Origin of the sequence: Actinacidiphila sp. bgisy160, from assembly GCF_965342435.1 — a bacterium.
Taxonomy (GTDB): domain Bacteria; phylum Actinomycetota; class Actinomycetes; order Streptomycetales; family Streptomycetaceae; genus Actinacidiphila.
Window position 1 is genome coordinate 1 of sequence record NZ_CBDRCM010000037.1, and the last position, 56,964, is coordinate 56,964.

48 protein-coding genes and 1 riboswitch (1 of these 49 only partly in view) are annotated in these 56,964 nt (G+C 72.4%); of the genes, 15 read left to right on the forward strand and 33 right to left on the reverse strand.

The annotated features are described in order from the left end of the window. From ACRWNP_RS25365 to ACRWNP_RS25400, 8 genes are all read right to left on the reverse strand, one after another. Positions 1-189: flavodoxin-dependent (E)-4-hydroxy-3-methylbut-2-enyl-diphosphate synthase (locus tag ACRWNP_RS25365; protein ID WP_431965138.1), on the reverse strand; the 189-nt coding region annotated here is incomplete at its 3' end. Between the two features lie 101 nt (positions 190-290). After that, positions 291-1,616, reverse strand: coding sequence for a M50 family metallopeptidase (locus ACRWNP_RS25370; RefSeq protein ID WP_431965140.1), 1,326 nt, complete (start codon positions 1,614-1,616; stop codon positions 291-293). Continuing rightward, complete coding sequence (gene dxr, locus ACRWNP_RS25375) at positions 1,613-2,881, reverse strand: 1-deoxy-D-xylulose-5-phosphate reductoisomerase (protein ID WP_431965142.1); 1,269 nt, start codon at positions 2,879-2,881, stop codon at positions 1,613-1,615. Before dxr ends, ACRWNP_RS25370 begins: the two co-directional genes overlap by 4 nt. An 89-nt stretch (positions 2,882-2,970) precedes the next feature. Continuing rightward, positions 2,971-4,908, reverse strand: coding sequence for an acyl-CoA dehydrogenase family protein (locus ACRWNP_RS25380; protein WP_431965144.1), 1,938 nt, complete (start codon positions 4,906-4,908; stop codon positions 2,971-2,973). Positions 4,909-5,030: 122 nt separating this feature from the next. Continuing rightward, the gene (locus tag ACRWNP_RS25385) at positions 5,031-7,223 is read right to left on the reverse strand and encodes a M48 family metalloprotease (RefSeq protein ID WP_431965146.1); all 2,193 of its coding nucleotides are present in this window, start codon (positions 7,221-7,223) and stop codon (positions 5,031-5,033) included. Positions 7,224-7,371: 148 nt separating this feature from the next. Then, the gene (locus tag ACRWNP_RS25390) at positions 7,372-8,817 is read right to left on the reverse strand and encodes an aldehyde dehydrogenase family protein (RefSeq protein WP_431965148.1); all 1,446 of its coding nucleotides are present in this window, start codon (positions 8,815-8,817) and stop codon (positions 7,372-7,374) included. Positions 8,818-8,907: 90 nt separating this feature from the next. Further along, positions 8,908-10,443 (reverse strand): PucR family transcriptional regulator, encoded by a 1,536-nt coding sequence (locus tag ACRWNP_RS25395; protein ID WP_431965150.1) that lies wholly within the window; start codon positions 10,441-10,443, stop codon positions 8,908-8,910. Between the two features lie 293 nt (positions 10,444-10,736). Further along, positions 10,737-12,956, reverse strand: a complete 2,220-nt coding sequence (locus ACRWNP_RS25400; RefSeq protein WP_431965152.1) for an ATP-binding protein — start codon at positions 12,954-12,956, stop codon at positions 10,737-10,739. 287 nt (positions 12,957-13,243) lie between these two features. On the opposite strand from ACRWNP_RS25400, the gene gabT reads away from it, so the two are divergent. Further along, complete coding sequence (gene gabT / locus ACRWNP_RS25405) at positions 13,244-14,575, forward strand: 4-aminobutyrate--2-oxoglutarate transaminase (protein ID WP_431965154.1); 1,332 nt, start codon at positions 13,244-13,246, stop codon at positions 14,573-14,575. Positions 14,576-14,921: 346 nt separating this feature from the next. After that, positions 14,922-15,560 (forward strand): phosphatase PAP2 family protein, encoded by a 639-nt coding sequence (locus ACRWNP_RS25410; RefSeq protein WP_431965156.1) that lies wholly within the window; start codon positions 14,922-14,924, stop codon positions 15,558-15,560. A 141-nt stretch (positions 15,561-15,701) separates the two neighbouring features. Here the strand turns inward: ACRWNP_RS25410 and ACRWNP_RS25415 are convergent, their stop codons facing one another. The 9 genes from ACRWNP_RS25415 to ACRWNP_RS25455 all read right to left on the reverse strand — a co-directional run bounded on the left by ACRWNP_RS25415 (position 15,702) and on the right by ACRWNP_RS25455 (position 25,968). Beyond that, positions 15,702-17,207: a CoA-acylating methylmalonate-semialdehyde dehydrogenase gene (locus tag ACRWNP_RS25415; RefSeq protein WP_431965158.1), complete on the reverse strand. Its 1,506-nt coding sequence runs from the start codon at positions 17,205-17,207 to the stop codon at positions 15,702-15,704. Positions 17,208-17,297: 90 nt separating this feature from the next. After that, positions 17,298-17,990: a nucleotidyl transferase AbiEii/AbiGii toxin family protein gene (locus ACRWNP_RS25420; RefSeq protein ID WP_431965160.1), complete on the reverse strand. Its 693-nt coding sequence runs from the start codon at positions 17,988-17,990 to the stop codon at positions 17,298-17,300. A gap of 153 nt (positions 17,991-18,143) precedes the next feature. Next, complete coding sequence (locus ACRWNP_RS25425) at positions 18,144-18,614, reverse strand: hypothetical protein (RefSeq protein ID WP_431965162.1); 471 nt, start codon at positions 18,612-18,614, stop codon at positions 18,144-18,146. Between the two features lie 138 nt (positions 18,615-18,752). After that, positions 18,753-20,147, reverse strand: coding sequence for an NAD(P)/FAD-dependent oxidoreductase (locus ACRWNP_RS25430; protein WP_431965164.1), 1,395 nt, complete (start codon positions 20,145-20,147; stop codon positions 18,753-18,755). 34 nt (positions 20,148-20,181) lie between these two features. Next, positions 20,182-20,982: an ABC transporter permease gene (locus ACRWNP_RS25435; RefSeq protein ID WP_431965166.1), complete on the reverse strand. Its 801-nt coding sequence runs from the start codon at positions 20,980-20,982 to the stop codon at positions 20,182-20,184. Further along, positions 20,982-21,917, reverse strand: coding sequence for an ABC transporter permease (locus tag ACRWNP_RS25440; protein ID WP_431965168.1), 936 nt, complete (start codon positions 21,915-21,917; stop codon positions 20,982-20,984). Before ACRWNP_RS25440 ends, ACRWNP_RS25435 begins: the two co-directional genes overlap by 1 nt. Next, positions 21,917-23,101 carry an ABC transporter ATP-binding protein gene (locus ACRWNP_RS25445; RefSeq protein WP_431965170.1) on the reverse strand — a complete coding sequence of 395 codons (1,185 nt, stop codon included), beginning with the start codon at positions 23,099-23,101 and terminating at the stop codon, positions 21,917-21,919. Before ACRWNP_RS25445 ends, ACRWNP_RS25440 begins: the two co-directional genes overlap by 1 nt. A 29-nt stretch (positions 23,102-23,130) precedes the next feature. Continuing rightward, on the reverse strand, positions 23,131-24,360 hold the full coding sequence (locus ACRWNP_RS25450) for a polyamine ABC transporter substrate-binding protein (protein WP_431965172.1): 1,230 nt from the start codon (positions 24,358-24,360) through the stop codon (positions 23,131-23,133). A 90-nt stretch (positions 24,361-24,450) separates the two neighbouring features. Further along, complete coding sequence (locus ACRWNP_RS25455; protein ID WP_431965174.1) at positions 24,451-25,968, reverse strand: gamma-aminobutyraldehyde dehydrogenase; 1,518 nt, start codon at positions 25,966-25,968, stop codon at positions 24,451-24,453. A gap of 282 nt (positions 25,969-26,250) precedes the next feature. On the opposite strand from ACRWNP_RS25455, the gene ACRWNP_RS25460 reads away from it, so the two are divergent. Further along, positions 26,251-27,900 (forward strand): PucR family transcriptional regulator, encoded by a 1,650-nt coding sequence (locus ACRWNP_RS25460; RefSeq protein WP_431965176.1) that lies wholly within the window; start codon positions 26,251-26,253, stop codon positions 27,898-27,900. 18 nt (positions 27,901-27,918) lie between these two features. On the opposite strand, the gene ACRWNP_RS25465 is transcribed toward ACRWNP_RS25460, so the two are convergent. Further along, positions 27,919-29,424, reverse strand: a complete 1,506-nt coding sequence (locus tag ACRWNP_RS25465) for a hypothetical protein (protein ID WP_431965178.1) — start codon at positions 29,422-29,424, stop codon at positions 27,919-27,921. A gap of 114 nt (positions 29,425-29,538) precedes the next feature. Between ACRWNP_RS25465 and ACRWNP_RS25470 the strand changes: the two genes are divergently transcribed. Continuing rightward, positions 29,539-30,573: an adenosine deaminase gene (locus ACRWNP_RS25470; protein ID WP_431965180.1), complete on the forward strand. Its 1,035-nt coding sequence runs from the start codon at positions 29,539-29,541 to the stop codon at positions 30,571-30,573. Then, on the forward strand, positions 30,561-31,223 hold the full coding sequence (locus tag ACRWNP_RS25475) for a glycerophosphodiester phosphodiesterase (RefSeq protein WP_431965182.1): 663 nt from the start codon (positions 30,561-30,563) through the stop codon (positions 31,221-31,223). The genes ACRWNP_RS25470 and ACRWNP_RS25475 overlap by 13 nt, the downstream gene beginning before the upstream one ends. Before the next feature lie 195 nt (positions 31,224-31,418). Here ACRWNP_RS25475 and ACRWNP_RS25480 read toward each other — a convergent pair whose 3' ends face one another. Then, the gene (locus ACRWNP_RS25480; protein WP_431965184.1) at positions 31,419-31,919 is read right to left on the reverse strand and encodes a hypothetical protein; all 501 of its coding nucleotides are present in this window, start codon (positions 31,917-31,919) and stop codon (positions 31,419-31,421) included. Positions 31,920-32,001: 82 nt separating this feature from the next. Continuing rightward, positions 32,002-33,438 (reverse strand): gamma-aminobutyraldehyde dehydrogenase, encoded by a 1,437-nt coding sequence (locus ACRWNP_RS25485; RefSeq protein WP_431965186.1) that lies wholly within the window; start codon positions 33,436-33,438, stop codon positions 32,002-32,004. A gap of 164 nt (positions 33,439-33,602) precedes the next feature. Between ACRWNP_RS25485 and ACRWNP_RS25490 the strand changes: the two genes are divergently transcribed. The 5 genes from ACRWNP_RS25490 to ACRWNP_RS25510 all read left to right on the forward strand — a co-directional run bounded on the left by ACRWNP_RS25490 (position 33,603) and on the right by ACRWNP_RS25510 (position 38,991). Then, positions 33,603-34,106 carry an Lrp/AsnC family transcriptional regulator gene (locus ACRWNP_RS25490; RefSeq protein WP_431965188.1) on the forward strand — a complete coding sequence of 168 codons (504 nt, stop codon included), beginning with the start codon at positions 33,603-33,605 and terminating at the stop codon, positions 34,104-34,106. 2 nt (positions 34,107-34,108) lie between these two features. Next, on the forward strand, positions 34,109-35,470 hold the full coding sequence (locus tag ACRWNP_RS25495) for an aspartate aminotransferase family protein (RefSeq protein ID WP_431965190.1): 1,362 nt from the start codon (positions 34,109-34,111) through the stop codon (positions 35,468-35,470). A 494-nt stretch (positions 35,471-35,964) separates the two neighbouring features. Beyond that, positions 35,965-36,690: an ABC transporter ATP-binding protein gene (locus ACRWNP_RS25500; RefSeq protein WP_431965192.1), complete on the forward strand. Its 726-nt coding sequence runs from the start codon at positions 35,965-35,967 to the stop codon at positions 36,688-36,690. Then, positions 36,672-37,826 (forward strand): hypothetical protein, encoded by a 1,155-nt coding sequence (locus ACRWNP_RS25505; protein ID WP_431965194.1) that lies wholly within the window; start codon positions 36,672-36,674, stop codon positions 37,824-37,826. The genes ACRWNP_RS25500 and ACRWNP_RS25505 overlap by 19 nt, the downstream gene beginning before the upstream one ends. Before the next feature lie 55 nt (positions 37,827-37,881). Further along, complete coding sequence (locus ACRWNP_RS25510; RefSeq protein ID WP_431965258.1) at positions 37,882-38,991, forward strand: LOG family protein; 1,110 nt, start codon at positions 37,882-37,884, stop codon at positions 38,989-38,991. A 105-nt stretch (positions 38,992-39,096) separates the two neighbouring features. On the opposite strand, the gene ACRWNP_RS25515 is transcribed toward ACRWNP_RS25510, so the two are convergent. The 5 genes from ACRWNP_RS25515 to ACRWNP_RS25535 form a co-directional block, all read right to left on the reverse strand. Beyond that, positions 39,097-40,122, reverse strand: a complete 1,026-nt coding sequence (locus ACRWNP_RS25515) for an ABC transporter ATP-binding protein (protein ID WP_431965196.1) — start codon at positions 40,120-40,122, stop codon at positions 39,097-39,099. After that, the gene (locus ACRWNP_RS25520; protein ID WP_431965260.1) at positions 40,122-41,735 is read right to left on the reverse strand and encodes an ABC transporter permease; all 1,614 of its coding nucleotides are present in this window, start codon (positions 41,733-41,735) and stop codon (positions 40,122-40,124) included. Before ACRWNP_RS25520 ends, ACRWNP_RS25515 begins: the two co-directional genes overlap by 1 nt. A gap of 68 nt (positions 41,736-41,803) precedes the next feature. Further along, positions 41,804-42,889 carry a thiamine ABC transporter substrate-binding protein gene (locus tag ACRWNP_RS25525; protein ID WP_431965198.1) on the reverse strand — a complete coding sequence of 362 codons (1,086 nt, stop codon included), beginning with the start codon at positions 42,887-42,889 and terminating at the stop codon, positions 41,804-41,806. Next, a riboswitch (TPP riboswitch) is annotated at positions 42,881-42,985 on the reverse strand. It overlaps the preceding gene by 9 nt. Positions 42,986-43,052: 67 nt before the next feature. Continuing rightward, positions 43,053-44,159 (reverse strand): 23S rRNA (adenine(2503)-C(2))-methyltransferase RlmN, encoded by a 1,107-nt coding sequence (gene rlmN, locus ACRWNP_RS25530; RefSeq protein WP_431965200.1) that lies wholly within the window; start codon positions 44,157-44,159, stop codon positions 43,053-43,055. Between the two features lie 337 nt (positions 44,160-44,496). Then, a complete protein-coding gene (locus tag ACRWNP_RS25535) occupies positions 44,497-45,159 on the reverse strand; it encodes a Type 1 glutamine amidotransferase-like domain-containing protein (RefSeq protein WP_431965202.1) in 663 nt (220 codons plus the stop codon). Between the two features lie 410 nt (positions 45,160-45,569). Here ACRWNP_RS25535 and ACRWNP_RS25540 point away from each other — a divergent pair, with 410 nt between their 5' ends. The 3 genes from ACRWNP_RS25540 (at position 45,570) to ACRWNP_RS25550 (ending at position 49,125) form a co-directional block, all read left to right on the forward strand. Then, entirely contained in the window at positions 45,570-46,292 is a 723-nt protein-coding gene (locus ACRWNP_RS25540) for an SMI1/KNR4 family protein (protein WP_431965204.1), read from the forward strand. A gap of 439 nt (positions 46,293-46,731) precedes the next feature. After that, positions 46,732-47,469, forward strand: coding sequence for a hypothetical protein (locus ACRWNP_RS25545; RefSeq protein WP_431965206.1), 738 nt, complete (start codon positions 46,732-46,734; stop codon positions 47,467-47,469). A gap of 252 nt (positions 47,470-47,721) precedes the next feature. After that, positions 47,722-49,125 carry a vanadium-dependent haloperoxidase gene (locus tag ACRWNP_RS25550; protein ID WP_431965208.1) on the forward strand — a complete coding sequence of 468 codons (1,404 nt, stop codon included), beginning with the start codon at positions 47,722-47,724 and terminating at the stop codon, positions 49,123-49,125. Between the two features lie 175 nt (positions 49,126-49,300). Here ACRWNP_RS25550 and ACRWNP_RS25555 read toward each other — a convergent pair whose 3' ends face one another. Beyond that, positions 49,301-49,690: a DUF6233 domain-containing protein gene (locus tag ACRWNP_RS25555; RefSeq protein WP_431965210.1), complete on the reverse strand. Its 390-nt coding sequence runs from the start codon at positions 49,688-49,690 to the stop codon at positions 49,301-49,303. Between the two features lie 186 nt (positions 49,691-49,876). On the opposite strand from ACRWNP_RS25555, the gene ACRWNP_RS25560 reads away from it, so the two are divergent. Beyond that, on the forward strand, positions 49,877-50,716 hold the full coding sequence (locus ACRWNP_RS25560; RefSeq protein WP_431965212.1) for a sulfurtransferase: 840 nt from the start codon (positions 49,877-49,879) through the stop codon (positions 50,714-50,716). A 37-nt stretch (positions 50,717-50,753) separates the two neighbouring features. Here ACRWNP_RS25560 and ACRWNP_RS25565 read toward each other — a convergent pair whose 3' ends face one another. The 5 genes from ACRWNP_RS25565 to rpsB form a co-directional block, all read right to left on the reverse strand. Then, positions 50,754-51,755 carry a phosphatidate cytidylyltransferase gene (locus ACRWNP_RS25565; RefSeq protein WP_431965214.1) on the reverse strand — a complete coding sequence of 334 codons (1,002 nt, stop codon included), beginning with the start codon at positions 51,753-51,755 and terminating at the stop codon, positions 50,754-50,756. 115 nt (positions 51,756-51,870) lie between these two features. Continuing rightward, the gene (gene frr / locus ACRWNP_RS25570; RefSeq protein WP_319159891.1) at positions 51,871-52,428 is read right to left on the reverse strand and encodes a ribosome recycling factor; all 558 of its coding nucleotides are present in this window, start codon (positions 52,426-52,428) and stop codon (positions 51,871-51,873) included. 134 nt (positions 52,429-52,562) lie between these two features. Beyond that, a complete protein-coding gene (gene pyrH / locus ACRWNP_RS25575; protein WP_431965216.1) occupies positions 52,563-53,327 on the reverse strand; it encodes a UMP kinase in 765 nt (254 codons plus the stop codon). A 160-nt stretch (positions 53,328-53,487) separates the two neighbouring features. Then, a complete protein-coding gene (tsf, locus tag ACRWNP_RS25580; protein ID WP_431965218.1) occupies positions 53,488-54,324 on the reverse strand; it encodes a translation elongation factor Ts in 837 nt (278 codons plus the stop codon). Between the two features lie 115 nt (positions 54,325-54,439). After that, positions 54,440-55,330: a 30S ribosomal protein S2 gene (gene rpsB / locus ACRWNP_RS25585; RefSeq protein WP_431965220.1), complete on the reverse strand. Its 891-nt coding sequence runs from the start codon at positions 55,328-55,330 to the stop codon at positions 54,440-54,442. 285 nt (positions 55,331-55,615) lie between these two features. Between rpsB and ACRWNP_RS25590 the strand changes: the two genes are divergently transcribed. Further along, positions 55,616-56,260 carry a murein hydrolase activator EnvC family protein gene (locus ACRWNP_RS25590; protein ID WP_431965222.1) on the forward strand — a complete coding sequence of 215 codons (645 nt, stop codon included), beginning with the start codon at positions 55,616-55,618 and terminating at the stop codon, positions 56,258-56,260. Here ACRWNP_RS25590 and ACRWNP_RS25595 read toward each other — a convergent pair. Together ACRWNP_RS25595 and whiG are read right to left on the reverse strand one after the other, a co-directional pair. Beyond that, positions 56,229-56,786, reverse strand: a complete 558-nt coding sequence (locus ACRWNP_RS25595) for a TetR/AcrR family transcriptional regulator (protein ID WP_431965263.1) — start codon at positions 56,784-56,786, stop codon at positions 56,229-56,231. The genes ACRWNP_RS25590 and ACRWNP_RS25595 overlap by 32 nt on opposite strands. 80 nt (positions 56,787-56,866) lie before the next feature. Beyond that, positions 56,867-56,964, reverse strand: the end of a protein-coding gene (gene whiG / locus ACRWNP_RS25600) for an RNA polymerase sigma factor WhiG (RefSeq protein ID WP_431965224.1). The gene runs 739 nt beyond the window's last position; the window shows 98 of its 837 coding nt (coding positions 740-837); its start codon lies off the right edge, out of view; its stop codon occupies positions 56,867-56,869.

Sequence of the window (56,964 nt, forward strand, 5' to 3'; positions counted from 1 at the left end):
GGACGCGGTGAGCTCCGCGATCTGCTGCAGTGTGGCGCCGATGTCGGCCGTGACGGTGGTGGTCATGGACTGGACGGAGACCGGGGCGTCGCCGCCGACCGCGACCGATCCGACCTGGATCTGGCGGCTCTTGCGTCGGTCGGCGAGCTTGATCGGAACGGACGGCATCCCGAGCGAAATCGCGGTCATGTGCGTGGCATCCCCAAAGTACGCGGATCGAGGTCCCGGCGGCGTGGGCGGGCTCCGGTGAACGAGACTACGTCACCCCGCCCACGCCTCCGACATCGCGCCTAGGTCAAGCGCACCGGATTGATCAGATCGGCGGCCATGACCAGCGCCGTGAAGCAGATGAAGATCCCCGCGACGACGTAGGCGGCGGGCATCAGCTTCGCCACGTCGAAGGGACCGGGGTCGGCCCGGCGGAGGACCTTGGCGATCCGCCGGCGGACGGACTCCCACAGGGCGCCCGCGATGTGGCCGCCGTCGAGCGGGAGCAGCGGGAGCATGTTGAACAGGAAGAGGGCCAGATTGACCCCCGCGAGCACGTTCACCATCGTGGCGACCTTCTGCGTGGCCGGCAGCGGCAGGGCGAAGATGTCGCCGCCGAGACGCGCCGCGCCGATCATGCCGACCGGGGAGTCGGGCTGCCGCTCGGCGCCGCTGAAGACCGCGTTCCACAGTCCGGGGATCTTGCCGGGGAGCGCCACGAGGGAGCGGGCACCCTCCTCGGCCGTGGTGGCCATATGGTCGATGGACTGCCCGAAGTCGAACTTGACCACGCCCTCCGCGGGCGTGAAGCCGAGGAACCCGGCCTGGACGTACTGGTCCTTGACGATGCCCCCGTGCCCGTCGGTCTTGACGACCGTGTTCGCGATCAGGGTCGCGTGCAGGTCGACGGTTTTGCCGTCGCGCACGACGGTGATCGTGGCGGGGCCGATGGTCTTGCGGATCTCCTGCTGCAGCACCGTCCACTGACTGTCGTCGACCTTCACCCCGTTGAAGGCCACGATCCGGTCGCGCTGCCGCAGCCCGGCCGCCTTGGCGGGAGCGTCCGGGTAGTCCCCGAGGGCACAGGGGTTCTTGGCCTTGAGGGCCTTGGTGTCGGAGGCGGGGACGACGCAGTCCGAGACCGAGCCGACCGTCGTGGTCTGGGTCGGGATGCCGAAGCCCATGAAGAGCGCCAGGAAGAGCCCGAAGGCCAGGATCAGGTTCATGAACGGGCCGGCGAACATGACGATCACGCGCTTCCAGGGTTTGCGCGTGTAGAACATCCGGGTTTCGTCGCCGGGCTTGAGTTCCTCGTACGCCGCCGAGCGGGCGTCCTCGATCATCCCCCGGAAGGGCGAGGTGGAGCGGGCCGCGATCCGGCCGTCGTCGCCGGGCGGGAACATGCCGATCATGCGGATGTAGCCGCCGAGGGGGATCGCCTTGACGCCGTACTCGGTCTCACCCTTGTGGCGGGACCAGATGGTCGGCCCGAAGCCGACCATGTACTGCGGCACCCGGATCTTGAACAGCTTGGCCGTCGAGAGGTGGCCGAGCTCGTGCCAGGCGATGGAGAAGAGGAGACCGACCAAGAAGACGGCGATTCCCAGTCCCCACATGAGTCCCGTCATACGTGTGCAGCCTCCGTCGTCGCCTGTTCCGCAGCCAGTTCCCGGGCGCGGGACCGCGCCCAGTTCTCCGCCTCGAGGACGTCCTCCACGGTGAGGGAGGTTCCCTCGGCGGGAGTGCCGTGCTCCTCGACCACCCGTGCGACGGTGTCCACGATGCCCGTGAAGGGCAGCGTGCCCGCGAGGAACGCGGCCACGCACTCCTCGTTGGCCGCGTTGAACACCGCGGGGGCGGTACCCCCGAGGCTACCGACGCGGCGGGCGAGCGCCACCGCCGGGAACGCCTCGTCGTCGAGCGGGAAGAAGGTCCACGTGGCCGCCTTGGTCCAGTCGCAGCCGGGCGCGGCGTCGGGCACCCGCTCGGGCCAGCCGAGGCCCAGCGAGATCGGCATCCGCATGTCGGGCGGGCTGACCTGGGCCAGCGTGGAGCCGTCCGTGAATTCCACCATCGAGTGGATATACGACTGCGGGTGGACGACGACCTCAATGCGGTCGAAGGGAATGTCGAAGAGCAGGTGGGCCTCGATGACCTCCAGGCCCTTGTTCACCAGGGTGGCCGAGTTGATGGTCACCACCGGGCCCATGTCCCAGGTGGGGTGGGCCAGCGCCTGCTCGGGGGTGACCCCGGCCAGCTCCTCCTTGTCCCGGCCGCGGAAGGGGCCGCCGGAGGCGGTCACGACGAGCTTGCGGACCTCGGCGCGGGAGCCGCCCATGAGGGCCTGGAAGAGCGCGGAGTGCTCGGAGTCGACCGGCACGATCTGGCCCGGCCTGGCCGCGGCCTTCACCAGGGGGCCGCCGACGATCAGCGACTCCTTGTTGGCGAGGATCAGCGTCCGGCCCGCCTCCAGGGCGGCCAGTGTGGGGCGCAGCCCGATCGAGCCGGTGATGCCGTTGAGGACGGAGTGGCACGGACGGCCGGCCAGCTCGGTCGCTGCGTCCGGGCCGACCAGGATCTCCGGCAGGGGCTCGGTGCCGTAGCGCTCTGTGAGCGCCTGCCGCAGCGGGCCTTCCGCGTTCTCGTCCGCGACGGCGACCGCGAAGACGCCGAGCTGCAGCGCCTGGTCGGCGAGGAGCTCCACCCGGCCGCCGGCGGCGGACAGGGCCACCACCCGGAAGCGGTCGGGGTTGCGCAGGACGACGTCGATGGCCTGGGTGCCGATCGATCCGGTCGAACCCAGGATCACGATGTCGCGGGGGCCTTCGTGGGCGGCGGTGGCCGCGTCCGGTCCGGGCAGCCGCAGGTGCGGGTCGGCGAGAGAGTCCGTCATCCCCCCATTGTGTCCGGTCGCCACGACGGCGACGGCACCGCCTCCGGGGAGGCGGTGCCGTGTGCACGGGGGACGCGGCCCCGGTCCGCTCAGCGGATCGGCCGGTGGACGTTCTCCTTGGCGGAGGCGCCCGGGGTGGTGTCGGCGATCCACGGGCCGTCGCTGGAGGGGTCGACGATGCCGGACTCGAGCCAGGTGTAGGCGCCGCCCAGGACCCCGTCGACGACCTTGCGGTCGATGGCGTCGGTGTTGGTCCACAGGCGCCCGAAGAGCTCCTCGACGCGGATCCGCGAATGGCGGCAGAAGGCGTCGGCGAGCTGGTAGGCCTCGCGTCCGTTCTCGCCCCGGTTGCGGAGCATCTCGGCGCGGACGCAGGCGGCGCTCATGGCGAACAGTTCGGCGCCGATGTCGACGACGCGGCCCAGGAAGCCCTGCTTGGTCTCCATCCGGCCCTGCCAGCGCGACATGGCGTAGAAGGTGGAGCGGGCGAGCTTGCGGGCGCCTCGCTCGACGTAGCGCAGGTGCGCGGCGAGGTCGGGGTGGCCCGCCGGGTGGAAGGCGGCGTACGTGCCGGGGATCTGGCCGGGGCCGGCCACCAGCTTCGGCAGCCATCGGGCGTAGAAGCCGCCGGCCTTCATGCCGGCCCTGGCCTTGTCGCCGAGCGCCTTGTCGGGGTCGATGAGGTCCCCGGCGACCGACAGGTGGGCGTCGACGGCCTCGCGGGCGATCAGCAGGTGCATGATCTCCGTGGAGCCCTCGAAGATCCGGTTGATCCGCAGGTCGCGCAGCAACTGCTCAGCCGGCACGCCCCGTTCGCCGCGGGCGGCGAGGGACTGCGCGGTCTCGAAGCCGCGGCCGCCGCGGATCTGGATCAGTTCGTCGGCCATGGTCCAGCTCATCTCGGACGCGAAGAGCTTGGCCAGCGCGCCCTCGATGCGGATGTCGTTGCGGTCCTCGTCGGCCATCTGGCTGGAGAGCTCCATGACCGCCTCGAGGGCGAAGGTGGTCGCCGCGATGAAGGAGATCTTCGCGCCGACGGACTCGTGCCGGGCGACCGGCCTGCCCCACTGCTCGCGGGCGGCCGACCACTCGCGGGCGATCTTCAGGCACCACTTGCCGGCCGCGACGCAGGAGGCGGGCAGCGACAGGCGCCCGGTGTTGAGGGTGGTGAGGGCGATCTTCAGCCCGGCGCCCTCGGGGCCGACGCGGTTCTCGGCGGGGACGCGCACCTGGTGGAAGCGGGTGACGCCGTTCTCGATGCCGCGCAGCCCCATGAAGGAGTTGCGGTTCTCCACGGTGATGCCCTCGGAGCCGGCCTCGACCACGAAGGCGGTGATGCCGCCCTTGTGGCCCTCGCTCTTCGGTACCCGCGCCATGACGACCAGCAGGTCGGCGACGACGCCGTTGGTGGTCCACAGCTTCACGCCGTCGAGGACGTAGGAGTCCCCGTCGGGGACCGCCGTGGTCGCCAGGCGCGCGGGGTCGGACCCCACGTCGGGCTCGGTGAGCAGGAAGGCCGAGATGTCGGTGCGGGCGCAGCGCGGCAGGAACCGCTCCTTCTGCTCCGGCGTGCCGAACAGCTTCAGCGGCTGGGGCACGCCGATCGACTGGTGCGCGGAGAGCAGCACGCCGATCGCGGGGCTGGCGGAGCCGACGAGGGCCAGCGCCTTGTTGTAGTACACCTGGGTGAGGCCGAGGCCGCCGTACTTGGGGTCGATCTTCATGCCGAGGGCGCCGAGCTCCTTCAGCCCGGTGATGACCTCGTCGGGGATCCTCGCCTCACGCTCGATCAGGGCCCCGTCCACCTTCGTCTCGACGAAGTCGCGCAGCTTGGCCAGGAACTCCTCGCCGCGCTGGACCTGCTCGGTCGATGGTGTGGGGTGGGGATGGATCAGGTCGAGCCGGAAGCGGCCCAGGAACAGTTCCTTGGCGAAGCTCGGCTTTCGCCATTCCTGTTCGCGGGCGGCCTCTGCGACCTGGCGCGCTTCGCGTTCGGAAACGGTGGGGCGGGCGGATGCTGCGGACATGGGGGCGTCACCTCGCGTCGGTTACCGACCGGTGCTACTTGTTCGTTAGTACCCCGGTTCCGGCTTGGTCACCAGCCCTCGCGCACGGGGCGCGGAGGGCCGGTGACCTTTCCGACGGCGGTTCAGGCCGACGCGAGCAGCTTGCGCAGCGGCGCGGTGTCCGGGGCGGGACCGCCCTCGGTGACGGGGTCGGCGAGGGCGTCGACGGCGGCGCCGAACTCCGCCTCGTCGGTGCCGTCGGCCAGCACCAGCCGGACACCCTGATCCCAGGTCAGTTCCCAGTGCGCCGCGCCGGATTCGGCGAGGGCGAGGCCGGCCAGGGCGGCGACGCCGGTATGCAGCGCGCCCTCGGGCAGCCCCTGCGCCAGGGCCGGGAGGCGGCCCTGGTCTGCGGCGTCGAGCAGGGCCGTCACGGTCGGCTCGGTGCCCGCGGCCGACAGCGCGACGCGCAGCGGCGCGGCGTTCTCGGCGAGCAGCAGACGCACCGCCGGATCCGCGAGGGCGCTCCACTCCACTCGGGTGAATGCCTGGCTCTCCGGGCTGAGGGTGGCCGCCTCCAGGGCGATCAGCACCTGGTCCCGGTCGTGCAGCAGCTCCAGGGCCGGGCGGTCCTGCCCGGCGGGCGCCGCGCCCGGCCCGTCGGCGGGCGCCGCCTCGACGAGGCGGACGCGCTCGGCGATCGGGGGATGCGAGTCATACGGGGAGCGCTGCTCGCGCGGCAGCCGGGCGCGCAGCCGGTCCAGCTCCGCGTGGCGGGCGGGGTCGGTCAGGAAGCGACGCAGGCCGCCGTAGACCTCTCCGGCGGGCGGCAGCAGCCGGGCCGGGGCGCCGAAGGCGGCGTACTGCCGCATGTAGTGGTCGAAGGCGGCGTCAAGGACCGGGATCTCGCGCAGCGCGGAGGCGGTGGCGTCGCGCCCGGCGAGCCGTACGGCGGCCTGGTCGGCGGCGAGTTCCTGGGCGCGGCCGACGCTGTGCGAGGCGCGCAGGTAGAACTTGGCGTAGGCCGTGTAGATCGCCGCCATGGCGCGGTAGGTGACGCCGGCGCTTGAGGCGTCGACGTCCTTGGCCTTGCGGCCCTTGGCCAGTGCCTTGGCGGCCCGCTCCTCCTGCTTGACCTGTTCCTTGCCCTGGGCGCGGGCGGCGCGCTCCTCGAAGTGGGCGATGGTGCGCAGCATGCGCTCCTGGCCGCGCAGGGTGATCGCGGACAGCCGTGTGTCGCTGTTGCCGTAGTGGCCGAGCTCATGGGTGAGGACGGCGTGCAGCTGGCGCTCGGTCAGCCCGGCGAGCAGGGGCACGCCGATGTACATGCGGCGGCGCCCGCCGATCAGGCCGAGGAGGCGGGACTTCTCGGACACGGCGGCGTTGACCTCGCCGACGAGGACGATCTCGTCCGGCGCCCGGGTGCCGTAGCGGGCGGCGAGGTCGCGGACGGCCGCCCACAGCTCGGGCTGCTGCTGCTCGGTGACGGGGACCCCCGAGGAACCGCCGTCCTCGGGACGCCGCAGCATGAACATGCCGCGGACGATGGGGACGGCCAGGACGGCGCTGACGACGACGACCTTGCCGGTGAGTGCGCCCGAGCCCCACGAGGCGACCAGGACGTCGATTCCCGCCAGCACCGCGAGCAGCACCACGCCCAGCAGGTAGAAGCCGGCGAGCAGCATCAGGGCACGCACGGCGCGCGCCGTCGAGCTGCTGGCCGCGGCCGGCCCGGCGCCTTCCGGCGGCGCGGCCTCGACGCGTACCGAGCCGTCCGGGACGCCCGCGTCCGCGACGCCGTCCGGGGAGGCGAGCGAGGAGGCGCCGACCGTCTCGGCCGGGACCCCGAGTGCCGCGCACACCCGGCGCAGCAGCTCCTCCGTGTCCGGCTTGGCCTCGCCGGGGCGCGGGTCGTTGCGGACCTCCGCGAGGGCAGCGGCCGCCTCGGGGCGCCCGAACCACTGCGCGCAGCGGGCGGCCTGGGCGTCCCACTGAGCGCGGTGCTCCGCGTATTCCTGGGGGTCGGTGGGCGGCTCCCAGTCCGCGGCCCACACCATGCTCTGGCTGCCCTCGCCGTCCGGGCGCACGAACACCGCGTACGCGACCTGCGGCGTCGCCACCAGCACCAGGGCCGGTACGTCCAGCCGCCGTGCCAGCTCGCGCCCCGCCGGCACCACGTCAGCGATACCGATGCCCTCGCCCTCGGTCACCGGCGCGTCGAACAGCACTCCGGTGCCGCCGCCGCCCCCGGCCACCCAGCCGCCGACCGGTCCCCCAGCCACGGCCTCCGCGGTCGCCCCGGCCTCCGCCGCGCAGATCACCGCATACGTTGCCACCTTGTGTTTCCCCTCCCTGGCGCCTCTCTGGCGCCGTCCATGACAGCGTCACTTTACGTGCTCATGCCGACAGCGCGCACAGCGCGGCCGGGGCGCACCGCACATGCGCCCCGGCCGCTGGAAGGGGTGGCTTCTCCTGCCCTGGGGACTACAGGGCGAGACCGGTCAGGACCAGGACCCGCTCGTAGGTGTAGTCCTCCATGGCGTACTTGACGCCCTCGCGGCCCACGCCGGAGTCCTTGACGCCGCCGTAGGGCATCTGGTCCGCGCGATAGGAGGGGGCGTCGCCGATAACGACACCGCCGACCTCCAGCTCGCGGTGGGCACGGAAGGCGGTCTGCAGGTCGTGGGTGAACACACCGCACTGCAGGCCGAACCGGGAGTCGTTGACGAGCGCGAAGGCCTCGTCGGTGCCGTCCACCCTGTGCAGGGACAGCACCGGCCCGAAGGCCTCCTCGGTGGACAGGACCGCGTCCGCGGGGAGCTCGGCCAGCACGGTCGGCTCGTAGGCGGCGCCCTCGCGCTTGCCGCCGGTCAGCAGCTTGGCGCCCTTGGCGAGGGCGTCCTCGACCCAGGACTCGACACGCACGGCGGCGTTCTCGTCGACGAGCGGGCCGACGTCGGTCGCGTCGTCCGAGGGGTCGCCGGTCACCTGTCCCCGGACCTTGGCGACGACCTTCTCCACCAGCCGGTCGTACACGGAGGCGTCGGCGACGACCCGCTGCACCGAGATGCAGGACTGGCCGCCCTGGTAGTTGGCGAAGGTGGCGATGCGGCCCGCCGCCCACTCCAGGTCCTCCTCGGAGGACCAGTCGGCCAGCACGACGGCGGCGGCGTTGCCGCCCAGCTCCAAGGTGGTGTGCTTGCGCGGTACCGAGTCCATGATCTGGTAGCCGACCCGGTCGGAGCCGGTGAAGGAGATGACCGGCAGCCGCTCGTCCTGCACCAGGGCGGACATGTGGTCGTTCGGGACGGTCAGGACGCTCCACGAGCCGGCCGGCAGGTCGGTCTCGGCAAGGATCTCGCCGAGGACGAGCGCGGACAGCGGGGTCGCCGGGGCCGGCTTGAGGATGATCGGCGTGCCCACCGCGATCGCCGGGGCCACCTTGTGGGCCACCAGGTTCAGCGGGAAGTTGAACGGCGCGATGCCGAGCACGCTTCCGCGCGGGAAGCGCCGGGTCAGCGCGAGACGGCCCACGCCGCCCGCGTCGGTGTCCAGGCGCTGGGCGTCACCGCTGTTGAAGCGGCGCGCCTCCTCCGCCGCCCAGCGGAAGACGGACACGGCACGGCCGACCTCGCCGCGGGCCCACTTGACGGGCTTGCCGTTCTCCGCGGTGATCAGCCGGGCGATCTCCTCGGCCCGCTCGGCCAGCCGCTTCGACACATGGTCCAGGGCCGCGGCCCGCACGTGGGCGGGGGTCGCGGCGAACTCCGCCTCGACGGCCTCGGCGGCGGCGACGGCCTCCTCCACCTGGGCGGCGGTCGGCACGCCGACGGAGGCCACGACGCTGCCGTCGTACGGGTTCACGACATCGAAGGTGTCCTCGCCGGTGACGGGGCGGCCGGCGAGCCAGAACGCGGTGGGGGTGCTCATGCGGACCACGGTAGGGCGGACGGCACCCGGTCGGTCTTGTCCAGTGCGTCCTGCGGGCGTCGCCCGATGCGACGTTTTGGCAGGCCACATTCAGCCGCAGGACTTGAGGGCCAGCCACAGCTCCATGCGCACGTCGGGGTCGTCCAGCGAGCGCCCGAGGATCTCCTCCACCCGCCGCATCCGGTAGCGCAGCGTGTGCCGGTGCACCCCGAGGTCCGCCGCGGCGGCGTCCCACTGCCCGTGCCGGGACAGCCACGCCCGCAGCGAGGCGACCAGATCGCCGCGGGCGGTGGCGTCGTGCTCCCGCAACGGCCGCAACAGGCCGTCGGAGAAGGCGCGTACGGCGTCGTCGCTCAGCAGCGGCAGCACCGAGCCGGCACCGACCTCGTCGTGCTCGACGAGGCTGCGGCCACGCCGCCGGGCGACCGCCAGCGCGCGCTCGGCCTGCTCGTGCGCGCCCGGAACACCCGCGGCGGCCACCGCGGCTGACAGCCCGGCCACCAGGTCGTCGCTCCCGTCGACCGCCGCCACGCAGGCCGGCATCACGTCGCCGTTCGCGGCCGCGAGCACCGTAAGCCGGTCCTCGTCCCGCACCGCCAGCACGGGCTCCGCGGCACGCATCCCGGCCGCCTCCACCCGTTCGGCCAGCAGCCCCACCGCGTCCCCGGCGGCCTGCGCGCGCTCCGCGACCAGCACGCGCACGTGGGCGTCGAACAGCCCGCCGTACAGCCGGCCTGCCACGGTGCGCGCGTGCTCGGGCTCGCCGACCAGCAGCATCCGCAGTAGCGCGGCACCCAGGCGCTGCTGCGTGTCCTGCAGCGCGCGGGACTGCTCCAGGGACAGCGTCAGCAGCGCGACGGCGGCGTGCACGAGGTACCGGGCGGAGGTGTCCGGCCGCTCCTCCGTGCCGACGGCGAGGAAGCCGCGCGGGCGCCGGCCGGTGCCCAGCGACTGCAGCTCGACGCGGTCCTCCGTGCCGGCCGGTCCTGCGACCGCTGCGCTGGCCGGGGCGGGCCTGCCGCGCAGCCGCTCCACCTCGCCGGCGAGCCGCGCCGCCCGCCGCCCCGCCCACTCCGGCGCCGCGGCCACCACCGCGCCCGACGCGTCGTACAGCGCCGCCCAGCCGTTCAGATGCGCCGCCAGCCGGGACAGCAGTGCCGCCGTCCCGTCCGGCGCGAGCGCCGCCCGCGTCAGCTCCCGTTGCGCCTCGAACCCGGCGGTCACCGCCTTGTACCGGTCGGCGGCGATCTCCGCGGAGACGGCCTTGCTGATCGCGATGAACGGGGTCTTGTGCGGCACCTCCAGCAACGGCAGCCGGTGCGCGGCCGCCGCGTCCACGAGCGCCTGCGGCACGGCGTCGTGGCTCACCCCCACGCCGAACCCGAGACCCACGACGCCGGCCTCGGCCAGGCGGGCCACGTACTGGCCGAGGGCCTCGGGCGAGCCGACGTCCAGCTTGAGGCCCGTGGTCAGCAAGAGCTCGCCGCCCTCCAGGTACGGCGCCGGGTCGTCCAGCTCGCTGGTGTGTACCCAGCGCACGGCGGCCTCCCCCAGGCGGTCGCCTCCGGCGAGGACGACCAGCTTCAGTGCGGGGTTCCGCAGCAACGAGGCGAGCGTGGGGGGCACGGGCTTTTTCTCCAACTCGGAGTGCGTTCACTTCCGATTCTGCCTCACCGTATACCTGCGGTGCGGCGCGTCTGGAGTGTGCGCGTGCGTCGTGGTTGCTGTTGTGGTTTCTCCCCCCCCCTCGCCCGCCCGATTGCCCGGCGCGGTCAGCGACCACCTCGCTGCGTGCGTTGTGGGGCACATGGTGCAGGCCCGCACCAATCGCGCCGGATGGGGGTCGCCCGGCCTTCGGCGGGGGAGGGCGGGCGGGGGGAACCGCCCGCCGCTGGCGCAACGCACCCGCACACGCGGGATCAGGCGCGCAGATCGACCAGCACCGGCGGCGCCGGCTCCCCGTCCACCGACGTCAGCGACACGACCGCGTGCCCCGCAGGGACCGCGTGCGCGAGGTCGGACGCGGACCACCGCTCGCGCTCGACCCGCCGCACGGTGACCGACTCCGCCGTGACCGCCTTCCCCGTCACCAGGCGCCGCACCGTGTGCAACACGCGCGTGAGCGGCTCGTCCGCGATGATCTGGCGGTTCGTGACGTCGTGGACGTCCACCCACTCCTTGCCCCAGACCTCCGCGAACCGCGCGCCGTCCCAGGCGGTGACCCCGGCGAGGGCCGCCCGGCAGCCGACGGCGCCGAGCAGGGCGCCGCGCAGGGCCTCCGGGACGTCGTCGAGCGTCCGCAGGGTGAGCACCGCGCCCGCGTTGGCGGAGCGCATGCGCTGCAGGCCGCGCACGGATTCCGCGGTCACCGTGTGGGAGGCGTCGTCCAGGACGAGGCAGGCGAACAGCGAGCGGTCCTGCCGGGCCGCGGCGCACTCGGCGAACTGGGCGAGGACGAGCCGCGCCAGCATCCGGGAGACCTCGGCGTGGCCCCGCTCCGGGAGGTCGATGCGGACCCGCAGCGGGTGCTCCAGGCCCCGCAGCGAGAAGGGGTGGCTGCCCCCCGTGGTGTCGAAGAACCCGGCGAACGCGGGCCGGTCGAGCAACGCGATGCGGTCGGCCAGGAGGGGGCCCGCGTCGCCGGCGCGGGCGGACTGCCGCTCCCGTGCGTCGAGCTCGCGCAGCTGCCCCTGGGCGGCGCCGCCGCGGCCCTGCAGGGCGGAACGGAGCGCGGCCAGCGCCGAGGGCGTGCCGTCGAGGAGTTCGCGCAGCTCGGGGACGGAGGGGAAGCGGTCGTGGGCGGCCTGGAAGGGCCCGAGGAGCTGGGCGAGGGCGGTGGCGGCGCGGCGGCTGTCGTTGCCGGGGAGTGCCGCGGCGAGGTCGCCGACGAGGGCCTCGGCGAGGAAACCTGCGGCCTCGTCGGGGTCCGCGGTGCCGCCGTACAGGTCGAGGTCGTAGGCGGAGTCGGGGTGGCCGATCTTGACGACGACGTCGAAGGACTCGTCCGGCGCGAGCCGTGCCCCCTCGGTGCCGACCACGACGACGGCCGCCCGCCCGGCGAGGGCCTGCAGGCACATGAGTTCCAGCGCGGGCCGCACCACGCGCACCGTCTTGCCGGAGCCGGGCGGCCCGACGGCCAGCAGGGACGTGCCGAGCACGGAGAGGTCCAGGGCGTAGCCGGCGCCGCGGTGGGAGCGGGGGTTGCGCTCGTCCTCGGGGGCGGCGCCGATGCGGACCTGGCCGGCGAGCAGGTCGTGCCGGGCAGTGCGGGTCGGCAGGTCGCGGGCGCCGGAGGGGTGGGCGCAGGCGGCGGCCCCGTACCGCAGGACGGTGTCGGTGAAGGCGGTCAGCCGGCCGGGCTCGGAGCGCACCGACTGCCAAGCGCGGGAGAGGCGGGCGAAGTCGACGTCGTTCATCAGCCCGGAGCGCGCGTCCTCGGCGAGCCGCTCCGCGGCGTCGGCGGCGCCGCCCTGGCGGAGCGCGGGGAAGGCCGCCGGGTCCTGGGCGGGGTCGGCCGGTTCGCTGCCGGTGGCCGTGCGCTCCTGCTCGCGGGACCGCTGGAGCGGGGCGGTGATGTAGCGGCGCCACAGTTCGGCCCAGCGTCCGATGCGGGCGAAGAAGACCAGGAGCGCGCCGCCGATGAGCGCGTAGTAGAGGTACGAGGCCCACAGGTAGGCGGTCTGGTTGCCGTCGGCCTGCCGCCAGGAGTCGGGGGTCAGGGCGAGCAGCGGCCACAGCCAGTAGCTGCCGAGGTAGCCGTTCCACAGCAGGGACCACAGCAGCCAGCCGCCGAGGAAGGAGATCAGGGCGCCGGCCACGAGCTGGCGGCCCGGCACGGCGTCCGGGTCGGCGGCGGGGCGGGGACGGTGCCCGAGGCGCCACACACCGGGGGCGGCGGCCGGGCGCGGGGCGCGCAGCCAGGCGAGGAAACCGGACCCGTCCGAGGTGGCGGTCGCCGCGGACTCCGCCGGGGCGTGCCACGAGCCGGCGCCGGGGCGGGTACCCGGCTGGGGCGGCGGTCCGGGGGGCAGCGGGGGCGTGGCCGGGACGGCCCTGGGTGCGCGGCCGGGGCCGGCGGGGCCCGGCCGGGCGCCGGGCACGGGCGGCGGTCCGGCGTGCGCGGGCGGGGTGCCCGGCATCGGCCGGGCACCGGGTACCGGCGGCGTGCCCGGTTGCGGGCCGGGGCCTCCGGGCGGAGGCGCCGCGGGCTTCTCGTGCGTACCGTCGCGTTCCATCGCGTGTGCCACCCCTCGCAGGTCCGCACTCAATGTAGTCGAGCGGCCACCGCAGTCTGAAGGATCTTGGCACGCTCATGTCCGCCACGTCGAAGAGGCGTTCCGCAGTGCGCCCTATCGGAGTGTGCGGGGCTCCGCCGTACGGGCTTAGCCTGCGAGAAAAGACCACGGTTCGAAGGAGTACGTCCGCCATGACCGATCTGGCCCAGGAGCGCCGACTCGTCACCCCGATCCCCGGCCCCAAGTCGCAGGAGCTGCTGGCGCGCAAGACGGCGGCGGTCGCGAACGGTGTCGGCGTGACCCTGCCCGTCTTCGTCACCCGCGCCGGCGGCGGCGTGCTGGAGGACGTGGACGGCAACTCCCTGATCGACTTCGGCTCCGGCATCGCGGTGACCTCGGTCGGCAACAGCGCCGAGGCGGTCGTACGCCGTGCGTCGGCACAGCTGGCCGACTTCACCCACACCTGTTTCATGGTGACGCCGTACGAGGGTTACGTGGAGGTCGCCGAGGCCCTCAACGAGCTGACCCCGGGCGACCACGAGAAGCGCACCGCGCTGTTCAACTCCGGTGCCGAGGCAGTCGAGAACGCGGTGAAGATCGCCCGCGCGTACACCAAGCGGCAGGCCGTCGTCGTCTTCGACCACGGGTACCACGGCCGCACCAACCTCACGATGGCGCTGACGGCGAAGAACATGCCGTACAAGCACTCGTTCGGCCCGTTCGCGCCCGAGGTCTACCGGATGCCGCTGGCCTACCCCTACCGCTGGCTGACCGGCGCGGAGAACTGCGCGCAGGAGGCGGCGGCCCAGGCGATCGACATGATCACCAAGCAGGTCGGGCCCGAGAACGTGGCCGCGATCGTGATCGAGCCGATCCAGGGCGAGGGCGGCTTCATCGAGCCCGCCAAGGGCTTCCTGCCGAAGCTGGTGGAGTTCGCCCGGGCGAACGGCATCGTCTTCGTCGCGGACGAGATCCAGACCGGCTTCTGCCGCACCGGCCAGTGGTTCGCCTGCGAGGACGAGGGCATCGTCCCGGACCTGATCACCACCGCCAAGGGCATCGCGGGCGGTCTGCCGCTGGCCGCGGTGACCGGCCGCGCCGAGATCATGGACGCCGCGCACTCCGGCGGTCTGGGCGGCACCTACGGCGGCAACCCGGTGGCGTGCGCCGGTGCGCTCGGCGCCATCGAGACGATGAAGGAGCAGGATCTCAACGCCAAGGCGCGCCGCATCGGCGAGATCATGCTCGGCCGGCTGCGCGGCATGCAGGAGAAGTTCGAGATCATCGGCGATGTCCGCGGCCGCGGCGCCATGATCGCGATCGAGCTGGTGGAGCCGGGCGGCAAGACCCCCAACGCCGCGGCGACCGCCGCCGTGGCCAAGGCCTGCCACGCCGAGGGCCTGGTGGTCCTGACCTGTGGCACATACGGCAACGTGCTGCGCTTCCTGCCGCCGCTGGTCATCGGGGAGGACCTGCTGAACGAGGGTCTGGACATCATCGAGGGCGCGTTCGCCCGGCTGTGACCAGGCGCTTCGCCCGTGACCGAGCGTGCACGACACACAGCGTGAAGAAGGTGTGCGGGCCTGATGGCGGGAGGGTGCAACCCCTGCCCGGCGGGCCCCCGGTGACGTACGGTTTCCGCAGATGGATGAAACACCCCGTCTGCGGAAGTCCGCGGGCGACACTTTGCCGGTGACTCCCCATCATCGGCACAGCAGTGCCCTCGCGCACAGCGCCGAAGCCGAAGGCTCCGGCAATCCTCGCCGATCGGTCGGCCGCTTGCCCCAAACCCCCCGGGGCGGGCGGTACGGCGATCGTTCTGGCCGCCCCGGAACTCTCCCCCCTGTTCCGGGGCGGCCAACTTCTCTGGTGGCCGTGGTGTGCACGGCGCTCTTCGGACTGCTGACCTGGCAGGAGGCACTACGAGGGCGCCTGCTGGCCCTCGACGGGCCGGTGCGCGCCACCTTTGCGGGATCCTCCCCCCACCCCGCAGACCGCTCCGCCGTGCCGCAGTTCCTCGCCGACCTGGGCAACTGGCAGGTCGCCGTGCCCGTGCTGCTGCTGACGATGGTCTGCACCACCTGGCGCGCCCGCCGGTACGGGCTGCCCCGCCCCTGGCTGCCGCCGCTGGCGTACGCGCTCGTGATGGCCGCCGCGCCCCTGCTGGTCGCGCTGGTGAAGCCGCTGATCGGCCGGGCCGGCCCCGGTTCGCTGACCCTCTCCCCCGGCTATCCCGGGCTCTACCCCTCCGGACACACCGCCACGGCGGCCGCCGCCTACGGCGGCGCCGCGCTCCTGCTGCTGCCGTGGCTGGCACGCAGGGCGGCACGGCGGCTGCTGGTCGCGGCCGCCTTGCTGCTCAACGGTGCGGTGGGGGTCGCCCTGGTCCACTGCGGCTACCACTGGCCGCTCGACGTCGTGGGGAGCTGGCTGCTGTGCGGCGCCCTGCTCGCGGGAGCCGCCCTGGCGGTCGGTTGCCGGTCGGGGCGTCATCACCCTGCGCGCTGAGCCGCGCTTCGCCTTGCCCGGGGCGCCCGCCCGTGGTGGTCACTTCCCCTCGCAGGAGAGCAGCAGCATGCGGACCCGGCGCGGACAGACGAGACCCGCTGACCGCATAAGCGCAGGTCAACGGGTTTCGGGGTGGGGGTGTCAGTTGTTGGTCGGGAAACCGAGGTTGATGCCGCCGTGGCTCGGGTCGAGCCACCGCTGGGTGACGGCCTTGCCGCGGGTGAAGAATTGGACGCCGTCCGGGCCGTAGGCGTGGGTGTCGCCGAACAGCGAGGCCTTCCAGCCGCCGAAGGAGTAGTACGCCACCGGCACCGGGATCGGCACGTTGATGCCGACCATGCCGACCTCGACGTCGTGCTGGAAGCGGCGGGCGGCGCCGCCGTCGTTGGTGAAGATGGCCGTGCCGTTGCCGTACGGGTTGGAGTTGATCAGCTCCAGGCCCTCGTCGTACGAGCCCACGCGGACCACGGACAGCACCGGGCCGAAGATCTCGTCGTTGTAGACGGACATGCCGGGCTTGACGTCGTCGAAGAGGGTCGGGCCGAGCCAGAAGCCGTCCTCGGTGTCCTCGCCCGTGACGGCGTGCGTACGGCCGTCCACGGCGAGGGTCGCGCCGTCCGCGAGGCCCGCGTCGAGGTAGGACGTCACCTTGTCGCGGTGGGCGCCGGTGACCAGCGGGCCCATCTCGGAGGCGGCGTTGCAGCCGGGGCCGACCGTGAGGGTGGCCATCCGCTCCTTGATCTTCTCGACCAGCGTGTCGCCGATCGGGTCGACCGCGACCAGCACGGACACGGCCATGCACCGCTCGCCGGCCGCGCCGAACCCGGCGTTGACGGCGGCGTCGGCGGCGAGGTCCAGGTCCGCGTCCGGCAGCACCAGCATGTGGTTCTTGGCGCCGCCCAGGGCCTGGACGCGCTTGCCGTAGCGGGTGCCGGTCTCGTAGACGTAGCGGGCGATCGGGGTGGAGCCGACGAAGGAGACGGACTTGACGTCCGGGTGCTCCAGGAGGCGGTCGACGGCGACCTTGTCGCCGTGCACGACGTTGAAGACGCCGTCCGGCAGGCCGGCCTGCTTCCACAGCCGCGCGAGGAAGTCGGCGGCGGACGGGTCCTTCTCGGAGGGCTTGACGACGACGGTGTTGCCCGCGGCGATGGCGATGGGGAAGAACCACATCGGCACCATCGCCGGGAAGTTGAAGGGCGAGATGATCGCGACCGGGCCGAGCGGCTGGCGGATCGAGTAGACGTCGATGCCGGTCGAGGCCTGCTCGGTGAAACCGCCCTTGATCAGCTGCGGGATGCCGCAGGCGTACTCGACGACCTCCAGGCCGCGGGCGATCTCGCCGAGCGCGTCCGAGTGCACCTTGCCGTGCTCGGAGACGATGATCGCGGCCAGTTCCTCGCGCTTGGCGTTGAGCAGTTCACGGAAGGCGAAGAGCACCGTGGTCCGCTTGGCCACCGAGGCGTGGCGCCACTCCTTGAACGCCGCGGCGGCCGCGCCGACGGCCTGGTCGACCTCGGCGATCGACGCGAAGTCCACCCGCCCGGTCACGGCCCCGGTCGCGGGGTCGTACACGTCCCCGTGCCGCTCCGTGGTGCCGGTCCACGCCTGTCCGGCGATCCAGTGCGTGATGTGCTTGTCGGTCACGGCGGACCTTCCTCTCCTCGTCTCCTGCCAGTGTCGTCAGTGGGCAGGACGGGCTCAAGCACCAAGGTGTCGGCGCCGGGGCGGGGAGCTTTACAGGTCGTACAGCTCGTCGGGGTGTTCCATGCCCTCCATGAGGTCCAGGCGGATGTCCTGTGCCCAGTCGAAGGCCCAGCGCTTGGCGTCGGCGACGGCCGCGGCGTCCAGTCCCTGGGCCGCGTACGCCGCGTCGTCGGCCTCGACGAGTTTGTCGAGGCGGTCGGCGAGCAGGCGCGGCTGGAGGTCCTCGTCGAGGTGGACCGCCATGGCCAGCAGCTCCCCTGGCGTGAACCAGGCGGTCAGGGCGTGGACGTCGACCAGGTCGCGCACCGTGGCGCGGTCGGCGACGGCGGCCACCTTCAGGGCGGCGCAGTCCTCCAGCGCCACCACGGGCACCGGCCTTGACAGGCCGAGGCCGACGCGGACGGGGGGACGGGACAGCGGCTGCTTGGCCACGTGGACGGTGTAGCCGGCGTCGCCCGGCGGCGTGGCGCCGAGGTGGGCGGCCAGCGGTGTGCCGGGCAGCGGGACCACGTCGTACCCGGCCCCGGTGTACGCGGCCGCGAGCGCGGCGCCGATGTCGCCGGCCGGAGTGGAGCTGAAGGTCACCAGGTCGAGATGGCGGGACGGGCGGCGGTCGAAGCCGTGCGCGATCAGCGCGAGACCGCCCGCCACGGCCAGGCCGTGGCGCCCGCAGACGGGCAGGGCGGTCTCGACGAGGTGGGCGAGGCCGGGCGTGAGGGCCATGTCAGCCCGCCGCGACGCGGGGCGCGGGAACGGGGGCGCGCCGTGGTGCGCCCGGGTGTCCGCGGCCGCTCCGGGGCCGGCCGCGGTCCGTCGGGATCATGGCACCAGTGTCGCGCACGAAGGCGTACGGCCGCCGGGCCCCCCGGCGCGGGGTCATTCACCCGGATCACGGCCGCGCCGTACCGCCACACGGGCCGCCGCCTCGTGCATGGCCAGCTCCAGGACGCCGGGGTCGGTGAGGATGCCGGTGCCGTCCGGTGGCACCAGCCAGCGGACGCCGCCGGTTGCGCGGCCGGGGTACGGGACCACGATCCAGGTGCCGGGGCCCGCGGTGCGTACACCGGTGCCGATCCACCGGGCGGCGGTGCCCGGGGGCACGAAGTAGCCCATGCGGGAGTCGCCGGAGTCGGCCAGGACCGGGCCGGGGCGGTCGGTGAGCCGGGTGAGGACGTCGAGCGTCGGGTGGCCCAGTTCGCCGGTGAGGATGAGGACGTCCCACAGCCTCCCGGCGGGCAGGAGCGTCACGCCGAGGGGATGGCGCTCCCATTCCCACCGGGTGGCGTCGGGGTCGGGTGCCACGGAAACCAGCCAATCGACCGCGCCCCGCGCGTCTGTGCCCACCATGCCGGTTCCTCCGTTCCGTGTGTGCGCTGTCGTGCTGTCACGCGGAGAGAGGGGGCCGGCGGCGGATCATTACGCGGGTTTCACCACGCCCGATGGGGTGATCCGGATCATGGGGCACCCGCGGGGTGCGGGGCCCGGTCAGCTGTCGAAGCCGAGGCCGAGCCGGTCCATCGCCTTGAGCCACAGGTTGCGGCGGCCGGCGTTGCGGTCGGCGCGGTCCAGGGACCACTTGGTGAGGCCGATGCCCGCCCACGCCAGGGGCTCGGGCGGGAAGGGCAGCGGCTTGGTGCGGACCATCCGCAGTTCGGTGCGCTCGGTGCGCTCGCCGGACAGCAGGTCGAGCATGACGTCCGCGCCGAAGCGGGTGGCGCCGACGCCGAGGCCGGTGTAGCCGGCGGCGTAGGCCACCTTCCCGTCGTGGGCGGTGCCGTAGAAGGCGGCGAAGCGGGAGCAGGTGTCGATCGCGCCGCCCCAGGAGTGGGTGAAGCGCACGCCCTCCAGCTGCGGGAAGCAGCGGAAGAAGTGTCCGGCGAGCTTCAGGTGGGTCTCCGGGCGTTCCTCACGGGCGGCGTCCAGGCGGCCGCCGTAGGGGTAGACGGCGTCGTAGCCGCCCCACAGGACGCGGTTGTCGGCGGTGAGCCGGAAGTAGTGGAACTGGTTGGCGCTGTCGCCCAGCCCCTGGCGCTTCTTCCAGCCGATCGCGCCGAGCTGCTGCGGCGTCAGCGGCTCGGTCACCAGCGCGTAGTCGTAGACGGGCACGATGTAGTGGCGCACCCGGCGCACCAGCGAGGGGAAGACGTTGGTGCCGAGCGCGACGTGCCGGGCGAAGACCCGCCCGTACGGGGTGCGCACGGCCATGCCGGAGCCGTTGTGGGCGAGCCGGGTGGCGCGGGTGTGCTCGTAGACGCGTACGCCCAGTTCCTCGCAGGCCCGCTTGAGCCCCCAGGCGAGTTTCGCCGGATGCAGCATGGCGACGCCGGTGCGGTCCCACAGGCCGCCGACGAAGGTCGGCGAGTCGACCTCGGCACGGACCTGGTCACGGTCGAGCAGCTCCAGTTCGATGTCGTGCCGGGCGGCCTCCTGCGCGGACGCCCTCAGGTCGTCGAGCTGGTAGGGCTCGGTGGCGACGTCGATCTCCCCCGAGCGTTCGAAGTCGCAGTCGATGGAGTAGCGGGCGATCGCCTCCTCGATGCCGTCGAGGTTGCGGTGGCCCAGCTCCTCCAGTCGCGCGAACTCCTCGGGCCAGCGGGCGAGTCCGTTGGCCAGGCCGTGGGTGAGGCTGGCGGCGCAGAAGCCGCCGTTGCGGCCGGACGCCGCCCAGCCCACCTCCTTGCCCTCGATCAGGACGACGTCGCGGCGCGGGTCACGCTCCTTGGCCCGCAGCGCCGTCCACAGCCCGGTGTAGCCGCCGCCGACCACCAGCAGGTCGCAGTGCTCGTCGCCGACGAGGGCGGAGCCGGCCCGCGGCCTGCCGGGGTCCTCCAGCCAGAACGGTGTCGGCTGCGCGTCAGCGAGCGAACGGGCTGGATCCATGGGGTCTCACACCTTTGCGGATGCGGTCGGCGGATCAACTATGGGCTTTCCTGCGGCGGCTGAGCAGCTGTCCGACGACGACGCAGAGCACCGCCACGACGAACATCAGCGTGCCGATGACGTTCACCTGGACGGGCAGGCCCTTCTGGGCCGCGCCCCAGACGAACATCGGGAAGGTCACGGTGGCCGGGCCGGCGTTGAACTGCGTGATGATGAAGTCGTCGATGGAGATCGCGAAGCTCAGCAGCGCTCCTGCCGCGATGCCGGGCGCGGCGATCGGGAAGGTGATCCGCCAGAACGTCGACCACGGGGTGGCGTACAGGTCCTGGGCGGCCTGCTCCAGTCGCGGGTCCATGCTCATCACGCGCGCCTTGACCGCCGTCACCACGAAGCTGAGGCAGAACATGATGTGCGCGATGAGGATGGTCCAGAAGCCGAACTGAATGCGCATGTTGAGGAACAGGGTGCCGAGCGAGGCGCCCATGACGATCTCGGGCATCGCCATCGGCAGCCAGATCAGGCCGGTCACCGGGCCGCGGCCGCGGAAGCGGTAGCGGCCGAGCGCGAAGGCGACCATGGTGCCGAGGACGGTGGCGCCGAGGGTGGCCAGGACGGCGATCTGCAGGGACAACGAGACCGAGTCGCACATGTCGCCGACGCCGCAGGGGTTCTTCCAGGCGTCGAGCGAGAAGTGGTTCCAGGAGTAGTTGAAGCGGCCCTTGGGCTGGTTGAAGGAGAAGACCAGGACGATCACGTTGGGGATCGTCATGTAGGCGAGTGCGGCCACGCCGGCGAAGACGACGAGGTGCCGTCGCACCCAGTTGAGCACGGGCATCAGACCAGCTCCTCCGTCCCCGCCTTGCGGATGTAGACGGACACGATCACCAGGATCGCGGCCATGAGCATGAAGGACAGTGCGGCGGCGGTCGGGTAGTCGAGCACCGTCAGGAACTTGGACTGGATGACGTTGCCGATCATCTGCTCGCTGGGGCTGCCCAGCAGCTCGGCGTTGATGTAGTCGCCGGAGGCGGGGATGAAGGTGAGCAGCGTGCCGGCCACGACACCGGGCAGCGAGATCGGGAAGGTCACCTTGCGGAAGGTGGTGAAGGGCCGGGCGTACAGGTCGCCCGCCGCCTCGTGCAGCCGCGGGTCGATGCGCTCCAGCGAGCTGTAGAGCGGCAGGATCATGAAGGGCAGGAAGTTGTACGTCAGGCCGCACACCACCGCCAGCGGGGTGGCCAGCACGCGGTCGTCGGTGGTGATGCCGAGGGACGCGGTGACGTTCAGGATGTGCAGTTTGTCGAGCGCGGTGACGACGTAGCCGTCGTCCGCGAGGATCGTCTTCCAGGCCAGGGTGCGGATCAGGAAGCTGGTGAAGAACGGCGCGATGACCATCACCAGCAGCACGTTCCGCCAGCGGCCCGCCTTGAAGGCGATGGTGTACGCCAGCGGGTAGCCGATCGCCAGGCACAGCGCGGTGGCGATGCCGGCATAGATCAGCGATCGCAGGTAGAAGACGTCGTACTCGGTGAACGCGTCCCAGTACGTCGCGAAGTGCCAGGTGACGCGGTAGCCGGTCTCCAGGGAGCCGGTCTGCACGGAGGTCGAGGCCTGGTAGACCATCGGGGCCGCGAAGAAGACCAGCAGCCACAGGATGCCGGGCAGCAGCAGCCAGTACGGAACGAGTCTGCGGCGCCGGGCGGCGGCGCCGGGCGGGACCGGCGGGGTCTCCGCCGGCGCCCCCGCGGGGGCGGTGGAGAGGGCGGCCATCACGCGTTGACCTCCCCGGCCTCGATGTCCTGCGCGGCGTCGAGACCGAAGGTGTGCGCGGGGCTCCAGTGCAGCACCACCTCGGCACCGGGGGCGAGGCGGCTGTCGCGCTCCACGTTCTGCGCGAAGACGGCCAGCTCCGGGCACCAGGGGCTGTTGACGACGTACTGCGTGGAGACGCCGATGAAGCTGGCGTCGACGATCCGTCCGGTGATCGTGTTGCGGCCCTCGGGGACATCGGCCGCGTCGTCGGCGTGGCCGATGGAGATCTTCTCCGGGCGCACCCCGGCGAGGAGCTTGTCGCCCGCCTGTACGGAGGGGACGCACCGCGCGGTGGGCATCGCCAGGCGGCCGTCGCCGACGCTGAGCAGCAGGTCGTCGCCGCTGGTGCCGGCGACCTCGGCCTCGATGAGGTTGGACTGGCCGAGGAAGTTGGCCACGAAGGTGGTGCGCGGGTTCTCGTACAGGTCGGTGGGGGCGCCGAGTTGCTCGATGCGGCCGGCATTCATCACGGCGATGGTGTCGGCCATGGTCATGGCCTCTTCCTGGTCGTGCGTGACGTGCACGAAGGTGATGCCGACCTCCGTCTGGATGCGCTTGAGCTCCAGCTGCATCTGACGGCGCAGCTTCAGGTCCAGGGCGCCCAGCGGCTCGTCGAGGAGCAGCACCTTGGGGTGGTTGATCAGGGCGCGGGCGACGGCGACGCGCTGCTGCTGGCCGCCGGAGAGCTGGTGCGGTTTGCGGCGGGCGAGGTGACCGAGCTCGACGAGGTCGAGCATCTCCTCGACCTGGCCCTTTACGGACTTGACGCCACGGCGGCGCAGGCCGAAGGCGACGTTCTCGTAGATGTCGAGGTGCGGGAAGAGCGCGTAGTTCTGGAAGACCGTGTTGACCGGGCGCTTGTACGGCGGCAGGCCGGTGACGTCCTGGTCGCCGATGCGGACGGTGCCGCTGCTGGGGTCCTCCAGGCCCGCGATCATGCGCAGGGTGGTGGTCTTTCCACAGCCGGAGGCGCCCAGGAGCGCGAAGAAGGAGCCCTCGGGGATGGTGAGGTCGAGCGGGTGGACGGCGGTGAAGTCGCCGTAGTCCTTGCCGATGCCGGAGAGGGTCACGGCGCCGCCCGCGGAGGCGGGGTTGTTGCTGCCGGCCGGCTCGTCGGTGAGCGGTGCGGTCTGCTGGGTCATGTCGTCAGATCCCTAACTGCGGTGGCCGGTCAGGCGCCGATGAGCTTGGCGAACTTGTCCTCGAAGGCGGTCTCCTCCTTGGAGGAGAGCGACCGGAAGGGGTGGGCCTTCGCCTTCATCTCCGCGTTGGGAATGATCAGCGGGTTGTTGGCCACATCCTTGTCGATCTTGAGGAGCTCCTCGTACACGCCTGAGCAGGGCGTGATGTAGTTGACCCATGCCGCGAGTTCGGCGGCGATCGCGGGCTGGTAGTACCAGTCGATGAGCCGCTCGGCGTTCTTGCGGTGCTTCGAGCCCGCCGGGACCAGCATGTTGTCGGTGGAGTAGATGTAGCCGGCGGGCGGGATCACGAACTTGATCTCGGGGTTGTCGGCCTGGAGCTGGACGAGGTCGCCGGCCCAGGCGACGCAGGCGGCGATGTTCCCCGAGGCGAGGCCGTCGGTGTACTCGTTGCCGGTGAACTGGCGGATCTGCTTGCTGTCCACGGCCTTCTGGACGCGGGCCACGGCGGCGTCGAAGTCGTCCGAGGTGAAGGACTCCGGCTGCTTGCCCATGTCGAGCAGGGTCATGCCTATGGTGTCGCGCATCTCGCTGAGCATCGCGACGCGGCCCTTGAGGTCGGGGTCGTCCAGCAGCTGGGAGACGCTGCCGACCTTCTTCCCCTTGGTCGCCTTCTCGTTGTAGGCGATGACGGTGGCGATGCCCTGCCACGGGTAGGAGTGGGCGCGCCCGGGGTCCCAGTCGGGGTTGCGGAAACGTTGCTCCAGGTTGGTGAAGGCGTGCGGCAGATACGTGGGGTCCAGCGGCTGGGCCCAGCCCAGGCGGATCATCCGGGCGGCCATCCAGTCGGTGAGGACGACCAGGTCACGGCCGGTGGACTGGCCGGCTGCCAGCTGCGGTTTGATCTTGGCGAAGAACTCGACATTGTCGGTGATGTCGTCGCTGTACTTGACCTTGATCCCGGTCTTCTTCTCGAAGGCCTCCAGGGTCGGCATGTGCTTCTCGTCGTCGCTCATGTCGATGTAGAGCTGCCAGTTCGAGAAGACCAGCGACTTGTCCTTGTCGGACAGGTCGTCGCTCCTGACACCGCCCTGGTTGTGGGTGGCGGCTGGGATGCCGCAGGCGGACAGCGCGCCGGCGCCCGCGACGCCGAGGCCCGCGCCGAGCACCCGGCGCCGGCTGAGGGACGCCCTCCCGTTGGTCAGGCTGCGCTCCCACGCTTTGCGTACGGGCTCGGACAGGCCCTCGAACATCTCCATTGCGGTGCGGCCTCCAGGGGCGGTGGTGCGTGGGACGGACGGACTGTCGGGCCGGTGGGGACGGTCCCGGAGGGGTGGGCGGCCAAGGGGTCAGCGGTCGCCGAAGACGGTGCGGTGCCAGTCCTTCCTGGCGACCGCGGTGTTGTCGTACATCACGTGCTTGACCTGCGTGTACTCCTCCAGGGAGTACGCCGACATGTCCTTGCCGTACCCGGAGGCCTTGAAGCCGCCGTGCGGCATCTCGCTGATGATCGGGATGTGGTCGTTCACCCAGACGCATCCAGCCTTGATCTCCCGGGTGGCACGGCCCGCGCGGAAGACGTCACGCGTCCACGCGGACGCGGCAAGACCGTACGGCGTGTCGTTGGCCAGGGCCAGACCTTCATCATCGCTGTCGAACGGCAGCACGACCAGTACCGGCCCGAAGATCTCGGACTGGACGATCTCACTGCCCTGCGCGGCGCCGGTGACCAGCGTGGGCCGGTAGTAGGCGCCCGGCGAGGCGGGGGCCTGTCCGCCGGTGACGACCGTGGCGTAGGAGCGGGCGCGCTCCACGAAACCGGCGACGCGGTCGCGCTGGGCGTGGGAGACGAGCGGGCCGAGGTCGGTCTTGGCGTCGAAGGGGTCGCCCACGTGGATGCCGGAGAAGAGGTCGGCGACACCGGCGACGAAGGCGTCGTAGAGGGGGCGCTGCACATAGGCGCGGGTGGCGGCGGTGCAGTCCTGCCCCGTGTTGATCAGGGCTCCGGCGACCGCACCGTGGACGGCCGCCTCCAGGTCCGCGTCGTCGAAGACGACGAAGGGCGCCTTGCCGCCGAGTTCCAGATGGAGCCGCTTGACGGTGGCGGTGGCGATCTCCGCGACGCGCTTGCCGACCGCGGTGGAGCCGGTGAAGGAGGTCATGGCGACGTCCGGGTGCCCCACCAGGTGCTCGCCCGCCTCCTTCCCCGAACCGGTGACGATGTTGACCACGCCCGCCGGGATACCCGCCTCGGTCGCCGCCTGCGCGAACATCAGCGAGGTCAGCGGGGTCAGCTCGGCCGGCTTGAGCACGAGGGTGTTGCCCGCGGCGATCGCCGGTAGGACCTTCCAGGCGGCCATCTGCAACGGGTAGTTCCACGGTGCGATGGAACCCACGACGCCGACGGGCTCGCGCCGCACGTAGGAGGTGTGGTCGCCGGAGTACTCCCCCGCCGCCCTGCCCTCCAGATGGCGGGCGGCGCCCGCGAAGAAGGCGGTGTTGTCGACCGTGCCCGGGACGTCGAACTCCGTGGTCAGCCGGAGCGGCTTGCCGCACTGCAACGACTCGGCGTAGGCGAACTCGGCGGCCCGCCCGGCGAGGACGGCGGCGAAGCGGTGCATGGCGTCGGAGCGCTCGCCGGGGGTGGCGCCGGCCCAGCCGGGCAGCGCCCGCGCGGCCGCGGCGACGGCGGCGTCCACGTCGGCGGTGCCGGCCAGTTCACAGGAGTACACGGTCTCGCCGGTGGCCGGGTCGACCACGGGGTGCGGCCGGCCGGAGGTGCCGCTGCGCAGGGTTCCGCCGATGAACTGGGCCCCCTCGGCGAAACGCTCCCGCACATCGAACTCGCCGTTCGCGCTGAGGTCCATCGTCTTCTCCTCGCACTCCGCTCGGCGGCGTGGCCAAAGCTGGGATTGGTGGACGATCCTGACAGAGTAGGCTCGCCCCAACAAGTGATTCCGTTGTTGCCTTTTGGTTACGCGACGAATTCTGTGTTCACCTGACAGCCCACCGCAGATCGTCACGGTGGACGATGCCGGGCGCCGGGCGCGCCGGGCAACCGACACATCGCATGTTGTGCGGCCGGGACCTTTACACCCTGGAGCTACGGTGGCACGACGTCGCACCCTGTTCCGCCCCGGAGGTCACCCGTGTTCCCCACCGTCGCCGAGGTCCTGGCACTGGACGTGCTCAGGCGGGGTTCGCCGCAGGTGGTCGCGGGCTCCGGCGGTCTGCAGCGCCCGGTGCGCTGGGTGCACATCAGCGAGCTGGCCGACATCGCGGGCATGCTCCACGGGGGCGAACTGGTCCTCACCACAGGCGTGATGCTGCCCGACGACAAGGAGTCGCTGGCGCGCTACATCGACGGCCTCGCCGACGTCGGAGCCGCCGGCCTCGTCGTCGAACTGGGCCGTCGCTACGCGGACGTCCTGCCCCGCCCCCTGGTCCGGGCCGCGGAACGGCGCGGACTGCCGCTGGTGGCCCTCCGTACCGAGGTGCGCTTCGTCGCCGTGACCGAGGCCGTGCACGCCCGCGTCGTCGACGGCCAGCTGACGCGACTGCGGGCGTCGGAGGCGGTGCATCAGATCTTCAACGAGCTGTCCGTCGAGGGCGCCGAGCCCGAGGAGGTCGTCCGCGAGGTGGCCCGGATGGCGGGCGCGCCCGTCGTACTGGAGAACCTCTCCCACCAGGTGCTCGCCTTCGACCCGGCGGGCCAGGACCCGGAGGCCCTGCTCGACGGCTGGGAACGGCGCAGCCGCGGCGTCCACCCGGCCGGCCGCACCGGCCACGACCCGCGCACCGGCTGGCTGGTCACCGCCGTGGGGGCGCGCGGCCGGGACTGGGGCAGGCTGGTGATCGTCGACGAGCCCGCGCCCGGCACGGGGCCGGAGCCGGGCGAACGCCCGCACCGCCACAGTGTGCTGCTGGAGCGGGGGGCGGCCACCCTCGCGCTCAACCGGCTGCTGGAGCGCGACCGGGAGTCCCTGGAACGGCAGACCCACAGGACCCTGCTCTCCGGCATCCTCACCCACGCCCTGACCGTCTCCGACGTGGCGTTGCGCGCCCGTGCGCTGGGCGTGCCGCTGGAGGGCCGGCGGCTGGTCGGCGTGATGCTGCGGCTGCGCGGGGGACCGGCCTCGGCAGCCCTGGAGGCGCAGGCCCGGCTGCGGGACTTCACCGAGACCGCGGGCCAGGCCGTGCGCGAGCGCGGCCTGACCGCGCTCACCGGCACCCTCGACGACGGCGGCGTCGGCGTGCTGGTCTCCCTCGGCCCGTCCGACCACGAGCACACCGCGCTGGAGGAATTCGCCGCCGCGCTCACCCGGCTGACCGAGCCCGCCCCCGACGGCGGTCCCGCCTTCGTCATGGCGGCCGGCTCCTCGGTCGGCTCGCTGCGCGACGCCCGCCGCACCCTGCTGGAGGCCGCGCAGGTCGCGGACGCCGCGATGCACGGGGGCCGCAAGGCGGGCACTTTCTACCGGCTGCCGGACGTCCGGCTGCGCGGCCTGCTGCACCTGCTGCGCGACGACGCACGGCTGCAGACGTACGTCGAGCGCGAGCTCGGCCCGCTGCTCGCGTTCGACGCCGAGCACGGCACGGACCTCGTCCGGATCCTCACCGTCTACCTGGACGCCGGCCGCAACAAGTCGGCCGCGGCCGACGCCGCGCACCTGTCGCGGCCCTCCTTCTACGACCGCCTGCACCGCGTCGAGCGCGTCCTCGGCATCGACCTGGACCAGGTCGAGTCCTGCCTCTCGCTGCACGTGGCCCTGCTGGCGCTGGACGCCGTGCGGCGCTGAGGCCCCGCGGCGCACCCGTTACGGGATGTCCAGGTGCCAGTAGGTGTAGTCGTAGTCGAAACCGGGCGCGACCTCGACCTGGAAGCTGCCGTCCTCGTCGTCCTTCGGCACGACGACGGTGATCTGCCTGGTCGCGCTCTCCCCCGGCGCCAGTTCGTCGGGCAGGCCGACACCGGTGGTCAGGTCGCGCAGGCTCTCCTCCTCGTAGTCCTCCCCGTAGGCCGAGACCTCACTCTCGCCCAGGTCGGCGGTCTCGTCGCCGGTGTTCTCCAACTCGATGGAGAAGGTGACGGGGGTGCCCTCCCCGACCAGGCCCGTCGGGAGGTCGGTCGCCGGGTGGACGTCCGAGATCGTGACGTGGACCCCGTCGTCGTAGAGCGCGGTGCCGTCGACGTCCAGCGGGTCCCCCCAGTCGCCGTTCCGCGAGGTGATGAGGTCGTCGCCCCGTCCGTCGAACCAGCCGTCGTCGATCCCGCCGATCAGCAGGGCGATCATGGCGCCCGACAGGAGGACGGAGATGATCCCGAGGATCAGACCGGTCATCGCCTGCGGCCGGTTGGTCGCCTCGCCCCGCCGGGCGATCCGCAGACCGACGATGCCGCAGGCGAGGGCCGCGATGCCGAGCGGGAGGCCGAGGAAGGACCCGAAGCAGGAGATGGCCAGGACGGCGCCCACGATGCCCAGGATCATCGCCGTCAGGCCGATGCCGTTGCGGGCGACGGGTGGTGCCCATCCGCCGTACGGGCCCATCGCGTAGCCGGGGTGGGCGGGGTATCCGGGTTGCGGCGGGTATCCGGGGTAGCCGGGGTACGCCGGGTACGTGGGGTAACCGGGCGGCCCGGGGGGTCCGGGGTGACCGGGGAAGGTGGCGTGGGGCGGCTGCGGGGGCACGGCCGCCGCCTCGTCCGGGGCGGGCGGCGCCCATGGATCGCGCGGCTGATCCTCCGGCCCGGGCGCGGGCGCGTCCTCGGGCACCGGGCGTTTGGTCAGCGTCACGTTCTCCTGCGGCGCCTGCGGGACGGGCGGCGCCCAGGGGTTGTACCCGGCCGGCACACCCGGCTGCCCGTACCCGGGAGCGACCGGCACCGGCGGCGCCCACGGATCCCGCGGCCCGGGCACCCCGGCGGGGGGCGCGGCGGCGGCCCCGGAAACGGGCCCGAAGCCGGCGACCGGCGCCTGGGCAGGCGCGGCATCCGCGGCCGGCGCGTCAGCAGGAGGCACGGCATCCGCGGGCGCCGCGTCTCCCGGCACCTTCGTGCCCCCGTCGTCCGCAGCCACTGCGGCGTCCCCGGCAAACGAGGCGCCGGGCTCGGTGTCCGCGACCGGTCCGTCGGCGGACGGCGCATCCTGGGCAGCCGGGGCATCGGCCGCGGCGTCCGCCGGCGCCACGGGCGCCGGGGTGGGCAGCTCGAAGCCGGGTGCGGGCCGTGCGTCCGCCGGGGCCGCCGAGGACGAGGGGGCCGCCGCTGCGGGGGTGTCGCTCGCGGCGTCGCGCGGCGTCGGGTTCTCGGGGTCGTGGGACATCGCTGCCTTCCTGGTGGCTACGTCGGGCAATGCTATGGCCTGCGAAGACACCGGGAGGCGGCAATTTCGCGTTTACGATGTCGGTTGCCGACCACCCCGCAGGAGGATCACCCCATGTCCGACACCGCGTCAGCCCTCGACGCCTTCATCGCGGGGCTCCCCAAGGCAGAGCTCCACGTGCACCACGTCGGCTCGGCCTCACCCCGCATCGTGGCGGAGCTGGCCGCGCGGCACCCGGATTCCAAGGTGCCCACCGACCCCGCCGCCCTCGCCGAGTACTTCAGCTTCCGGGACTTCGCCCACTTCATCGAGGTCTACCTCTCCGTCGTCGACCTGATCCGCGACGCGGAGGACGTGCGCCTGCTGACGTACGAGGTCGCCCGCGACATGGTGCGGCAGAACATCCGCTACGCCGAGCTGACCGTGACCCCGTACAGCTCGGTGCGCCGCGGCATCCCGGACCGGGCCTTCGTGGAGGCGATCGAGGACGCCCGCAAGGCGGCCGAGGCGGAGTTCGGCATCGTGCTGCGCTGGTGCTTCGACATCCCGGGCGAGGCCGGACTGACCTCCGCCGAGGAGACCGCGCGCATCGCCACCCAGCTGCAGCCCGACGGGCTGGTGAGCTTCGGTCTGGGCGGACCCGAGATCGGTGTGCCGCGGCCCCAGTTCAAGCCGTACTTCGAGCGCGCCCGCGCGATCGGCCTGCACAGCGTGCCGCACGCGGGTGAGACCACCGGCCCGCAGACGATCTGGGACGCCATCAACGAGCTGGGCGCCGAGCGCATCGGCCACGGCACCAGCGCCACCCAGGACCCGCGCCTGCTGGACCACCTGGGCGAGCACCGCGTCCCGCTGGAGGTCTGCCCGACCTCCAACATCGCCACCCGCGCCGTCGCCACGCTCGACGAGCACCCCCTCAAGGAGATGGTGGCCGCGGGACTCCTCGTCACCATCAGCAGCGACGACCCGCCGATGTTCGGCACCGACCTCAACACCGAGTACGCGGTGGCCGCGCGGCTGCTGCAGCTCGACGAGGGCGGCCTGGCGCAGCTCGCCAGGAACGCAGTCGAGGCCTCCTTCCTCGACGCACCCGGCAAGGCGAAGCTCACCGCCGAGATCGACTCCTACCTGGCGGGATGGCAGCGCTAGCGATCGCCCACCGCGGCGACCCGTACCGCCACAGCGAGAACACCCTGCCCTCGCTGCGCAGCGCGCTGCGCGCGGGGGCGGACGCGGTGGAGATGGACGTACGGCTGACCCGCGACGGGGTGCCGGTGCTGCTCCACGACCCCACGCTCAAGCGGCTGTGGGGTGTGGAGTCCGCCGTCGCGGACCTCGCGGCGGACCGGCTGCCGCCGGGCGTGCCGGCCCTCCACGAGGCGCTGGCCGCCGTGGACGGCTGCCGGGCCCTGGTCGACCTCACCCTGCCGGAGTCCGCGGGTCCCGTGCTGTCCGCGGTCCGGGACGCGGGCGCCGGGGACCGCACCTACTACTGCGGCGAGGCGGCCGCCGTGCTGGCGGTCCGGGACCGCGACCCGGCCGCCGAGATCGCGCTGACCTGGAAGACCTCAGCGCCCGTGCCCGCGCTGCTGCTGTCGGAACTGCGGCCGCGCTGGATCAACCTGCGGTTCGGGCTGGTGAGCGCGCCCCTGATGGGGTGGGCGCGCGGCGAGGGCCTGCTGGTCGGCGCGTGGACGGTGGATCTGCGCCGGACGATGCGACGGCTGGCGCGGCTCGGCGTGGACGCGGTCACGAGCAACCGCATCGACGTGCTGCGCGCGGAGTTCGGCGGCCGGTGAGCTTCTCCCGCCCGGCCGCGAGCACCGGGCGTTCCTCCGCGGTGATGCCGCGGGCGAAGAACAGCCCCCACCGATCACGGTGAGGCCCGCCAGGGCGCCGGGTGCGCCGAGGCCGTGCGGCGCCGTACGCCGGGTGCATCAGCCGTGCGCGCCAGGGAGACCGGGCGGCGGACGCCCGCGGCAACCGCCGGTCCGTCAGACGCCGGCCGGCACGGCTGACACTGTGTCAAAGCGCTCCAGCCGCTTGATCATCCCACGCAGGATCAGCAGCGGCACGATCCCGAAGACGCCGAAGGCCATGTCGACCGGCATCCACCACAGCGGCAGGCCGCGCAGCGGGATGCAGATCGCGGCGAGCGGGATGATCCCGATGCAGGCGATCATCGCCCACTCCACGACCCACACATTGCGCACAGGATCGCGCCAGACGCCGTAGAAGGCGACGGCGATCACCAGGTGGGCGAAGGCGAGCCAGTCCGTGCCGTAGAGCATGAACGGGTACTTCGCGTCGGTGGCGTCCAGCCCCTCCCGCACCTGGGAGATCCAGTCGCCGACGGCCCCGGGCAGACCCCAGCCGTCCACCCACCGCACCTCGTGCACGAGCGGGAACGCGGTCGCGCCGCTCAGCACCAGGCACACCACGAAGACAACGAGCCAGGCGCGTATGCGCCGTTCAAGAGATCTTCGATCCTTCATGGTCCGGAGCGTACGCGCACATGCCACGGCCCCGGACGCGGGGTCGCACCGGGGCCGTGACGTGGGCTCGCGCCCCGCGGCGTCAGCCGTCCAGGGACGTCATGACGTGCTTGATGCGCGTGTAGTCCTCGAAGCCGTAGGCGGAAAGGTCCTTGCCGTAGCCGGACTTCTTGAAGCCGCCGTGCGGCATCTCGGCGACCAGCGGGATGTGGGTGTTGATCCACACGCAGCCGAAGTCGAGGCGCTTGGACATGCGCATCGCGCGCGCGTGGTCCTTGGTCCACACCGAGGAGGCCAGGGCGTACTCGACGCCGTTCGCCCAATCGACGGCCTGGTCCTCGTCGGAGAAGGACTGGACGGTGATGACCGGGCCGAAGACCTCGTTCTGGATGATCTCGTCGTCCTGCTTGAGGCCGGAGACGACGGTCGGGGCGTAGAAGTAGCCCTGCTCCCCGACCCGGTGGCCGCCGGCCTCGACCTTGGCGTGCGCCGGGAGGCGCTCGATGAAGCCGGTGACCTGGGCGAGCTGGTTGGCGTTGTTCAGCGGGCCGTACAGCACGTCCTCGTCGTCCGGGGCGCCGGTCTTGGTCTCGGCGGCGGTCTTGGCGAGCTGGGCCACGAACTCGTCGTGGATCGACTCGTGGACCAGGACCCGGGTGGCGGCGGTGCAGTCCTGGCCGGCGTTGAAGTAGCCGGCGACGGCGATGTCCTCGACCGCCTTGGCGATGTCGGTGTCCGGGAAGACCACGACCGGTGCCTTGCCGCCGAGTTCGAGGTGGACCCGCTTGACGTCCTTGGCGGCGCTGCCGGCCACCTGGATGCCGGCCCGGACCGAGCCGGTGATGGAGGCCATCGCCGGGGTCGGGTGCTCGACCATCAGCCGACCCGTCTCGCGGTCGCCGCACACGACGTTGAAGACGCCCTTGGGCAGGATCTCGCCGATGATCTCGGCGATCAGCACGGTGGAGGCCGGGGTGGTGTCCGAGGGCTTGAGCACGACCGTGTTGCCCGCGGCGATCGCCGGGGCGAACTTCCACACGGCCATCATCATCGGGTAGTTCCACGGCGCGACCTGGGCGCAGACGCCGACCGGCTCGCGGCGGACGATCGAGGTCATGCCCTCCATGTACTCGCCGGCCGAGCGGCCCTCGAGCAGGCGGGCGGCACCCGCGAAGAAGCGGATCTGGTCGACCATCGGAGGGATCTCCTCGCTGGCGGTCAGACCGATCGGCTTGCCGGTGTTCTCGCTCTCGACGGCCACGAGCTCGTCCGCGCGCGCCTCGAAGGCGTCGGCGATCTTCAGCAGCGCCTTCTGGCGCTCGGAGGGCGTCGTGTCGCGCCAGGCCGGGAAGGCGGCCGCGGCGGCGGCCATGGCCGCGTCGACATCGGCGGCGGCGGAGAGCGGGGCGGTCGCGTAGACCTCGCCGGTGGCGGGGTTCACCACGTCGGTGGTGCGCCCGTCGGCGGCGTCGCGGAATTCTCCGTTGATGTGGTTGCGCAAGGTACGGAGCTCGCTCACTGCACCTCTCCCTGTTCCTGTCCGATGTGTGAGACGGACACCAGCCTACCGGCAGCACTGCCGTATTCGGCATAGCCGAAACTCCGAGACAATGGATTCCGTCAGTTTCGACCCCTCAAACCACGGATTTCATCGATCGGGGGTTGCGTGACGGCTGACCTCTCGTGCAGAGTGGGGGCGTGGCCACTCGTACTCCGGATCACAGGGGCTCCACCGGTGCCTCCGTGATCGATTCCGTCTCCAAGGCGATCATCGAACAGCTCCAGGAGGACGGCAGGCGTCCGTACGCCGCCATCGGCAAGGCCGTGGGCCTGTCCGAGGCGGCCGTACGGCAGCGCGTGCAGAAGCTGCTCGATCAGGGCGTCATGCAGATCGTCGCCGTCACCGACCCGCTCACCGTGGGGTTCCAGAGGCAGGCGATGGTCGGCATCAACGTCGAGGGCGACATCGAACACGTCGCCGACGCGCTCGCGGAGATGACGGAGGTCGAGTACGTCGTCGTGACCGCGGGCTCCTTCGATCTGCTGATCGAGATCGTCTGCGAGGACGACGACCATCTCCTGGAGACGATCAACAAGCGGATCCGCACGCTGCCCGGCGTGCGGTCCACCGAGAGCTTCGTCTACCTCAAGCTCCGGAAGCAGACCTACACCTGGGGAACCAGATAGCCATGAGCGCGGACCTTTCCAAGACCGCGTACGACCACCTGTGGATGCACTTCACCCGCATGTCGTCGTACGAGAACGCCCCTGTGCCGACCATCGTGCGCGGCGAGGGCACGTACATCTACGACGACAAGGGCAAGCGCTACATCGACGGCCTCGCGGGGCTGTTCGTGGTCAACGCCGGCCACGGCCGCGTGGAGCTCGCCGAGACCGCCTACAAGCAGGCCCAGGAGCTCGCCTTCTTCCCGGTGTGGAGCTACGCCCACCCCAAGGCCGTCGAGCTCGCCGACCGCCTGGCCGACTACGCCCCCGGCGACCTCAACAAGGTCTTCTTCACCACCGGCGGCGGCGAGGCCGTCGAGACCGCCTGGAAGCTCGCCAAGCAGTACTTCAAGCTCACCGGCAAGCCGACCAAGTACAAGGTCATCTCGCGCGCCGTCGCCTACCACGGCACCCCCCAGGGCGCCCTGTCCATCACCGGCCTGCCCGGCCTGAAGGCCCCCTTCGAGCCGCTGGTCCCCGGCGCCCACAAGGTGCCCAACACCAACATCTACCGCGCGCCGCTCTTCGGCGACGACCCCGAGGCCTTCGGCCGCTGGGCCGCGGACCAGATCGAGCAGCAGATCCTCTTCGAGGGCCCCGACACCGTCGCGGCCGTCTTCCTGGAGCCGGTGCAGAACGCCGGCGGCTGCTTCCCGCCCCCGCCCGGGTACTTCCAGCGGGTCCGCGAGATCTGCGACCGGTACGACGTGCTGCTCGTCTCCGACGAGGTCATCTGCGCCTTCGGCCGGCTCGGCACGATGTTCGGCTGCGACAAGTTCGGCTACGTCCCGGACATGATCACCTGCGCCAAGGGCATGACCTCGGGCTATTCCCCCATCGGCGCGTGCATCATCTCCGACCGCATCGCCGAGCCCTTCTACAAGGGCGACAACACCTTCCTGCACGGCTACACCTTCGGCGGCCACCCGGTGTCGTCGGCGGTCGCCCTGGCCAACCTCGACATCTTCGAGCGCGAGCAGCTCAACCAGCACGTGCTCGACAACGAGGGCGCCTTCCGCGCCACCCTGGACAAGCTCCACGACCTGCCGATCGTCGGCGACGTCCGCGGGAACGGTTTCTTCTACGGGATCGAACTGGTGAAGGACAAGGTCACCAAGGAGACCTTCACCGACGAGGAGACCGAGCGCGTCCTGTACGGCTTCCTCAGCAAGGCGCTCTTCGAGAACGGCCTCTACTGCCGCGCCGACGACCGCGGCGACCCGGTCGTCCAGCTCGCGCCGCCGCTGATCGCCGACCAGTCGACGTTCGACGAGATCGAGGGCGTCCTGCGTACCGTCCTCACGGAGGCCTGGACCAAGCTCTGACGGTCCCCGTCGACGTACGGCATCCAGCGGTCGGGGCCGCCCTCCGCCGTGAGGGCGGCCCCGACCGTTCGTCGGACCCCGCTCACTTCAGAGCGGCACGCCACCGGCCGCCACGGGCGCGACGCCGGTGGCGCCGGCGAACGCCCACCGCGGGACTGGCCTTGCGCGGGTTCGGGTGGTTCCGGCGCACGTCATATCGGCGCCCGGCCCGACCGGCACGTTGTGTCGCCTTGCCGTCGTGACGGTCGTGCCGGTGACCGCGATGCCGGCGGCGCGGGCAGCAGGCCCGGCGACCGCCAAAGGCACCGCCGCCACGTCCCGTCACAGCCGCACGACAAGCGGGTGAACGGATGACCTTCCCGGCGAACCCCTCTCCCGCTACGCCGCACGGGTGGGCGCGGGCCGGAAACACACCACGGTGACCGCGGGCGGGGGCCGTGGGGCACGTACGGTGCCGCAGTGACCCGGACTCCCCGCGTTCGTTAGAGGCCAACGTGAACCCACCCGACAACGACGTGCTGTGGGCCCGCGGCCTGCGCCACGCGCACGACCGCTCACCCGCTCTGCTCGGCGTGTCCCTCGGCGTACGGGAGGGCGAGATCCTCGGCGTCCTCGGACCGCACGGCGCGGGGAAGACCACCCTGTTGCGCTGCCTGTCCGGCGAACTGCTCCCCGAGCAGGGCGAGGTGTGGTTCAACAGCTCCCCCGTCCACACCCTCGGCGCCACCGCCCGCGAGCGGCTGCGCCGTGAGCGCTTCGGCTGGATCGACAGCAGCCCGCAGCTGCTGCCCGAACTGACCGTCCGTGAGAACGCCGCGCTGCCGCTCCTGCTGTGCGGCGTCCCGTACCGCACGGCCCGCGCCGCCGCGCAGGAGTGGCTGGACCGGCTGGACATCGGCGGCGCGGCCCGCAAGCGTCCCGGCCGGCTGCTGCAGGCCGAGCGGCAGCGGGTGGCGATCGCCCGGGCCCTGGTCAACCGGCCCTCCGTGGTCTTCGCCGACGAACCGACCGCCCCGCTGCACCGCGCGGACCGCGCCCAGGTGCTGCGCATGCTGACCAGCGCCGCCCGCTCGCACGGCATCACCGTGGTGCTCGCCTCCAACGAGCCCGAGGTCGTCTCGCTCGCCGACCGGGTGGTCACCCTCGTCGACGGGCGCTTCGAGGCCGCCATGCCGCAACAGGACCGGGAGGACGCCGACTCGTGCTCAGCCTCCGTGTAGCCCTCGGCTCCCGGCCGGAGGTGCTGCTGCGCCGGCTGCTGGTCGTCGCCGCGGCCGCGGGCACGGGGTTCCTGCTGCTCGCCGTGCTCGGGCACGCCCTTGCCCACCCCGGGGACGCCCCGGACGGGCTGGTCCGGCTGCTCTGGTGCGCCGTGCCGTTCGCCGCCACCGTCCATCTGTCGGTGCTCGTGGCCCGAACGGAACCGAGCGGACGGCTGCACGCGGGCCTGGCCGCGGCCGGACTCGGCCGGCACGGGCTGCCCCTGCTGGCCGCGGCGAGCTCCGCCCTGAACTGCGGCCTGGGCGTCCTGATCGCGCTCCTGGGCTTCCTCTGCCTCCGCGGTGACCTGCCCGGCCCACACCTCAGCGGTGCCGCGGGGGCGCTGGGCGCGGAGCGCGAACTCCCGCTCGCCGGGGCGCTGACCCTGCCGGCCACGCTGCCCCTGGCCGCGGCGGTCTCGGCCGCGATCGTGCTGCGGCCGCGCCGGTCCCGTGGGGGCGAACCCGCCGCCCTCGCGGGCGGCACACCGCCCGGCCTGCCGTGGGGTGCCGCCCTCATCGCGATCGGCCTGGCCGTACAGGTCTCCACGGCCGGGAAGGCCGGTGCCCCGGGACCCGGCGGCACGCTCCCGCTGCCGGGCGGTCTCGGCCAGGTCGCGCCCGCCGTCGTCGGCGGCTGGCTGCTGGCCGCCACGGGCATGGTGCTGGCCATGCCGGGCCTCGTCCATCTGTGCGGACGGCTGCTGGCGGCGTACCGGCCGAGTGCCCTGCGGCTCCTCGCGGGCCGGGCCCTCCAGGAGGAGGCGGCGCTCGTCGGCCGCCCGCTGGGCGCGCTGTGCGCGGTGGCCGCCACCGCCCTCGCCGGCAGCGACCGGTTCGGCGCCGCGGCGCACCCCGTAGGACCGCTCACCGTGCTCGGCGCTGTCCTGGTCGTCCTGTCGGCGGCCGCGACCGCCCTCACCGCGACCGTGGACGCCAAGCGCGCCCGCCGTCCGGCCACCGCCGCCCTCAGCCGGCTCGGCGCGCCCGCCGCCCTGCTGCGCAACGCGGCCGCCGTGCGGGCCCTCGTGGTCCTCGGCGCGGTGCTGCCGCTGACCCTGCTCATCGCCCACCTGGGCACAGTGCCGCTGCCGTAGCGCCGTGCGCGGGGTGCGGAACCCCGCGGCGGCGGCTCCCGCCGCGGGCGCTAGGGTGGCGGGCGTGCTGTCGCCGAACGATCACGAGATAGAGACCCTCGAGGAGTTCGACCGCATCGCCGCGTCGGGCTCGCTGCGCGGACACCGCGTCCAGTCGGTCGACCTGACGTCCCGTACGCCCGCCCTGTTGTCCGCCGACACGACCGAGGCCGTGTTCCTGGGCTGCCCCATGGAGCCGGAGGCGGCCGCCCACGTCCGCGCCGGCGGCGCCATGGTCTTCCCCCCGGTCCCGGACCTGCCCTTCGACCCTTACCGGGGTTCGCTCTACGGCCCGGACGCCCTGTTCGAGGGCCTCGGCGAGGGTTACGAGGCGACGCCGGACGCCCGCGCCTACCAGTGGTTCCTGCGTACCCGGGGCAGCGGCGACATCTACGCGTCGATGCTCCGCAGCATCCACGACGACGCGGTCTCCGACGCCTTCGACGAACTCGTCGCGGACTCCCGCGTCGTGGGCGTCATGGGCGGTCACGCCATGGAGCGCGGCACCGACGCGTACGCGGGCGCCGCCCGCCTCGGCCGGGCGCTGGCCCGCGAGGGTCTGACCGTGGCCACGGGCGGCGGACCCGGCGCCATGGAGGCGGCCAACCTCGGCGCCTACGCCGCGCCCTTCGACGACACGATGCTCGTCCAGGCCCTGGAGGCGGTGGCCAAGGTCCCCTCCTTCCGCCCGTCGGTCACGGACTGGGCGCGCGTCGCCTTCGACGTGCGCGACCGCTGGCCCGGCGGCGGTGCCTCCATCGGCGTGCCGACGTGGTTCTACGGCCACGAGCCGCCGAACGCCTTCGCCGCGCACATCGCCAAGTACTTCGCCAACGCCACCCGCGAGGACGGCCTGCTCGCCCGCTGCACCGCCGGGGTCGTCTTCCTGCCGGGGGCCGCGGGCACCGTCCAGGAGATCTTCGACAACAGCACGCCGAACTACTACGAGTCCAACGGCACTCCCCGCCCCATGGTGCTGGTCGACCGCGACCACTGGACCCGGCGCCTCCCGGCGTGGCCCCTGCTCCAGGCGCTCGCCGAAGACCGCCCCATGGAGCCTCGCATCGCGCTCGTCGACTCCGTCGAGGACGCCCCGCAGGCCCTGGCACGCCTGACGCGGGGTTGACGCGGGGTTGACGCGGGCTCCGGGGCCCGTACGACCAGGGCCGGGCCCGCAACAAGGTTCGGCCGTCCTGGCCTCCCGCGGGCGGGGCGGCCGGCGGGACGAGGTCTACCCGCCCAGGACGACGACCTCGTCCACCGCGAAGGAGACGCCCACCGTGTCGCCCTCGGCCGGGGCGTCGCGCAGGGCGCAGCCGGCCTCCAGCGGTGGGCCTTCCTCGGGGCGCAGGAGGAGGGTGACCTGGTCGCCGCGGAAGGTGCGCGCGAGCACGTGGCAGCGCAGCCCGTCCTCGGCCGGGACGAGCCGCACGCCGCCGGGCCGGACGAGCAGCCGTCCGGCGCCCTGTGCGGAGCCCGGGGGGACGGGGACCTTGCCCCAGACGGTGTCGGCGGCGTCGCCGGTGACGGTCGCGGCCACCACGTTGTCGAAGCCGAGGAAGCGCGCGACGAACTCCGAGGCGGGCCGATGCCACACCTGCAGCGGGGTGCCGATCTGCTCGACGCGTCCGTCCCGCATGACGACAACGCGGTCGGCCAGCGCGAAGGCCTCGCTCTGGTCGTGCGTGACGGCCAGCACCGTGGTGTCCAGCCGACGGAACAGCCCGCGCAGCTCGACCACCAGCCGCTCGCGCAGGCCCCGGTCGAGCTGGCCGAGCGGCTCGTCGAGCATGAGCACCCGTGGCCCCGGTGCCAGGGCCCGGGCCAGGGCGACGCGCTGCTGCTCACCGCCGGACAGGGACGCCACGGCGCGCCGCTGCGTGCCGGGCAGGCCGACAAGCTCCAGCAACTCACCGACGGTGCGCTCCCGTTCGGCACGACCGGCGCCGCGCATGCGCAGGCCGAAGTCGACGTTCCCGGCGACGTCGCGCTGCGGGAAGAGCTGGTGGTCCTGGAACATCAGGCCCACGCCGCGCCGGTGCGCGGGAACACCCGCCTGGTCGCGGCCGGCCAGCAGGACGCGCCCGGCGTCCAGCGGCTGCAGCCCGGCGACGACCCGCAGCAGCGTGGACTTGCCGCTGCCGCTGGGCCCGAGCACACAGACCGTCTCGTGCTCGGCGACCTCCAGGCCCACGGCGTCCAGGGCGGTGTGGCCGCCGAAGCGCACGGTGGCGCCGTCCAGTCGCAGCAGCGACATCAGAACTCCCCCGACCTGTCGATGCGGATACGTTCCAGCGCCAGCAGCGCACCCGCGCACACCAGCATCAGCACGGTGCTGAGCGCCATCGCCTGGCCGTAGTTGAGCTCCCCGGCCCGCCCGAGGAAGCGGGCGACCGCGACCGGGAGGGTGGGGTTGTCGGGGCGCGCGATGAAGACGGTGGCGCCGAACTCGCCCAGGGACACGGCGAAGGCGAAGCCGGCCGCCACCAGCAGCGCCCGCCGCACCAGCGGAAGATCGACCTCGCGCCACACCCGCAGCGGGGAGGCGCCGAGCACCGCCGCCGCCTCGCGCAGCCGGTCGTCCACGGCACGCAGCACGGGAAGCATGGTGCGCACCACGAAGGGCACCCCGACCAGCGCCTGGGCGAGCGGCACGAGGATCCAGGAGGAGCGCAGGTCCAGCGGCGGCTCGTCGAGGGTGATGAGGAAGCCGAAGCCGATGGTCACGGCCGAGGTGCCGAGCGGCAGCATGAGCAGGGCGTCGAAGCCCCGTACGAGACGCCCGGCCCGCCGGGTGAGGGCGGCCGCGGCCAGCCCGCCGACGACCAGGGCGATCGCGGTGGCGGCGGCCGCGTACTGGAGCGAGTTCCAGACCGCGGCGACCGGCGCCACCAGGAAGGTCCCGCCGCTGCCCGCCACCGAGCCCAGCGCCCGGTAGTAGCCGAGGCCGTAACCGTCGGGTCCGTGCAGCGAGCGCTCGGCCAGCACGCCCAGCGGCAGCAGGATCAGCAGCGCGGCCACACCGAGCACGCCCGCGAGCAGCCCCCACTCGCCGGCGCCGCGCGGCCGCCGCGCGGTGCGGGCCGGGTCCACCAGCCGCAGCGCGCTCTCCCTGCGCCGCACGGTCCCGGCGTGCACCGCGAGGATCGCCGCGACGGCGGCGAACTGGACGATCGTCAGCACGGCCGCCGTCGGCAGGTCCAGCAACTGCGCGGTCTCCCGGTAGATCTCCACCTCCAAGGTGGAGAAGGCGGGGCCGCCGAGGATCTGGATGACGCCGAAGGAGGTGAAGGTGAACAGGAAGACCATGAGCGCGGCCGCGGCGACGGCCGGCGCGAGGGCGGGCAGCGTCACCTTGCGCCAGGCCGCGAGGCGTCCCGCGCCGAGGACCCGCGCGGCCTCCTCCTGCCTCGGGTCGAGCTGTGCCCACAGCCCGCCCACGGTCCGTACGACCACGGCGTAGTTGAAGAAGACGTGCGCGAGGAGGATCGCCCAGACCGTGGTGTCCAGGCGCACCCCCCACAGCTCGTCGAGCAGCCCGCCGCGCCCCAGCAGGGCGAGGAAGGCCGAACCGACGACCACCGTCGGCAGCACGAAGGGCACGGTCACCACCGCCCGCAGCACCTGCTTGGCGGGGAAGTCGAAACGGGCGAAGACGTACGCGCCGGGCAGCGCGATCGCCAGGGTGAGCGCGGTGGAGGCGGCCGCCTGCCAGCAGGTGAACCACAGCACGTGCAGGATGTCGGGCTCGCCCAGGACCTCCGCGAACCGGCCGAACCGCCACCGCCCGCCCTCGCGGAGCCCGCGGGCGACGATGGCGGCGACCGGGTAGCCGAAGAACAGCCCGAAGAACACGACCGGGACGGCCATCAGGCCGAGCCGTACGGCGAGCGGCCGGACGGCCGTCGCCCCGGCGCGCGTCCCCTCGGCGGACTTGGTTACTTCAGCACGAGCGAGGACCACGACTTGACCCACTGCTCCCGGTTGTCGGCGATCTTCTCCGGGGCGACGGTGGCCGGGTCGCTGATCACCGGCGCGTACTTGGTGAAGACCTCGGGCAGCTTCGCGTCGTCGCGCGCGGGGTTGACGAACATGTTGAGCGGCATGTCCTCCTGGAAGGCGCGGCTCAGCAGGAAGTCGACGAGCGCCTTGCCGCCCTCGGTGTTCTTCGCGCCCTTCAGCAGGCCGGCGAACTCCACCTGCCGGAAGCAGGTGCCGGTCGCGACACCGGTCGGCCCCTGCTCGGGCTGCGTCTTCAGGCCGAGCACCTCGGCGGGCGGGCTGGAGGCGTACGAGACGACCAGCGGCTTGTCGCCCTTGCCGCCGCCCGCCCCGGAGAAGGTGTCGTAGTACGCCTGCTCCCAGCCGTCGACGACCTGGACGCCGTTCGCCTTGAGCTTCTTCCAGTAGTCCTCCCAGCCCCCGTCACCGTACGCGGCGGTGGTGGCGAGGAGGAAGGCGAGCCCAGGTGAGGAGGTGGCGGCGTTCTCGGTGACCAGCAGGTCCTTGTACTCCGGCTTGACGAGGTCGTCGAGGCCTTCCGGCACGGGCAGTTTGTGCTCGGTGAAGTACTTCCGGTCGTAGTTGACGCAGACGTCGCCGAAGTCGATCGGGGTGACGCGGTGCTTGCCGGCGTCCAGTTGGAGCGCGGCGGGCACCTTGCCGAGGTCCTTGGCCTCGTACGGCTCGAACAGGTCGTTGTCGAGGGCCCGGGACAGCAGGGTGTTGTCGACGCCGAAGAAGACGTCACCCTGCGGGTTGCCCTTGGACAGCACGGCCTGGTTGACCGCGGCGCCGGCGTCGCCGCCGCGCAGCACCTTGACGGTGTAGCCGGTCTGCTTCGTGAACGCCTTCAGCACGTCCTTGGACGCGGCGAAGGAGTCGTGGCTGACCAGGGTGACGGTCTTGGAGGCGGTGCCGCCCTCGCCCTTGGCGGTGTCGTCGCTGCCGCAGGCGGCGAGCGCGCTCGCGCCGAGCGCGACGGCCAGTGCGGTGCCGGCCACACGCCGACGGGTGGTGCTCATGTGGTGACTCCCTACGCCGGTATGACCCGGATCAGGTCCGAGGGTCTGCGGCCGTGCCGCACTCTCAGCGCTCTGCGCGCTCCCCTGTCGGATGTTCTTTTGTGTGATGTGCGTGACGTCGCGGCAAACAGCCGCAAACGACCGTCACCATAGCAAGCGCAGTTCAGCGCTCGGAAGCCGCCAGCTGCCCGCAGGCGCCGTCGATCTCCTGCCCCCGGGTGTCCCGGACGGTCACCGGCACGCCGTGCGCCTCCAGCGCCGCCACGAACGCCCGCTCGTCCTCGGGACGCGAGGCCGTCCACTTCGAGCCGGGGGTCGGATTGAGCGGGATAAGGTTGACGTGCACGCGGCGACCCTTGAGCAGCCGGCCCAGCAGGTCGGCCCGCCACGCCTGGTCGTTGATGTCCCGGATCAGCGCGTACTCGATCGAGACCCGGCGCCCGGACACGTCCGCGTAGTGCCACGCGGCATCCAGCACCTCGCGCACCTTCCAGCGGGTGTTCACCGGCACCAGGGTGTCGCGCAGCTCGTCGTCGGGCGCGTGCAGCGACACCGCGAGCCGGCACTTGAAGCGCTCGTCGGCGAAGCGCAGCATCGCCGGGACCAGGCCCACCGTCGACACGGTGATGCCCCGCTGGGACAACCCCAGCCCGTCCGGCTCCGGGTCGGTCAGCCGGCGGATGGCGCCGACGACACGCTTGTAGTTCGCGAGCGGCTCGCCCATGCCCATGAACACGATGTTCGACAGCCGCGCCGGACCGCCCGGGATCTCCCCGTCCCGCAGCGAGCGCATGCCCGCCACGATCTGGTGCACGATCTCCCCGGTGGACAGGTTCCGGTCCAGGCCCGCCTGGCCGGTCGCGCAGAACGGGCAGTTCATGCCGCAGCCCGCCTGCGAGCTGATGCACATCGTCACCCGGTCCGGGTAGCGCATCAGGACCGACTCGACCAGCGTCCCGTCGAACAGCCGCCACAGCGTCTTGCGCGTCGTGTCGTTGTCGGTGCTGCTGTGCCTCACCACCGACATCAGGTCCGGCAGCAGCCGCTCCGCCAGCTTCCCCCGCGCCGCCGCCGGGATGTCCGTCCACGCGGCCGGGTCATCGGCGTAGCGCGCGAAGTAGTGCTGCGACAGCTGCTTGGCGCGGAACGGCTTCTCCCCCAGCTCCGCGACCGCCTCCCGGCGCTCCTCGGGCGAGAGATCGGCAAGGTGCCGCGGGGGCTTCTTGGCTCCGCGCGGCGCGACGAATGTGAGTTCTCCGGGTGCAGGCATGGTGCTACCAGTGTCGCAGATCGATTCGGCGCCCCCAGGTCAGACGGGTGAGGGTCCTGTCACCTTCCGGCGGCCCTTTCACGGCCCAGGGCGGCCCAGACAAGGCCCTGCAGTCGCCGACCGCCTGCGGGACGGCTTCGGGAGCCCGCAGTCGCATCGGCCCTGCGGATCCGCGCGTCCGCGGCATCGAGCTGGATCTGTGGATACAGCGCCGGATCACCCGCAGGCGTTCCAAGCCCCGGAAGGATTCACACATCCGTTCGATACGATCGGGGTCGCCACCGCCCTCGACACCGAGGCTGCGCAGGAGGGACGCGACATCACGAATGCCGGGCGGCTATGACCCGAACTTCGTCCATTGCCCTTCGGAGACCACCTCGACGGAGCCGTCGACCACCTTGATCGCCGTCTGTTCGTCGATGGCGTAAGCCGGGACGCCGATGTCTGCGGCCCAGCGCTCTGCGTCAGCCAGGGTGTTCTGCGGGAAAGCGTCCAGGTGCGGGAAGATCGAGAAGTCGACGACCCCCAGAGTGCGGTCGTCCGGCGCGGACGGCCACTCGACGAAGTACGCCCCGATCCGGGGCGTCATCACCATGCTTCCGGCGCTCACTCCCACCCAGACCATCTCGGGCAGCGAAGGCAGCAGATCGGCCAGCCCGGACTCCCGCATCCAATGGCACAGATACGTCGCGTCGCCGCCGTCGACCAGGAGCACGTCGGCTTCCCGGACCCAGGGGACCCATCGCTCCGCGCCGATGGTGGGCAGTGCGGTGAGCTCGAGGACACCGAGAGACGCCCAGCCCAGGCCGGACAGGTACTGCCACGTGGGCTCGGCGGCCGCCAAGCCCCGCACCGATACCGGACCGCACATCGGGTGACCCCACTGAGCTGTCGGGACGCAGAGGGCACGGCACTCGGCGACCGGCTTGCCGAGGAGCTGCACAAGTGCCGAGTGAATGCTCGGGTTCGTGACGCCGCCTGATGTGAGCAAGAGCTTCACGGTGCCTCCACATTCGCGCGCGGAAAAGGGGTGTACCTGAAAGACCCGGGACCGTGCCGAAACTCATCGCGTACCAGTCCGGGCTCCCGGGCAGCCAGAAGTTCGGGGCTTGCGCCCGCCACTTCGGCCGGCACGGTGAACCGAACACCGTCGTCTTGACCGCCGTCCGGGAACGTGGACGTGTCCCAGCGCACACCAGCCCGGGCGGGGCCTCCGGCTGCGTTCGCGGATCGCATGGCAGCGACCCTACGATCGGGCGCACGCAGCCGAAAGACCCGCGCCCGGAAGTGAACGAGCCGGACACCCGCCCCACTCCTCGGCGTCACTCGTCCCGATGGCCCGTGCGGCCTTGGGAACGGCTACGCCGGCCCGGCACCTTCCCTGGGCACGCCGGCGGTAGCGTCTGCGTCATGTCTGACGCGCTCGACGTGGCGATGGCCCTGCGTGGCGGGGTGACCGGCCGCTCCCAGGCCTGGGATTTCGTGCGCCGCTTCGCCGACGAGTGGACGGGCCGTCCCTTGCGGCCCGAGGACGGCTGCACGGCCGTGGAACTGGACGCTACCGAGGCCGAGTTGGGCTTCGAGCTCCCCGCCGCCCTGCGGGAGGGCCACGCGCTGGTCGGCCGCCGTGACGACCTGACCCGGCAGCAGGATCCCCTGGTCCCGCCGATGGGGCTCCATGTGGTCGACGGCTGCGGCGGCATCCTGGTCTTCCGCGTCGAGAACCAGGGCTGCGCCGCATGGGGCATCCCTCTGGACCGGGTCGAGGAGGACGATCCGCCCGTGGTGGTGGAGTCGCACGAGGGATGGGTGCCCTTCCTCGACCGGATGTCCGTGGCCTGGGTGGAGCTGGTGCTGAGCGAGTCGCTGCTCGGGGTGGGAAGCCTGTACGACGCCTGCGAGTTGCCGGAAACGCTCCTGCCGGACCTCGAAGCTCACTACACGCGAGTCGACCTGCCCGACCATCCGATGTGGGCCGGCGCGGAGGACTCGCCCCTGCGCTGGTACGCGGCCCCGGGCCGCCTGCTGCGCCGCGACGGCGTGCTCGACCACTGCTGGCTCCACGCACGCGGACGCACGGCCGCGGATCTCGAGCGGATCCGCGGCGACCTGCCGGCCCGATGGGTCGCCTGATCGCTGGTTCGGTGAGCGTCCCGTCGCGGCGCGGCGTTCGCGGCGGCTCAGCCTCCTCGACGCTCCCCTCGCCGGCCGGCTCGTCCGTCGAGGCGTCCGCCACCTCAGCCACCTCGTCTGCGCTTAGGTCCCGGCCAGGCCTCATCCGTTTCCACAGCTGCGTCATGAATGGTGCCCGGCCTGCATCTTGGGGCCTGGTGCCGTCTGCCCCGCGAACGTTGGCCAGCGCCGTACGGCCCACGGACTGTCAGGTTCTGTCGAGGCACGGGGTGTCGATCGGGTGACTACGGCCCGATGGCCGGGAACGGGCTGCGCCACTGGGATGACCTTGGCGCCGGACGCCGGTGGGCGCGGGTACGGATCCCATCGACAGGGGCCCGAGCCGTGCCGGAAGGCCCTCCGGTTCGGTGCCGGCCGCAGATCGACGAGGAGTGTCCCCATGAGCCCTGCAGACAGGACCCCGCCGCCCTCCAGGTGGTCCCTTCGACGGTACGGACGGCTCGCGGGCGCGGTCGTGCCGGCGGCCCTGATCGCCGCCACGATATCCGCGGCCTCCCTGACGACGGCTCAGGCCGCCGACACGGACGACGCGGCCACGCCCGCGGCCTCGGCGCCGGGCTTCCCGTGGCCCGACCCGTACGGCGACCACCGTTATCCGTACCCCGACGAAGACCCCGGCCCCGGTCCGGGACCCGGCCGCGACCCGCTCCTCGGCCCCGGCCGCGGTCCGCTCCTCGACGACGGTCTCCTCCTCGACCTCGCCGGTCCCCTGATCGGCCCGGGGCGCGGGCCCTTCGTGGCGGCCCCCTACCCCGGCCCCGGCAGGCTCTCCGGGTGCGACATCGACTCGATCGGCGTGGCCAATGCGACCGACGACCGCGATTTCTCCGTCGCCGTGGTCCGCGGCCGGACGTTCGTCGGGCAGCGCGACACCGCCTGGGTGGGCGGCGCCTACACCTGGCAGGACCTCACCAGGCTCCCTGGATACCCGGTCACCGGCGTGTGCGGGGCGAGCGTGAGCGCCTCCTCGCCGACGGACCTGTCGGTCAAGGTCATCACCTTCCGCGGCGACGTGGCGGAGAGCCGCTGCACCACCGCCGGCACTCTCCCGGTCTGCACCTCCTGGAATCCGCTGCAGGGCCCCTTGCAGGCGCCGCCCCCGATCTCCGTCCCCTGAGCGGGGCGGGCTGACGGCCCGTCGCAGTGGTGGCCCGCCGAACGACGGGGACCGCTGTGGCCGGTCGTACGAGGAGCACTCGTCCTCGGGTGGGTCCCGCCCCTGAGGCGGAGGGCGGGACCCGGCCGCGCACCTGACGCGCCAGGCGACCGTCACGTCCGCTGATGGGTAGGAAGCACGTCGATGGGGCCCGAACCGGGCGGGAATTCCCTCCGGTCCGGTTCGGGCCCGGCGTCGATGAGGAGTCTCCCCATGAGCCCCGCAGTCAGGACCGCTCCGCCCGCCGGGCGGCTCTCCCGGTGGTGCCGACGGCTCACCGGCATGGTCGTGCCCGTGGCCCTCGCCGCCACGGCGATATCCGTCACCGCCCCCGCCCCCGCCCAGGCCGCCGGCACGAACCGGGAGCCCGCGGCCGATCCGGCCGCGATCCGTGAGTGGAACACCATCGCCGCGGACGTCATCGGCACCAACCTCGGCCCGACCCGGCCCTCCGGGCAGGCCGTCGTCTGGCACGGGTTCGTCTCGGTCGCCGTCTACAACGCCGTGGTCGGCATCGAGGGCCGCTACGCCCCCTACAAGTGGCACGCGCGCGGACCCGCCGGCGCGTCACCGGAGGCGGCAGCCGTGACCGCCGCGCACGACGTCCTGCTCTGCGACTTCCCCGCGTCCCGGACGTTGCTGGACGCCGCGTACGCCGGCTCCCTCGCGAGGATCCCCGACGGCAACGCCAAGCGGCAGGGCGTCGCCTTCGGGGCCCGCGCCGCCGACCGCGTCATCCAGCTCCGGCAGGGTGACGGCCGGTTCGCGACGGTGGAGTTCACCACCGCGCCCGCGCCCGCGCCCGGCGTCTGGCGTGCCACCCCACCGGGGAACCTGCCCTTCATCGACACCTGGCTCGCCCGGCTGCGCCCGCTCCTGCTCACCTCACCGTCCCAGTTCCGGCCCGGCCCCCCGCCCACCCTCACCTCGGACCGATACGCCCAGGACGTGAACGAGGTGCGGACGATGGGCGCGAGGACGGGTTCGTCCCGCACCGCGCAGCAGACCGAGACCGCGCTGTTCTTCGGGGGCAACCTGGCCGTGCAGCTCCAGGCCGCGTTCCGCGACCACAGCGCCCGCCACCGCCTGGACATCGCCGACACGGCCCGGCTGTTCGCCGCGGCCAACTCCGCGGCGACCGACGCCGTGATCACCACGTGGGACGCCAAGCTCCACTACGGATCCTGGCGGCCGCTCACCGCCGTCCAACTGGCCGGGACCGACGGCAATCCGGCGACCGAGCCGGATCCGCAGTGGCAGCCGCTGCTCGTCACGCCGCCGCACCCCGATCACATCAGCGGGCACGCCGCGGTCGCCGGCGCCGTGGCCCAGACCTTGACCGGGCTCTTCGGCACGCCGCGCCTCGACCTCACCTTCCCGTCCGACGCGACGGGCACCACACGGCACTACGACGACGCCGTGCGGTTCAACCAGGACATGATCGACGCCCGTGTCTGGGCCGGCATCCACACCCGCACGGCGGACACCGAGGGGTGCCTCGCGGGCGCCCGCGTCGGCCTCTGGGCACTGGCGCACTACTTCCGGCCGCTCCACCCGGCGCACCCCGGCTCACCGCGGCCCGTCCCGCCGACCTGTCCGCCTGGCACCTCCGGTTGAGCGCGGCCGGGGCCGTCTGTGCCGACGCGGCGCCCCGAGCGGTTCCGGGCACTGGAGTGCCCGGAACCGCCGGCCCGGGAGCCGGATCCCGGCGGAAGAAGGGGAGGACCGGTTACGACGGTAAGACGTGACTGTCCGTCATGCGCGCTCGGCAGCAGCACACGACTTCGCGTCGTCACGGGGTGCGCCCCGATTCCGGGCGGCAGACCTCGCAGGGTGCGACTTCCGGCATGCCGAGGGCAACCTCGAACTCCTGCCGGTTCAGCCGGCCGCCACCGGGGACACGACAGTCGTCGCGGTGGAGGACGCCCCGGCCCGCGCCGCCGCGCGGATCGGGCACGCTCTGCAGCCGCCAGGCGCGGGCGGGGGTGCGAGCGCGGCTTCCGGCCGGGACCCGCGGGGGATCGCCGGTCTCACCCTCCGCCCCCGCCGCGCCCACGGTCGCGGCCACGGTCGCGGAACCGGATTCCGCCTCCTGGATCTTGGCGTCGACTGCGGCGATCTGCATCTGCAGATAGAGGCGTATCACCCGCAGGCGCTGCGGATCCGGAGGAAGCTCGTACACACGTTCGAGTGTAAGCGGCGGACGGACCACGGACCAGCGTCGCGCGCCGCCTCACCCTGCGATCGCCGTCACGGCGCGCGGCGCCGGCGCAGGTCAGTGCGGGGTGTCGGCAGCGGGCCCGCACAGCGGCGGCGCCGCGGGCACGGCCGGCTTCCCGGCCCGGCCGGGCTGCGCCAGGATGGGCCGGTGAACACGATCATCAGCGCCGCGGAACTCGCCGCCGCCCTGCGCGAAGGACCCGCTCCCGTGCTCCTGGACGTCCGCTACGAGCGCGGAGGACCGTCCGGCCGCGCGGCGTACGAGGCGGGCCACATCAAGGGCGCGGTGTACGTGGACCTGGAAGCGGAACTCGCGGGACCGGCGGGCCCGGGCGGCCGGCATCCGCTGCCCGACGCCGGGTTGTTCATGGAGGCGATGCGGCGGGCCGGGGTGCGCGGGGACAGCCGCGTCGTGGTCCACGACGGCGGTCAGGGCTGGGCCGCGGCACGGGCCTGGTGGACCCTGCGCTGGGCGGGGCACAGGAACGTACGCGTGCTGGACGGCGGACTGCCCGCCTGGACGGCCGCGGGAGGCGCACTGACCACGGGGGGCGCGGCGCCGGAGCCCGGCGACTTCGAGGCCGTACCGGGCGCGCTGCCGGTGCTCAGCGCGGACGACGCGGCGGCCCTGGCCCGTACGGGGGTGCTGCTCGACGCGCGGGCGGCCGAGCGCTACCGGGGGGAGGTCGAGCCGCTCGATCCGGTGGGCGGCCACATCCCGGGGGCCGTGTCGGCGCCCACCGCCGGCAACGTCACCGCCGACGGCACCTTCCGCCCCGCCCGCGAACTGGCCGGCCGTTTCGCCGCTCTGGGGGTCACCGCGGACGGCGGCAGGGTCGGCGTGTACTGCGGATCGGGGGTCTCGGCCGCACAGCAGGTGCTGGCCCTGGCGGTCGCGGGGATCGACGCAGCGCTGTACGTCGGCTCGTGGAGCGAGTGGAGCGCGGACCCCGCCAGACCGGTGGCGAGAGGGCCGCAGCCGGGCTGAACGCCTGGGGGCCGGGCCCGGACGGGCCGGTCGAGGCTCAGCCCGAGCCGACGAAGACGACCAGCAGCAGCCACACCACGGGGGCGGTCGGCAGCAGCGAGTCGAGGCGGTCCATGATGCCGCCGTGACCGGGCAGCAGCTTGCCCATGTCCTTGATGCCGAGGTCCCGCTTGATCATGGACTCGCCCAGGTCGCCGAGGGTGGCGCTGACGGCCACGGCGAGGCCCAGCAGCAGGCCCTGCCACCACTTGCCGTCGTCGATCAGGAACTGCAGGGACAGCGCGCCCGCGGTCATCGCGAAGGCGATCGCGCCGAGCAGGCCCTCGCGGGTCTTGCCGGGGCTGATGCGGGGAGCGAGCTTGTGCGTGCCGAAGCGCCAGCCGACGGCGTAGGCACCGGTGTCGCTGATCACCGTGAGGAGCAGGAACACGAACACCCGCCACGGGCCGTCGTGCGCCGCCAGCATCATCACCACGAACGTGGCCAGGAAGGGTACGTAGAAAGCTGCGAAGACACCCGCCGTGACATCGCGCAGGTAGTTCTCCGGGGGTTCCGTCATGCGCCACACCAGGACGGCGAGCGCGGTGAGCGCCATCGCCACCCATGCGCCCTCCGCACCGCGCACGTAACCCGCGACGACCATGGCGGCGCCGCCGACGGCGAGCGGCACAAGGGGAGCCCGGATCTCCTTGCGCTCGGCCAGGCGCGAGGTCAGCTCCCACAGGCCCACCACGACCGCCGCGGCGACGACGCCCACGAAGACGTACTTGACGATGAAGAGCGAGGCGATGATGACGACGCCGAGGCCGACGCCGACCCCTATCGCGGCGCGTAGGTTGCGGCCCGCGCTCTTCTTCGCCCGGCCGCCGTTCCCGCCCGCCGCCGAAGGCTGCGGCACGGAACGGTCGGGCCGGGCGGAGTGCCGCTCGGGTTCGGGGGTGTCTTCGCGGAACAAGGGGCCGCCCACCCGGGTGCCCACCTCATCCTCGCCTCCCCAGGAACCGGCGTGTGGCGAGGGCCCCCAAGAAGAGTCGTTCACGGAGTTTCGCCTCGCGTTTTCGTCCGGTCCGGGTGGGTCGGATGGGTGGTCGGGTGGATGGGTGGCTCAGCCGCGGACGGACCGGGCCGGGGAGCGAATCCGGCAGCGCGCCGGATCAGACCTCCAGCAGCTCGGATTCCTTGTGCTTGAGCAGCTCGTCGACCTGTGCCACGTACTTGTGGGTCGTGTCGTCGAGCTCCTTCTCCGCGCGGCGCACCTCGTCCTCGCCCGTCTCGCCGTCCTTGACGAGCTTGTCGAGGGTCTCCTTGGCCTTGCGGCGCACGCTGCGGATCGAGATCCGCGCGTCCTCCGCCTTGCCGCGGGCGACCTTGATGTACTCCTTGCGCCGCTCCTCGGTGAGCTGCGGGAAGACCACCCGGATGATACGGCCGTCGTTGGTCGGGTTGACACCCAGGTCCGAGTCCCGGATCGCCTGCTCGATGTTGCGCAGCGCCGAGTTGTCGAACGGGGTGATCACGGCCATCCGCGCCTCGGGCACCGCGAAGGAGGCGAGCTGGTTGATCGGGGTCGGGGCGCCGTAGTAGTCCGCCACGATCTTGTTGAACATCGCCGGGTGGGCACGGCCGGTGCGGATCGCGGCGAAGTCCTCCTTGGCGACCACGACGGCCTTCTCCATCTTCTCCTCGGCTTCGAGGAGGGTCTCTTCAATCACCATGTGCTCCTGGTATTCAGAAGGCAGAGCCTCGGCCCTTGCGCGCGTCTTTCCTGCACGGTGTCCGACCGGCAGCGTCTTGTCCATCCCCGTTCCGGGCGGATCGCCGACCGGGTTGCGGCCGGCGCCTGCCGTCAGCGGGCGCCCGTGTCGTTGACGAGCGTGCCGATCTTCTCACCCTTCACGGCTCGCGCGATGTTGCCCTCCGCGAGCAGTTCGAAGACGAGGATCGGGAGCTTGTTGTCCTGGCACAGCGTGATCGCCGTCAGGTCCGCGACGCGCAGGTCGCGGGCGATGACGTCGGCGTACTCCAGGGCGTCGAACATCACCGCGTCGGGGTTCGAGCGGGGGTCGGAGTCGTAGACCCCGTCGACCCCGTTCTTGCCCATCAGCAGCGCCTCGGCGTGGATCTCCAGGGCGCGCTGGGCGGCGGTGGTGTCGGTGGAGAAGTACGGCATGCCCATACCGGCGCCGAAGATCACCACACGGCCCTTCTCCAGGTGGCGCACGGCGCGCAGCGGGATGTAGGGCTCGGCGACCTGGCCCATGGTGATCGCCGTCTGCACGCGCGACTGGATGCCCTCCTTCTCCAGGAAGTCCTGGAGGGCGAGGCAGTTCATGACCGTGCCGAGCATGCCCATGTAGTCGGAACGGGCCCGGTCCATGCCGCGCTGCTGGAGCTGGGCACCACGGAAGAAGTTGCCGCCGCCGATGACGACGGCGATCTCGTAGCCGTCGCGGACGACCGCGGCGATCTCACGGGCCATCGTGTGCACGACGTCGGGGTCGACTCCGAGTCCCCCTCCGCCGGCGAAGGCCTCGCCGGAGAGCTTGAGCAGGTACCGGCCCTTGTGCGTGCTGCCGGTCTCGGTGGGTGCCTTGTCGGCGTCCTGTTCCATGGAGGTCTCCTCGTGCACGTACGAAGAAGGCCATTGCCGAGGGTCCGTGATGGTTCCCTGTGGGCAATGGCCTCCTCGTCACAACTGCGGCCTGCCGGTGAGCGGCCGGCTGCGTACGACCCTATCGGGGCCGTCGGTCTGTCGCTTGCGCGGTGGTCGCTCAGACGCCGACGCGGAAGCGGGCGAAGCGCTTCAGCGAGACGCCGGCCTCGTCGAGCACCTTCTGGACGGACTTCTTGTTGTCCTTGGCGAAGGCCTGCTCGAGAACGACGTTCTCCTTGAAGAAGCCGTTGACGCGACCCTCGACGATCTTCGTGAGGGCGGCCTCGGGCTTGCCCTCCTCGCGGGCGGTGGCCTCGGCGACGCGACGCTCGTTCTCGACGGTCTCGGCGGGCACCTCCTCGCGGGACAGGAAGGTGGGGGCGAAGGCGGCGATGTGCTGCGCGACGTCCTTGGCGACCTGGGCGTCGGCCTTGTCCAGCTCGACCAGGACACCGACCTGCGGGGGCAGGTCGGGGCTGGTGCGGTGCAGGTAGGAGGCGACGTAGCCGTCGGTGAACTGCGCGAAGCGGTCCAGGACGATCTTCTCGCCGAGGGTGGCGTTGGCCTCGTCGACGAAGGCCTGGACGGTCTGGCCGTCCTTGATCTCGGAGGCGAGCAGCGTCTCCAGGTCGGCCGGCTTGCTGGCGGCGACGTGGGCCGCGATGGCGTCGGCGGCGGCGATGAACTTGTCGCCCTTGGCGACGAAGTCGGTCTCGCACTTGAGCTCGACGAGGACACCCTCGCTGTTGTCACCGGCGATCAGGGACACGACGGCGCCGTTGGAGGCGGAGCGGCCCTCGCGCTTGGTGACGCCCTTCTGGCCCTTGACGCGGAGGATCTCGACGGCCTTGTCCAGGTCGCCCTCGGCCTCCTCGAGCGCCTTCTTGCAGTCCATCATGCCCGCGGCGGTCAGCTCGCGGAGCTTCTTGACGTCGGCGGCGGTGAAGTTCGCCATGGTCTGTCAGTCTCTTCTCGGAAGTCGGTGGATCCGGTGAGCGGTGGTTCTACGGACGAACGGCGGGGGCCGGAGCCCCCGCCGTCCTCACACGCATCGGAAGGCGGGCTGAGGCTCAGGCCTGCTCGGCGTCGGCGGCGGGCGCCTCGGCGGTCTCGGCGGCGGGCGCCTCGGCAGGGGTCTCAGCCGGAGCGGCCTCGGCCGGAGCAGCCTCGGCGGCGGTCTCCTCGGCCTTCGCCTTGTCGCCCTCGAGCAGCTCGCGCTCCCAGGCGGCGAGCGGCTCACCCTCGGCCTTGTCACCGGCGGTGGCGGCACCGGAGCGGGCGATGAGGCCCTCGGCGACGGCGTCGGCGATCACACGGGTCAGCAGGGTGACGGAGCGGATCGCGTCATCGTTGCCCGGGATCTTGTAGTCGACCTCGTCGGGGTCGCAGTTGGTGTCGAGGATCGCGACGACCGGGATGCGGAGCTTGCGCGCCTCACCGACGGCGATGTGCTCCTTCTTGGTGTCCACGATCCAGACGGCGCTCGGCACCTTCTGCATCTCGCGGATGCCGCCCAGGGTCTTCTCCAGCTTCTCCTTCTCACGGGAGAGAACCAGGAGCTCCTTCTTGGTGAGGCCGGAGGCGGCCACGTCCTCGAAGTCGATCTCCTCGAGCTCCTTCAGGCGCTGCAGGCGCTTGTAGACGGTCGAGAAGTTGGTGAGCATGCCGCCCAGCCAGCGCTGGTTGACGTAGGGCATGCCGACACGGGTCGCCTGCTCGGCGATGGCCTCCTGGGCCTGCTTCTTCGTACCGACGAAGAGGATGGTGCCGCCGTGCGCGACGGTCTCCTTGACGAACTCGTAGGCGCGGTCGATGTACGACAGCGACTGGAGCAGGTCGATGATGTAGATGCCGTTGCGCTCGGTGAAGATGAAGCGCTTCATCTTCGGGTTCCAGCGGCGGGTCTGGTGCCCGAAGTGGACGCCGCTTTCCAGCAGCTCCCGCATCGTGACGACGGCCATGGCCGTACTCCTAGAGATACTCGGTTTTCGCGGCCGCCGGACGGCGGCCACGCCTGACGCCCCGAACGCGCCGTGCCACGAGGGACCGAGGAGCGCGTCCACCGCTCGCTGTAGGGCAGTGGCGGGGCGTGCGAAGTCGACCCGGTGACCCGGATCGCCATGGAAAGTGTACGGGACCGCCGGAGCGGCGGGCGACATCGTGCCTGGGGGCGGGGGCCGTCCGGGGTTGTCCACAGGCCGGTTCCATGATCGTCCCGATGTGGCGGAACACGTCATCGTTGGAGCATGAGGACATACGTGGTTGTGGTGTTGGCGGTGCTGTCGTGGCTGGCGGGGCTCGTGCACCCGGTGGGGGCGGCTGTTCGGACACCGGTCGTCCCGGCCGGCGGGGACGCGGAGCGGGCCTGGCCCGTGGCGCCGTCCGGCGGACAGCGGCGACCGGTCGTGGAGCGGGGCTTCGATCCGCCGGCGGTGCCGTGGGCTGCGGGGCACCGCGGGGTGGACCTGCGTGCGGGACCGGGCGCACCGGTGCGCGCGGCGGCGCCAGGCAAGGTGTCGTACGCCGGGCAGGTGGCGGGGCGCCAAGTGGTGGCGATCGAGCTCGCGGGTGGCCTGCGCATCACGTACCAGCCGGTGCGCGCCTCGGTCGCGGTGGGCGACAGGGTCGGCGCGGGGCAGGTGGTGGGAGTGCTCACCGAGGGCCCGTGGCACTGCACCGGCGGGTGCCTGCACTGGGGGCTGCTGCGCGGGGAGGTCTACCTCGACCCGTTGTCGCTGCTGCCGGAGCGGCTGCTGCGCGGTGGGCCGTCGCGGCTGCTGCCGGTCTTCGAGGTGCCCTTGCCCGACAGCCTGGGCGGGGCGGTGGGGCCGGCCGGAGCCCTCGGAGCGATACGGCCGGTCAGCCCAGGACTCCGCGCAGGGCCATGGTGACGGCCGCGTCGGCGATGGTGTCCGGCTCCTCGGCGGCGCCGAGCTCGATCCGGCGGACAGCGGAGTCGACGATGCCCTGGAGCAGCATCGCGGTGAGCCTCGGCTCGCGGTGGCCCAGCGAGGCGAGGGCCGCGACGACCATGGTGACCAGACCGCCGTGGGCGGCACGGATCTTCTCGCGGGCGCCGACGTCGAGTTCGCCCGCTGAGATCGCGACCACGGCGCGGTGCCGGCGGTCACCCACGAGCGCGAGCTGGCTGCGGACGTAGGCCTCGATCTTGGCCTCGCCGGTGGGGGCGGCCTCCATGGCCGCCTCGACCTCGGCCGCCCAGACGGGGAAGTCGACGGCGCACAGCTCCTCGACGACGGCGGCCCGGGAACGGAAGTACTCGTAGACGGAGGACCGGGCCAGCCCGGTGCGCTCCGCCAGGGCGGGGAAGGTCAGGGCTTCCGTCCCGCCCTCGGAGAGCAGACTGCGTGCGGCGTCCAGCAGGGCGTCGCGTTGCATCGACCGGTGCTCGGCCACCGAGGCCGCTCGAATCTTGGGCACCTCACCACTGTACGGAAGCGGTCCGCCCACCGGGCGCACCCGTCGGCAAAGCGGGGTCAACGGCCCACGTCGGCCAGTTTCGCGCGCAATTGCAGAACGGATTTGGTGTGGATCTGGCTGACCCTGCTCTCGGTGACCCCGAGCACCTGACCGA

What these genes read in the sequence shown, in the direction of transcription:
- ACRWNP_RS25370 (WP_431965140.1), bottom strand. Translation starts at nt 1,616, where the DNA reads ATGACGGGACTCATGTGGGGACTGGGAATCGCCGTCTTCTTGGTCGGT.
- dxr (WP_431965142.1), bottom strand. Translation starts at nt 2,881, where the DNA reads ATGACGGACTCTCTCGCCGACCCGCACCTGCGGCTGCCCGGACCGGAC.
- ACRWNP_RS25380 (WP_431965144.1), bottom strand. Translation starts at nt 4,908, where the DNA reads ATGTCCGCAGCATCCGCCCGCCCCACCGTTTCCGAACGCGAAGCGCGC.
- ACRWNP_RS25390 (WP_431965148.1), bottom strand. Translation starts at nt 8,817, where the DNA reads ATGAGCACCCCCACCGCGTTCTGGCTCGCCGGCCGCCCCGTCACCGGC.
- ACRWNP_RS25400 (WP_431965152.1), bottom strand. Translation starts at nt 12,956, where the DNA reads ATGCCGGGCACCCCGCCCGCGCACGCCGGACCGCCGCCCGTGCCCGGC.
- gabT (WP_431965154.1), top strand. Translation starts at nt 13,244, where the DNA reads ATGACCGATCTGGCCCAGGAGCGCCGACTCGTCACCCCGATCCCCGGC.
- ACRWNP_RS25420 (WP_431965160.1), bottom strand. Translation starts at nt 17,990, where the DNA reads ATGGCCCTCACGCCCGGCCTCGCCCACCTCGTCGAGACCGCCCTGCCC.
- ACRWNP_RS25425 (WP_431965162.1), bottom strand. Translation starts at nt 18,614, where the DNA reads ATGGTGGGCACAGACGCGCGGGGCGCGGTCGATTGGCTGGTTTCCGTG.
- ACRWNP_RS25430 (WP_431965164.1), bottom strand. Translation starts at nt 20,147, where the DNA reads ATGGATCCAGCCCGTTCGCTCGCTGACGCGCAGCCGACACCGTTCTGG.
- ACRWNP_RS25435 (WP_431965166.1), bottom strand. Translation starts at nt 20,982, where the DNA reads ATGCCCGTGCTCAACTGGGTGCGACGGCACCTCGTCGTCTTCGCCGGC.
- ACRWNP_RS25440 (WP_431965168.1), bottom strand. Translation starts at nt 21,917, where the DNA reads ATGGCCGCCCTCTCCACCGCCCCCGCGGGGGCGCCGGCGGAGACCCCG.
- ACRWNP_RS25445 (WP_431965170.1), bottom strand. Translation starts at nt 23,101, where the DNA reads ATGACCCAGCAGACCGCACCGCTCACCGACGAGCCGGCCGGCAGCAAC.
- ACRWNP_RS25450 (WP_431965172.1), bottom strand. Translation starts at nt 24,360, where the DNA reads ATGGAGATGTTCGAGGGCCTGTCCGAGCCCGTACGCAAAGCGTGGGAG.
- ACRWNP_RS25455 (WP_431965174.1), bottom strand. Translation starts at nt 25,968, where the DNA reads ATGGACCTCAGCGCGAACGGCGAGTTCGATGTGCGGGAGCGTTTCGCC.
- ACRWNP_RS25465 (WP_431965178.1), bottom strand. Translation starts at nt 29,424, where the DNA reads ATGTCCCACGACCCCGAGAACCCGACGCCGCGCGACGCCGCGAGCGAC.
- ACRWNP_RS25470 (WP_431965180.1), top strand. Translation starts at nt 29,539, where the DNA reads ATGTCCGACACCGCGTCAGCCCTCGACGCCTTCATCGCGGGGCTCCCC.
- ACRWNP_RS25475 (WP_431965182.1), top strand. Translation starts at nt 30,561, where the DNA reads ATGGCAGCGCTAGCGATCGCCCACCGCGGCGACCCGTACCGCCACAGC.
- ACRWNP_RS25480 (WP_431965184.1), bottom strand. Translation starts at nt 31,919, where the DNA reads ATGAAGGATCGAAGATCTCTTGAACGGCGCATACGCGCCTGGCTCGTT.
- ACRWNP_RS25495 (WP_431965190.1), top strand. Translation starts at nt 34,109, where the DNA reads ATGAGCGCGGACCTTTCCAAGACCGCGTACGACCACCTGTGGATGCAC.
- ACRWNP_RS25515 (WP_431965196.1), bottom strand. Translation starts at nt 40,122, where the DNA reads ATGTCGCTGCTGCGACTGGACGGCGCCACCGTGCGCTTCGGCGGCCAC.
- ACRWNP_RS25520 (WP_431965260.1), bottom strand. Translation starts at nt 41,735, where the DNA reads ATGGCCGTCCCGGTCGTGTTCTTCGGGCTGTTCTTCGGCTACCCGGTC.
- ACRWNP_RS25525 (WP_431965198.1), bottom strand. Translation starts at nt 42,889, where the DNA reads ATGAGCACCACCCGTCGGCGTGTGGCCGGCACCGCACTGGCCGTCGCG.
- rlmN (WP_431965200.1), bottom strand. Translation starts at nt 44,159, where the DNA reads ATGCCTGCACCCGGAGAACTCACATTCGTCGCGCCGCGCGGAGCCAAG.
- ACRWNP_RS25540 (WP_431965204.1), top strand. Translation starts at nt 45,570, where the DNA reads ATGTCTGACGCGCTCGACGTGGCGATGGCCCTGCGTGGCGGGGTGACC.
- ACRWNP_RS25545 (WP_431965206.1), top strand. Translation starts at nt 46,732, where the DNA reads ATGAGCCCTGCAGACAGGACCCCGCCGCCCTCCAGGTGGTCCCTTCGA.
- ACRWNP_RS25550 (WP_431965208.1), top strand. Translation starts at nt 47,722, where the DNA reads ATGAGCCCCGCAGTCAGGACCGCTCCGCCCGCCGGGCGGCTCTCCCGG.
- pyrH (WP_431965216.1), bottom strand. Translation starts at nt 53,327, where the DNA reads ATGGAACAGGACGCCGACAAGGCACCCACCGAGACCGGCAGCACGCAC.
- tsf (WP_431965218.1), bottom strand. Translation starts at nt 54,324, where the DNA reads ATGGCGAACTTCACCGCCGCCGACGTCAAGAAGCTCCGCGAGCTGACC.
- rpsB (WP_431965220.1), bottom strand. Translation starts at nt 55,330, where the DNA reads ATGGCCGTCGTCACGATGCGGGAGCTGCTGGAAAGCGGCGTCCACTTC.
- ACRWNP_RS25590 (WP_431965222.1), top strand. Translation starts at nt 55,616, where the DNA reads ATGAGGACATACGTGGTTGTGGTGTTGGCGGTGCTGTCGTGGCTGGCG.